Annotated in this window: 53 protein-coding genes (1 of these 53 running past the window's edge); 35 read left to right on the plus strand and 18 right to left on the minus strand. The window is 61.7% G+C overall.

The window, feature by feature from the left end:
- Together J0O65_RS12565 and J0O65_RS12570 are read left to right on the plus strand one after the other, a co-directional pair.
- Window positions 1-859: YDG domain-containing protein (locus tag J0O65_RS12565; protein ID WP_251373721.1), on the plus strand; the 859-nt coding region annotated here is incomplete at its 5' end.
- A gap of 34 nt (window positions 860-893) precedes the next feature.
- A complete protein-coding gene (locus tag J0O65_RS12570; protein ID WP_251373723.1) occupies window positions 894-2564 on the plus strand; it encodes a ShlB/FhaC/HecB family hemolysin secretion/activation protein in 1671 nt (556 codons plus the stop codon).
- 433 nt (window positions 2565-2997) lie between these two features.
- Here the strand turns inward: J0O65_RS12570 and glmU are convergent, their stop codons facing one another.
- Complete coding sequence (glmU, locus tag J0O65_RS12575) at window positions 2998-4374, minus strand: bifunctional UDP-N-acetylglucosamine diphosphorylase/glucosamine-1-phosphate N-acetyltransferase GlmU (RefSeq protein WP_215407192.1); 1377 nt, start codon at window positions 4372-4374, stop codon at window positions 2998-3000.
- 25 nt (window positions 4375-4399) lie between these two features.
- On the opposite strand from glmU, the gene J0O65_RS12580 reads away from it, so the two are divergent.
- The 5 genes from J0O65_RS12580 to J0O65_RS12600 all read left to right on the plus strand — a co-directional run bounded on the left by J0O65_RS12580 (window position 4400) and on the right by J0O65_RS12600 (window position 7624).
- Window positions 4400-5305 carry a DUF6279 family lipoprotein gene (locus J0O65_RS12580; protein WP_215407193.1) on the plus strand — a complete coding sequence of 302 codons (906 nt, stop codon included), beginning with the start codon at window positions 4400-4402 and terminating at the stop codon, window positions 5303-5305.
- Window positions 5306-5375: 70 nt separating this feature from the next.
- Window positions 5376-6035, plus strand: coding sequence for a 16S rRNA (guanine(966)-N(2))-methyltransferase RsmD (rsmD, locus tag J0O65_RS12585; RefSeq protein WP_215407195.1), 660 nt, complete (start codon window positions 5376-5378; stop codon window positions 6033-6035).
- A gap of 112 nt (window positions 6036-6147) precedes the next feature.
- Window positions 6148-6645 (plus strand): pantetheine-phosphate adenylyltransferase, encoded by a 498-nt coding sequence (coaD, locus tag J0O65_RS12590; protein ID WP_034752633.1) that lies wholly within the window; start codon window positions 6148-6150, stop codon window positions 6643-6645.
- A gap of 14 nt (window positions 6646-6659) precedes the next feature.
- Window positions 6660-6926, plus strand: coding sequence for a YfhL family 4Fe-4S dicluster ferredoxin (locus J0O65_RS12595; RefSeq protein ID WP_131374858.1), 267 nt, complete (start codon window positions 6660-6662; stop codon window positions 6924-6926).
- A gap of 101 nt (window positions 6927-7027) precedes the next feature.
- Window positions 7028-7624: a chalcone isomerase family protein gene (locus J0O65_RS12600; RefSeq protein WP_152251523.1), complete on the plus strand. Its 597-nt coding sequence runs from the start codon at window positions 7028-7030 to the stop codon at window positions 7622-7624.
- 70 nt (window positions 7625-7694) lie between these two features.
- Here the strand turns inward: J0O65_RS12600 and J0O65_RS12605 are convergent, their stop codons facing one another.
- Complete coding sequence (locus tag J0O65_RS12605) at window positions 7695-8000, minus strand: hypothetical protein (RefSeq protein ID WP_215407197.1); 306 nt, start codon at window positions 7998-8000, stop codon at window positions 7695-7697.
- 192 nt (window positions 8001-8192) lie between these two features.
- On the opposite strand from J0O65_RS12605, the gene J0O65_RS12610 reads away from it, so the two are divergent.
- A complete protein-coding gene (locus J0O65_RS12610) occupies window positions 8193-9173 on the plus strand; it encodes a LysR family transcriptional regulator (RefSeq protein WP_034783859.1) in 981 nt (326 codons plus the stop codon).
- Window positions 9174-9223: 50 nt separating this feature from the next.
- On the opposite strand, the gene J0O65_RS12615 is transcribed toward J0O65_RS12610, so the two are convergent.
- Window positions 9224-10783, minus strand: a complete 1560-nt coding sequence (locus tag J0O65_RS12615; RefSeq protein WP_215407199.1) for a methyl-accepting chemotaxis protein — start codon at window positions 10781-10783, stop codon at window positions 9224-9226.
- A gap of 202 nt (window positions 10784-10985) precedes the next feature.
- The gene (locus J0O65_RS12620) at window positions 10986-11441 is read right to left on the minus strand and encodes an Lrp/AsnC ligand binding domain-containing protein (RefSeq protein WP_010393827.1); all 456 of its coding nucleotides are present in this window, start codon (window positions 11439-11441) and stop codon (window positions 10986-10988) included.
- A gap of 207 nt (window positions 11442-11648) precedes the next feature.
- Here J0O65_RS12620 and putA point away from each other — a divergent pair, with 207 nt between their 5' ends.
- On the plus strand, window positions 11649-15302 hold the full coding sequence (gene putA / locus J0O65_RS12625; protein ID WP_215407201.1) for a trifunctional transcriptional regulator/proline dehydrogenase/L-glutamate gamma-semialdehyde dehydrogenase: 3654 nt from the start codon (window positions 11649-11651) through the stop codon (window positions 15300-15302).
- Window positions 15303-15378: 76 nt separating this feature from the next.
- On the opposite strand, the gene J0O65_RS12630 is transcribed toward putA, so the two are convergent.
- Complete coding sequence (locus J0O65_RS12630; RefSeq protein ID WP_251373725.1) at window positions 15379-16155, minus strand: 5'-methylthioadenosine/adenosylhomocysteine nucleosidase; 777 nt, start codon at window positions 16153-16155, stop codon at window positions 15379-15381.
- 1455 nt (window positions 16156-17610) lie between these two features.
- On the opposite strand from J0O65_RS12630, the gene J0O65_RS12635 reads away from it, so the two are divergent.
- The 7 genes from J0O65_RS12635 to J0O65_RS12665 all read left to right on the plus strand — a co-directional run bounded on the left by J0O65_RS12635 (window position 17611) and on the right by J0O65_RS12665 (window position 26349).
- Window positions 17611-19236 (plus strand): GMC family oxidoreductase, encoded by a 1626-nt coding sequence (locus J0O65_RS12635; RefSeq protein WP_215407203.1) that lies wholly within the window; start codon window positions 17611-17613, stop codon window positions 19234-19236.
- Between the two features lie 133 nt (window positions 19237-19369).
- Entirely contained in the window at window positions 19370-20140 is a 771-nt protein-coding gene (locus J0O65_RS12640; RefSeq protein WP_034752653.1) for an ABC transporter ATP-binding protein, read from the plus strand.
- On the plus strand, window positions 20140-20868 hold the full coding sequence (locus tag J0O65_RS12645; protein ID WP_215407205.1) for an ABC transporter ATP-binding protein: 729 nt from the start codon (window positions 20140-20142) through the stop codon (window positions 20866-20868). Before J0O65_RS12640 ends, J0O65_RS12645 begins: the two co-directional genes overlap by 1 nt.
- Before the next feature lie 69 nt (window positions 20869-20937).
- Entirely contained in the window at window positions 20938-22146 is a 1209-nt protein-coding gene (locus J0O65_RS12650; RefSeq protein WP_215407207.1) for an ABC transporter substrate-binding protein, read from the plus strand.
- A gap of 163 nt (window positions 22147-22309) precedes the next feature.
- Window positions 22310-23194, plus strand: coding sequence for a branched-chain amino acid ABC transporter permease (locus J0O65_RS12655; protein WP_215407209.1), 885 nt, complete (start codon window positions 22310-22312; stop codon window positions 23192-23194).
- 31 nt (window positions 23195-23225) lie between these two features.
- Window positions 23226-24206, plus strand: coding sequence for a branched-chain amino acid ABC transporter permease (locus tag J0O65_RS12660; protein ID WP_152251530.1), 981 nt, complete (start codon window positions 23226-23228; stop codon window positions 24204-24206).
- A 76-nt stretch (window positions 24207-24282) separates the two neighbouring features.
- Window positions 24283-26349: a 3-hydroxybutyrate oligomer hydrolase family protein gene (locus tag J0O65_RS12665; RefSeq protein WP_215407211.1), complete on the plus strand. Its 2067-nt coding sequence runs from the start codon at window positions 24283-24285 to the stop codon at window positions 26347-26349.
- A gap of 184 nt (window positions 26350-26533) precedes the next feature.
- Here J0O65_RS12665 and J0O65_RS12670 read toward each other — a convergent pair whose 3' ends face one another.
- The 3 genes from J0O65_RS12670 to J0O65_RS12680 all read right to left on the minus strand — a co-directional run bounded on the left by J0O65_RS12670 (window position 26534) and on the right by J0O65_RS12680 (window position 28338).
- On the minus strand, window positions 26534-27691 hold the full coding sequence (locus J0O65_RS12670; protein WP_215407213.1) for an iron-containing alcohol dehydrogenase: 1158 nt from the start codon (window positions 27689-27691) through the stop codon (window positions 26534-26536).
- An 84-nt stretch (window positions 27692-27775) separates the two neighbouring features.
- Window positions 27776-28006, minus strand: coding sequence for an NADH dehydrogenase subunit 3 (locus J0O65_RS12675; protein ID WP_215407215.1), 231 nt, complete (start codon window positions 28004-28006; stop codon window positions 27776-27778).
- Window positions 28007-28017: 11 nt separating this feature from the next.
- Window positions 28018-28338, minus strand: a complete 321-nt coding sequence (locus J0O65_RS12680) for a DMT family transporter (protein ID WP_215407218.1) — start codon at window positions 28336-28338, stop codon at window positions 28018-28020.
- Between the two features lie 317 nt (window positions 28339-28655).
- Here J0O65_RS12680 and mnmG point away from each other — a divergent pair, with 317 nt between their 5' ends.
- The 13 genes from mnmG to J0O65_RS12745 all read left to right on the plus strand — a co-directional run bounded on the left by mnmG (window position 28656) and on the right by J0O65_RS12745 (window position 40490).
- Window positions 28656-30593, plus strand: a complete 1938-nt coding sequence (mnmG, locus tag J0O65_RS12685; RefSeq protein WP_215407220.1) for a tRNA uridine-5-carboxymethylaminomethyl(34) synthesis enzyme MnmG — start codon at window positions 28656-28658, stop codon at window positions 30591-30593.
- Window positions 30590-31234: a 16S rRNA (guanine(527)-N(7))-methyltransferase RsmG gene (gene rsmG, locus J0O65_RS12690; RefSeq protein ID WP_215407222.1), complete on the plus strand. Its 645-nt coding sequence runs from the start codon at window positions 30590-30592 to the stop codon at window positions 31232-31234. The genes mnmG and rsmG overlap by 4 nt, the downstream gene beginning before the upstream one ends.
- A gap of 165 nt (window positions 31235-31399) precedes the next feature.
- The gene (locus J0O65_RS12695) at window positions 31400-32170 is read left to right on the plus strand and encodes a ParA family protein (protein WP_034752687.1); all 771 of its coding nucleotides are present in this window, start codon (window positions 31400-31402) and stop codon (window positions 32168-32170) included.
- 64 nt (window positions 32171-32234) lie between these two features.
- Window positions 32235-33119, plus strand: a complete 885-nt coding sequence (locus J0O65_RS12700) for a ParB/RepB/Spo0J family partition protein (RefSeq protein ID WP_215407223.1) — start codon at window positions 32235-32237, stop codon at window positions 33117-33119.
- Between the two features lie 270 nt (window positions 33120-33389).
- Entirely contained in the window at window positions 33390-33758 is a 369-nt protein-coding gene (locus tag J0O65_RS12705) for an ATP synthase subunit I (protein WP_215407225.1), read from the plus strand.
- 51 nt (window positions 33759-33809) lie between these two features.
- On the plus strand, window positions 33810-34619 hold the full coding sequence (atpB, locus tag J0O65_RS12710; RefSeq protein WP_215407227.1) for a F0F1 ATP synthase subunit A: 810 nt from the start codon (window positions 33810-33812) through the stop codon (window positions 34617-34619).
- A gap of 60 nt (window positions 34620-34679) precedes the next feature.
- A complete protein-coding gene (atpE, locus tag J0O65_RS12715; RefSeq protein WP_071080009.1) occupies window positions 34680-34958 on the plus strand; it encodes a F0F1 ATP synthase subunit C in 279 nt (92 codons plus the stop codon).
- A 43-nt stretch (window positions 34959-35001) separates the two neighbouring features.
- On the plus strand, window positions 35002-35472 hold the full coding sequence (locus J0O65_RS12720; RefSeq protein ID WP_099761157.1) for a F0F1 ATP synthase subunit B: 471 nt from the start codon (window positions 35002-35004) through the stop codon (window positions 35470-35472).
- A gap of 2 nt (window positions 35473-35474) precedes the next feature.
- On the plus strand, window positions 35475-36020 hold the full coding sequence (locus J0O65_RS12725; RefSeq protein ID WP_215407229.1) for a F0F1 ATP synthase subunit delta: 546 nt from the start codon (window positions 35475-35477) through the stop codon (window positions 36018-36020).
- Window positions 36021-36098: 78 nt separating this feature from the next.
- On the plus strand, window positions 36099-37640 hold the full coding sequence (atpA, locus tag J0O65_RS12730; RefSeq protein ID WP_215407232.1) for a F0F1 ATP synthase subunit alpha: 1542 nt from the start codon (window positions 36099-36101) through the stop codon (window positions 37638-37640).
- 62 nt (window positions 37641-37702) lie between these two features.
- Window positions 37703-38578, plus strand: coding sequence for a F0F1 ATP synthase subunit gamma (atpG, locus tag J0O65_RS12735; protein WP_071325905.1), 876 nt, complete (start codon window positions 37703-37705; stop codon window positions 38576-38578).
- 29 nt (window positions 38579-38607) lie between these two features.
- On the plus strand, window positions 38608-40008 hold the full coding sequence (gene atpD, locus J0O65_RS12740; protein ID WP_034752705.1) for a F0F1 ATP synthase subunit beta: 1401 nt from the start codon (window positions 38608-38610) through the stop codon (window positions 40006-40008).
- A gap of 62 nt (window positions 40009-40070) precedes the next feature.
- The gene (locus J0O65_RS12745; RefSeq protein WP_065307860.1) at window positions 40071-40490 is read left to right on the plus strand and encodes a F0F1 ATP synthase subunit epsilon; all 420 of its coding nucleotides are present in this window, start codon (window positions 40071-40073) and stop codon (window positions 40488-40490) included.
- Window positions 40491-40565: 75 nt separating this feature from the next.
- On the opposite strand, the gene rsgA is transcribed toward J0O65_RS12745, so the two are convergent.
- The 7 genes from rsgA to J0O65_RS12780 all read right to left on the minus strand — a co-directional run bounded on the left by rsgA (window position 40566) and on the right by J0O65_RS12780 (window position 45999).
- The gene (gene rsgA, locus J0O65_RS12750) at window positions 40566-41630 is read right to left on the minus strand and encodes a ribosome small subunit-dependent GTPase A (protein WP_215407234.1); all 1065 of its coding nucleotides are present in this window, start codon (window positions 41628-41630) and stop codon (window positions 40566-40568) included.
- Between the two features lie 276 nt (window positions 41631-41906).
- Window positions 41907-42461, minus strand: coding sequence for a hypothetical protein (locus J0O65_RS12755; protein WP_215407236.1), 555 nt, complete (start codon window positions 42459-42461; stop codon window positions 41907-41909).
- A 63-nt stretch (window positions 42462-42524) separates the two neighbouring features.
- Window positions 42525-42890, minus strand: a complete 366-nt coding sequence (gene speD / locus J0O65_RS12760; RefSeq protein WP_215407238.1) for an adenosylmethionine decarboxylase — start codon at window positions 42888-42890, stop codon at window positions 42525-42527.
- Window positions 42891-42892: 2 nt separating this feature from the next.
- Window positions 42893-43066, minus strand: coding sequence for a hypothetical protein (locus J0O65_RS12765; RefSeq protein WP_215407240.1), 174 nt, complete (start codon window positions 43064-43066; stop codon window positions 42893-42895).
- Window positions 43063-44526, minus strand: a complete 1464-nt coding sequence (locus tag J0O65_RS12770) for a DUF4178 domain-containing protein (RefSeq protein ID WP_215407242.1) — start codon at window positions 44524-44526, stop codon at window positions 43063-43065. The genes J0O65_RS12765 and J0O65_RS12770 overlap by 4 nt, the downstream gene beginning before the upstream one ends.
- A gap of 20 nt (window positions 44527-44546) precedes the next feature.
- Window positions 44547-45581 carry an SPFH domain-containing protein gene (locus J0O65_RS12775; protein ID WP_215407244.1) on the minus strand — a complete coding sequence of 345 codons (1035 nt, stop codon included), beginning with the start codon at window positions 45579-45581 and terminating at the stop codon, window positions 44547-44549.
- A 31-nt stretch (window positions 45582-45612) separates the two neighbouring features.
- A complete protein-coding gene (locus tag J0O65_RS12780) occupies window positions 45613-45999 on the minus strand; it encodes a DUF350 domain-containing protein (protein WP_077398383.1) in 387 nt (128 codons plus the stop codon).
- A 59-nt stretch (window positions 46000-46058) separates the two neighbouring features.
- On the opposite strand from J0O65_RS12780, the gene J0O65_RS12785 reads away from it, so the two are divergent.
- Window positions 46059-47570 carry a polyamine aminopropyltransferase gene (locus J0O65_RS12785; RefSeq protein WP_215407246.1) on the plus strand — a complete coding sequence of 504 codons (1512 nt, stop codon included), beginning with the start codon at window positions 46059-46061 and terminating at the stop codon, window positions 47568-47570.
- Window positions 47570-49201, plus strand: coding sequence for an NAD(P)-binding protein (locus tag J0O65_RS12790; protein WP_215407247.1), 1632 nt, complete (start codon window positions 47570-47572; stop codon window positions 49199-49201). Before J0O65_RS12785 ends, J0O65_RS12790 begins: the two co-directional genes overlap by 1 nt.
- Before the next feature lie 63 nt (window positions 49202-49264).
- Here J0O65_RS12790 and mmsB read toward each other — a convergent pair whose 3' ends face one another.
- The 3 genes from mmsB to chvE all read right to left on the minus strand — a co-directional run bounded on the left by mmsB (window position 49265) and on the right by chvE (window position 53149).
- Window positions 49265-50482 (minus strand): multiple monosaccharide ABC transporter permease, encoded by a 1218-nt coding sequence (mmsB, locus tag J0O65_RS12795; protein ID WP_215407248.1) that lies wholly within the window; start codon window positions 50480-50482, stop codon window positions 49265-49267.
- The gene (gene mmsA, locus J0O65_RS12800; RefSeq protein WP_215407249.1) at window positions 50472-52013 is read right to left on the minus strand and encodes a multiple monosaccharide ABC transporter ATP-binding protein; all 1542 of its coding nucleotides are present in this window, start codon (window positions 52011-52013) and stop codon (window positions 50472-50474) included. Before mmsA ends, mmsB begins: the two co-directional genes overlap by 11 nt.
- Window positions 52014-52126: 113 nt before the next feature.
- Complete coding sequence (chvE, locus tag J0O65_RS12805) at window positions 52127-53149, minus strand: multiple monosaccharide ABC transporter substrate-binding protein (protein ID WP_226939565.1); 1023 nt, start codon at window positions 53147-53149, stop codon at window positions 52127-52129.
- A gap of 430 nt (window positions 53150-53579) precedes the next feature.
- On the opposite strand from chvE, the gene J0O65_RS12810 reads away from it, so the two are divergent.
- The 4 genes from J0O65_RS12810 to xylF form a co-directional block, all read left to right on the plus strand.
- Window positions 53580-54740 (plus strand): fumarylacetoacetate hydrolase family protein, encoded by a 1161-nt coding sequence (locus tag J0O65_RS12810; protein WP_215407250.1) that lies wholly within the window; start codon window positions 53580-53582, stop codon window positions 54738-54740.
- Window positions 54741-54767: 27 nt separating this feature from the next.
- Entirely contained in the window at window positions 54768-55535 is a 768-nt protein-coding gene (gene xylB / locus J0O65_RS12815; protein WP_215407251.1) for a D-xylose 1-dehydrogenase, read from the plus strand.
- A complete protein-coding gene (locus J0O65_RS12820; protein WP_215407252.1) occupies window positions 55532-57319 on the plus strand; it encodes an IlvD/Edd family dehydratase in 1788 nt (595 codons plus the stop codon). Before xylB ends, J0O65_RS12820 begins: the two co-directional genes overlap by 4 nt.
- Before the next feature lie 95 nt (window positions 57320-57414).
- A protein-coding gene (xylF, locus tag J0O65_RS12825; protein ID WP_099389834.1) for a D-xylose ABC transporter substrate-binding protein crosses the window boundary here: on the plus strand, window positions 57415-57671 show its beginning. 718 nt of this gene lie beyond the right edge of the window; only the first 257 of its 975 coding nucleotides appear in the window; its start codon is at window positions 57415-57417; its stop codon lies beyond the right edge, outside the window.

The following is a 57671-nucleotide window of genomic DNA, read 5'->3' on the forward strand; positions in this document are numbered from 1 at the left end:
CCTCGGCGGCTTCAGCCTGCAGGGCGCCGACGCGGCCAACTATGAGCTGGTGCAGCCAGGCAACATCACGGCCGATATCGCCAAGGCCAGCGTGGTGGTGACGGGCGTCGGCGCGGCCAACAAAGTCTACGACGCAACGACCCAAGCCACCCTGACGGGCAAGGCCACGGTGCTGGCGCTGGGCGGCGACCGGCTCGGCGTGACGGGCGGCAACGCGGCATTTGCCGACAAGCACGCCGGCAGCGGCAAGACCGTCATCCTCGGCGGCTTCAGCCTGCAGGGCGCCGACGCGGCCAACTATGAGCTCGTGCAGCCAGGCAGCGTCACGGCCGACATCGCCAAGGCCACTTTGCTCTACACGGCCGCCCCCGTGACCTTGACGGGTGGCCGCATGCCCGAGGGCTTGCGCGGCAGTGTCAGCGGCCTGCTCGGCAACGATAGCCTGGCGGACGCCACCAGCGGCAGCCTGGCCTGGACCAGTCCGGCCACGGCCAGCAGCCCGGCCGGCAGCTACGCCATCAACGGTAGCGGCCTGAGCTCGACCGACTATGTCTTCGCGCAAGCCGACGCCAATGCCCACGCGCTGACCTTGCAATCCGCCAGCCTGCCGCCACCGGCCCAGGCAGCCGTGGTGCAGTTGCAGGCGCAAGTGCTGGGCAGCTTTGCCGACACGCGTCCCGGCACGCTGGCCGCCGCGCCGACCATCACCGTCACGCAATCCGATGCGCCAGCCGAGACGGCCGCCGCAGGCAATGCCATGCCAAACACCACCATGCAGATCGGCAGCCGCGGCCCGGCCCTGCAAGTCGTCCTGGGCGGCGTCAAGCTGCCCGCCAACATGCTCAACGTAAATCAATAACACCATGACTTATTCATCGACTCCGCGACACCTGATGCAACAACCATTGCTGACCCTGCTGCTGCTGGCCTTTGCGCCATGCGCCGCCGCCCAAACCACCCCGGTGGTACCCGACGCAGGCGCCATCCTGCGCCAGTTGCAGCCGGCCACGCCCGCCAACGCGCCCTCCAGCGCACCAGCGCTGCGCATCGAACAGAAGGAGGGGGCGCCGCTGCCCGCCAGCGCGCCCTTTCTCGTTACGCAGATCGACATCGCCGGCAACAGCGCATTCGACACGTCCACCTTGCAGGCGCTGGTGGCCGATGCCCGCGGCACCACGCTGACCTTGGAGCAGCTGGGAGAACTGGCCGCCCGCATCACCAGCCATTACCGCGTCAATGGCTATCCGCTGGCGCGCGCCATCGTGCCCGCCCAGACCATCCGCCAGGGCATCGTGCGCATCGACGTACTCGAAGCGCGCTATGGCAAGGTCGGCATCGACAACCGCAGCGATGTCAGCGATGCCTTGCTGAACGCCACCCTGGCGCCGCTGCAAACGGGGCAGACCATCGGCCAGGCGGAACTCGACCGCAGCCTGCTGCTGCTGTCCGACGTTCCCAATGTCGCCATCACGGCCACGCTCAAGCCAGGCGCCGAGGTCGGCAGCTCCGACCTGCTGGTCGATGCCTGGTCCGGTCCTCGCGCGGCCGGCACTGCCTTCCTCGACAACAATGGCAACCGTTACACGGGCCGCGCCCGCCTTGGCGCCACCGTGTACCTGTACAACCCGCTGCACCAGGGCGACGTGGCCAGCGCCAGCGTGCTCACTTCGGGCAAGGGCATGTCGTATGCGCGTCTCGGCTATGACCTGCTGCTGAACGGTTCCGGCACGCGCGCCGGAGCGGCCATGTCCGCCCTGCGCTACCGCCTGGAAGGCGCCATGCGCCCGCTGCAGGCGCATGGCACGGCGCAGGTCGCCAGCGGCTGGCTGCGCCATCCGCTGCTGCGCAGCCGCGATGCGAATATGTCGATCCAGCTGCAATATGACCAGGTGCAGTTGCGCGACCGCATCGACGCGAGCGCCATGCGCAGCGACCGCCGCCTGGACAACTTGAGCGCCACCCTCGGCGGCGACGTGCGCGATACCGCCCTGGCTGGCGCCATCACCAGCTGGAGCGTGGCCGCGACGGCTGGCAAGCTCGACATCAGCGATCCGCTGGCGCGCCTGAACGATGCCTTCAGTGCTCGCAGCCATGGCAATTACGCGAAATGGAACGTCAACCTGTCGCGCCTGCAAAACCTGGACCAGCGCAACGCCGTGTACCTGGCCTTCGCGGGGCAGTGGGCGGACAGCAACCTCGATTCATCCGAAAAGATGAGCGTGGGAGGCCCGTACACGGTGCGCGCCTACGACGTGGGCGCGGCAGCTGGCGACCTCGGCTATTTCGGCAGCGCGGAGTGGCGGCATGACCTCGATAGCGACAGCGCCGGGCAATGGCAAGCCGTGGCCTTCGTCGACAGCGCGCGCGTGACGGTGAACCAGCAGCACTGGACGCCAGGCCCGAACGGCGCGCGCCTGCACGGCGCCGGACTGGGCGTGAACTGGGCAGGCGGGCAGCAGTGGACTGCCCGCGCGTACGTCGCCAAACCCATCGGCGGCACGCCCGTCCTGCTGGCCTCGCGCAGTTCGGCCCGCTTGTGGGTCGAACTCAATCGCCGCTTCTGATGCGGCAACGACAGCCGGAAGCCCGGTTTCCGGCTGTCATCTGATCCAATGCAAAGCTTATCCACCAGCTTTCCACTAGCTATGCAGTGTTTCTCCACAGGTTTACCCACAGCAACACCTGGGGAGGCGGTGGCAAAAAGGTAGTTATCCCCACTTGCACCCACGCTATCCAACGCTTATCCGCAGGCTTACGCACAGACTTATCCACAATTTACGGGAAACCGCGATGGCATCGCTGGCAAGCCGCTGGAATCAGCAAGAAATGCAGCGGCAAGCGCATGGCCGGTCATATTGAAGAACTTGCCAACAGCTTATGCGCAGGCTTGCACACAGGCTTATGCGCCACTTGTGCAGTGGCTTGCCCACAGAGTTATCCACATATGAAAAAGGCAGGCCGTGCGGCCTGCCTGGGTGCAAGGGCTGACTGCGCCGCTTACTTCTTGATTTTCACGGGGCGCGTCCAGCCGTCGATGGTGACCTGGCGCGCGCGCGAGACGGTCAGCTTGCCGGCCGGCGCATCTTTCGACAAGGTCGTGCCGGCGCCCAGGGTGGCGCCCTTGCCGACGGTGACGGGCGCGATCAGCTGGCTGTCGCTGCCAATGAAGGCGTCGTCTTCAATCACCGTGCGGAACTTGTTCACGCCGTCATAGTTGCAGGTAATCGTGCCGGCGCCGATGTTAACCTTCGAGCCGATGGTGGCGTCGCCGATGTAGGCCAGGTGATTGGCCTTGCTGTGCGCGGCGACCTGGCTGTTTTTCACTTCGACGAAGTTGCCGATATGTACGTCTTCGGCCAGGACCGTGCCCGGGCGCAGGCGCGCGTAGGGGCCGATGATGGAGGCGGCGCCGACGATGGCGTCCTCGATATGGCAGAAGGGCTTGATGTGCGCGCCGGCCGCCACCGTGGCATTGATGAAGACGTTGTTGGCGCCCACGCGCACGCCGTCGCCCAGTTCGACTCTGCCTTCGAACACGCAGCCGACGTCGATGGTGACATCGCGGCCGCAAATGAGTTCGCCGCGTACGTCGATGCGGGCCGGATCGAGCAGGGTCACGCCACGTTCCAGCAGCGCTTGCGCGATATTGCTCTGGTGAATGCGTTCGAGCTGGGCCAGTTGCACCTTGCTGTTGACGCCCGCCACTTCCCACACGGCGGCCGGGTGGGCCGAGGTGACGGCCACGCCATCGGCGACGGCCTGGGCGACGATATCGGTCAGATAGTATTCCCCTTGCGCATTGTCATTCGACAAGGCCGACAGCCATTGCTTCAGGGCCACGGTGGGCGCGACCATGATGCCGCTGTTGATTTCCCTGATGGCGCGCTCTTCTGGCGTGGCATCCTTTTCCTCGACGATGCGCACGATGGCGCCGTGCTCGCGCACGATGCGGCCCAGGCCGAAGGGATCGTCCTGTTCCACGGTCAAGATGGCCAGCTTGTCCTTGCCCGCCGCCTGCACCAGTTGTTGCAGGGAAGCGGTACTGGTCAGCGGCACGTCGCCGTACAGGATCAGGGTCGGCACCTTGTCATCGAGCAAGGACACGGCTTGCTGCACCGCATGGCCGGTACCCAGCTGCTGCGTTTGCTCGGCGGCATCGATCGCCAGGGCAGGGTTCACCTTGTAGCCGTCGAGCAACTTCAGCACCGCAGCGCCCCCATGTCCGTAAATCACGCATAATCGGGACGGCGCCAGGCCGAGCGCCGTGTCTATGACGTGCGACAACAGCGGTTTGCCCGCCAACGGGTGCAATACCTTGGGCAGTGCCGACTGCATGCGTTTGCCCATACCGGCGGCGAGAATGACAACGTTCATAGACCGTCTTTTATAAGTTAAGAATATGAAAAATTTTAACACGCAAGCCCCGTCTTCCACGCCTTCCAGCCGCTTTACGTATGCCGTGCTGGCCATCGTGCTCGTTGTCATGGCCGGCTGCAGCGGCTTGCGCCTGGCCTACAACAATGGCGATACCGTGCTGTACTGGTGGCTGAACGCGTATGTCGACCTGGACCGCGACCAGAAGGGCTGGGTACGCGATGATATCGACAAGCTGTTCGACTGGCACCGCAAGACGCAATTGAAGGATTACGTGGAAATCCTGCGCACGGGCCAGAAGCAGTTGCAAGGCAATACCACGCAGGCCGATCTGATGATGGACTACAGCGAGATCAAGCAGCGCACGCAGGCGCTGTTGCTGAAGGCGGCGCCCGAACTGGCCGACCTGGCGCGCTCGCTCAAGCCCGAACAGATCGCGCAGATGGAAAAGAAGTTCAAGTCGAACAATGAGGATTACCGCAAGAAGTACCTGAGCGGCGACCAGGAGAAGCGCCAGAAACTGCGCTACAAGAAAGCCATGGAGCAATTCGAACTGTGGTTCGGCGGCTTCAGCAGCGAGCAGGAATCCATTATCCGCAAGGCGTCCGACGCGCGTCCGCTGAACAATGAGATCTGGCTCGACGAACGCATGCGGCGCCAGCAGAATGTGTTGAACCTGGTCAAGAAAGTCCACCAGGAAAAACTCGGCAAGGATGCCACCGCGGCCTTGATCACGACCCTGATCAAGGACAGTTTCGAGCGCCTGGAACATTCCGAGCGCAAGGCCTTCTTCGATGCCTACCAGGACAGCACGGCGCAGATGGTCTTGACGGCGATCAAGATCGCCACGCCAGCGCAAAAGGCCCACGCCGTCAAGCGCATGCAGGGCTGGATCGACGATTTCAATTCCCTGGCCGCGCACCCCAAATAGCGGGGCGGCGCGGGCAGGGCGGGCGGGGGCCATATGCTATAGTGGCCGCCATCGAATTGAAGAAATGCCCATGCAAAAGAAAATCAAAAAACCCGCCAAAGTCCCCGTCCACCACGCACCGCCACCGAACCAGGTGCGCATCATCGGCGGCCAGTGGAAGCGCTCGGTGCTGCCTGTTTTACAGGCACTGGGCCTGCGCCCGACGCCGGACCGCGTGCGCGAAACCGTGTTCAACTGGATCAACCACTTGCGCGACGGCGACTGGTCCAACGCCCAGGTGCTGGACCTGTTCGCCGGCAGCGGCGCACTGGGCTTCGAAGCGGCCAGCCGCGGCGCTGGCTCCGTCACCATGGTCGATACGCACACGCCCGTGATCCGCCAGCTGGAAGAGAACAAGGCGAAATTGCGCGCTGACAACGTGCAACTGCTGCGCGGCGACGCCTTGCTGACGGCGCAAGGCCTGGCGTCGCGCGGCCAGCGTTTCGACCTGATCTTCCTCGACCCGCCCTACCAGCAGGATTTCCTCGCGAAAGTGTTGCCCTTGTGCGCCAACCTGCTCAGCGAAGGCGGCATCGTGTATGCGGAATCGGGCTTGCCGCTCGTCTTCGATGAGACGAGCGCACTGGAAAAGCCAGAATGGATGGCGCCGTGGGAAGTCATCCGCGCCGACAAGGCGGGCACCGTTTATTATCATTTGCTAACTTACAACAAAGTGCCGGCAATTGCCTGAATCTGCCTATAAATGAGGCAAAAAGGCTGCCTGGCCCAAGGCGCAGCACCAAGGTGGGCACCAATTTCAGGCATAATGCGCGTCTATATTGGTGCATCATCAGGGAGCCGCAATGGTTGTAGCCGTTTATCCAGGAACATTCGATCCGCTCACGCGCGGTCATGAAGATTTGGTGCGCCGCGCATCGGGTCTGTTTGACAAGCTGATCGTCGGTGTGGCCGACAGCAAGAACAAGCAACCGTTTTTCTCGCTCGACGAACGCCTGGAAATCGCCAACGAAGTGCTCGGCCACTACCCGAACGTGCAAGTGGAAAGCTTTTCCGGTCTGCTCAAGGATTTCGTGCGCAAGCACGAAGCGCGGGTCATCGTGCGCGGCTTGCGCGCCGTCTCCGACTTCGAATATGAATTCCAGATGGCGGGCATGAACCGCTATCTGCTGCCCGATGTCGAAACCATGTTCCTGACGCCGTCCGACCAGTACCAGTTTATTTCGGGCACCATCGTGCGCGAAATCGCGGCGCTGGGCGGCGACGTCTCCAAGTTTGTCTTCCCCTCGGTGAACCGCTGGCTGCAAAACAAGATTGCCGCCAACGCTGCCTCATCGCAATAAGTAAGAGTGAAATCATGGCATTACTGATCACCGACGAATGCATCAATTGCGACATTTGCGAGCCCGAGTGCCCGAATGACGCGATCTACATGGGCGCGGAAATCTACGAAATCGATCCCAACAAGTGCACCGAATGCGTGGGCCACTTTGACGAGCCGCAATGCCAGCAAGTGTGCCCCGTCAGCTGCATCCCCTTCAATCCCGCCTGGCGCGAAACGCCGGAGCAATTGATGGCCAAGTACGAACGCCTGCAGGCGGAGCTGCCTGCCGCCAAGGCTTAAGCATTTCTCCTGCGCCACTTCTGCGTGGCGCCAGCTTCTGCCAACTGCTCTACACTGTGTGATCGCCGATCCACAGCACCCAGTTTCCACGGAGGCAGAAGATGCAAATCAGCACATCCCGCTTGGGCCGCTCCCTGGCTGCCGCCTGCCTGTGCGCCGCCGTGGCACAGGCGGCGCTGGCCGTCGAGGTGGGCGGCGTCAGGCTGGACGACACGGTGCAGCTGGCCAGCCGCGAATTGAAACTCAACGGCGCCGGCGTACGCTACAAAGTCATCTTCAAGGTGTACACGATTGCGCTGTACCTGCCGGAAAAGAAAACCCAGCTGGCCGACATCCTGGCGCTGGCCGGGCCGCGCCGCCTGGAAATCGTCATGCTGCGCGACATCACCTCCGACGAGCTGGGCCAGGCATTCATGCAAGGCTTGAAGCGCAGTTCCGACCAGGCCGACCGCACGCGCCTGCTGAGCCAGACGATGCAGTTCGGCGCCATGTTCGCCATGGTGCCCGGCCTGAAAAAGGGCGACATCCTGACTGTGGACTGGCTGCCGGAAGAGGGGACGTTGTGCAAGCTGAACGGCAAGCAGGTGGGCGACACGGTGCCGGACCTGGCTTTCTACAATGCGCTGCTGAAAATCTGGATCGGCGCCCATCCGGCCGACACCCTGTTGCGCGCGCATTTGCTGGGCGACATGGCCTGAAGCAGTCTGCGGGCGTAAAGGGCGTAAAAAAAGCCGGCGCAGGCCGGCTTGTCCTGTGCAACAGGCGATCTCAGGCGCGCGTCGACAGGGCGCGCAATTCGGCGGCGTTGCTTGGCGACACGCCATCCATCTTGCCCAGGGTGCGCTTCAAGGCTTGCGCTTGACGCATCTGCTGGCGCGCCAGGCGCTCTTCGCGGCTCAGCTTCGGGCGCACCACCAGCATCATGGCGCGCGCGATGCCCACCAGCAAAGGCTTGAACAGCAGGGCGAAGGCGCCCGCGGCGACGATCACCAGCACGAGTTGCAGGGCATTCAGCAGCGAAATCTCCAGCACGGGTGCGGATACTGCGTACAGGGCGGAGGCGAAGGTAGACATACTGTTCCAGTGCATTATAGAATTTGCCAGTACTATAGTGCAGTGCAACATATAAATCTAATTCCATTTCCTGATACCAATTATACGAATCGTGAATGGAAAACTGTAATATTTTTTTACGAGTGAAAATATTCGTGCCCGGCGCGGTTTACACTCTTAAGTAATCAATTCAACTTTTATCTTGGGCTTTCCATGAGTTTTCTGACGCTGGATCTGAACTTGCTGCGTGTTTTCGACGCCGTCATGACGGAACAAAACCTGACGCGCGCAGCCGGCCACCTGGCGATGACGCAGCCGGCGGTATCGAACGCCATCAAACGCCTGCGCGAGAGCCTCGGTGACGAATTGCTGATCCGCACGGCATATGGCGTGAAACCCACGCCGCGCGCCGAAGCGCTGTGGCCGTCCGTGCGCTCGGCCCTGGCCAGCCTGGAAGCGGCCGTCACGCCGGAAACCTTCGACGTGTCGAAGACCCACGCCACGTTCCGCATGGCCATGGCCGATGCGACGGCCGCCTTCTGGCTGCCTTCCCTGATGCGCTCGATCGAACGGGAAGCGCCCGGCGTCAACGTGCGCATGATGCCGCTGACCACGCGCGAACCGCGTCCCATGCTGCTGCGCGGCGATATCGACCTGGCCGTGGGCTTCTTTCCCGGCGTGGCGGCGCAATTGTCGAGCGAAACCGGTTCGCCCATCCGCCACGAACGCCTGTATTCCGGCAAGTATGTGTGCGTGATGCGGCGCGGCCATCCGCTGGCCGACAAGGAATTGACCCTGGATAACTACTGCGCGGCGAACCATTTATTGGTGAGCTTTTCCGGCCGCGCGCATGGCTTGATCGACGAAGCGCTGTCGCAGATCCACCGCGAACGGCGCATCTTGCTGACGGTCAACCAGTTCTTCACGGCAGGGCGCGTGGTCGCCAATTCCGACCTGATAACAGTCTTGCCGCGCCACCTGATCGCCTCGACGGGCATGACGGAGTCGCTGCTGTACAAGGATTTGCCCTTGACCCTGCCTGCCGTCCACCTGGACATGCTGTGGCACGAGCGCGACGCCCGCAGCCCCGCCCACAAATGGTTGCGCAACCACCTGGAAAGCATGAACACGCCCACCCTGCGCACGGCCACGGCGGCCGGCGGCGGCGTGGCGCCCAAGCCGCACGTCGAGTAAGACTTGCGATAGGACAAAAAAAACGCCTGATATCTCATCAGGCGTTTTTTTTATGCGTGGTTACTTGAGCGATAACCGATTCTAAAACCGCCCCAGTGCTTGCCCTCGACGTGGATGGGCACGGATAAATCGTGCATGACTTCGCCCGTGTCGCGTTTATACGTCTGCAACAGGAAGGGCTTGGTGTTGCTGCCGCAGCGCTTTCCCGTGCGGTCGCTGAAGATGCGCTTGGTGCGGTTATGCAGCATGTCGGTGGCGTAGTCGCCCGTCAGCGGCTGCGAGAATTTCTTGTTATGCGTTGGAAAATATCCATTGTTGTCGACGGCGCCCGCATACGCCAGGTGCGGCAGGGCGGCCAGCACGCCTTCCTGCAGGTCCGGCAGCACCTTGTCCGTAAACGCGTCGAACTGCGTGTTGTGCTTGGGTGGATCGGTGTTCGGGATGGGACGATAGTGGCGGTCGAACAGGGCTTCGCGCGTGATGCGGCCCGAGGCGATGGCTTGCTCGAACAGTTTGCCCACCTCGCGCGCGGCGCGCTGGGCCGCCTCGCGGATCTCGTCGTGCGGCGTGGCCACGCTCGATTCGCCGAGGGCGCCGGCGATCACTTCGGCCCGCTCGGCCAGGGCCATGGCCGACTGCGTGGCGCGCGGCAATTCGGCATTCGTCGACAGCATGCTGTCGCGGATTTGCAGGATGGCGTCGGCGATCAGCTGCGTCGTGTCGACATGTTCGCGCGAGGCGCGGGCGATTTGCCCGATCTCGTCCTCGGACTCGCCCGACGATTGTTCGATATGGCTGAGGGAGGCGTGCACGCTTTCCACATTGCGCGCCGCCTCCGTGACGCCGGTCGCCAGCGAACGCATGCCACGCGCGGCCTTTTCCGACTGTTCATTGATTTCGCGCACCATCACGCTGATTTCATCGGAGGCTTCCTTGGTGCGCTGCGCCAATTGCCGCACTTCCCCCGCCACCACGGCGAAACCGCGGCCGTGTTCGCCGGCGCGCGCCGCCTCGATGGCGGCGTTCAGCGCCAGCAGGTTGGTGCGCGCGGAAATATCGGAAATGGCTTCCGTGAAGCCCGTGATGCGTTTGGATTTTTCCTGCAGGCTCAGCATGGTGCTGGAGGCGCCTTGCGCTTCCTCGCGGGCGTTATTGATGCGGTGCAAGCCCTGATCCACTTCGGCGCGCGCCGCCACGCTTTCCACGCGCACGCCGGCCGCCACCTGGGCGGCCCGTTCCGCATTGGCGGCGATCTTTTCCGTCATCGCGGCATTTTGTACGGAACTGTCGGCGATGTCGCTGGCCGTGCGGACATCGAGTTCCACCTTCTGTTTGACGGAATCGACAAAATACGAGGTTTCCGCCGCGCCTATCATGATGGCGTCGATGGCGTTGCCCACCGTGTCGGCGAACTGGTGCAAACCCGGCTCGCCGCGCGGACGGCCGGCAAAGGCCAGCAGCGCGGCGCCGATGGCGGCGGCCACGCAGGCGATCAAATAGGGATGCTCGCCGCCCGCGAGCAACAGCAGATAGGCCAGGCAACAGGCGACGGCCATGGCCAGGATCGTGAATACAAAGAAACGCACCAGCTGATGCTGCAACTGCTTCATTTGTCCCCCGCTGCGCAAACCCGTCACGTCCCGCCGGGGGACGTGCTGTCACCGTATGCGGATGGGCACGATTGCCCACCTTGCACCCTGAACTACCGTCTGCGCGGCGTTTCAGGCGGCTACCGGGTAGCAGAATTGTAGTTCTACCCTACAACATTTGTTCCGATAGCTCAATCAGAAAAACGGGCTGGCTACACCAGGGTCACTTAATCGGCAATTTGGTGGTGTTCTTGACCTCTTCCATGACGGCATAAGTGTGGGTTTCCCGCACACCTTTCTGCAACAGCGTCTTGCCCAGGAATTCGCGGTAGGCGGCCATGTCCTTGACGCGCGCCTTGACCAGGTAATCGAAACCGCCGGCGACCATATGACATTCCAGTACCTCTGGAATGATTTGTACGCTATGCTTGAAGGCGTCGAACACTTCCGGTGTCGTGCGATCGAGCACCACTTCGATGAACACCAGCAGCGACACGTCGAGCAGCTGCGGGTTCAATTGGGCCGTATAGCCCATGATGTAACCGGATTCGTGCAACTTGCGCACGCGCTCCAGGCAGGCGGCCGGCGACAGGTTCACGCGCGCGGCCAGCTCCACATTGCTGATGCGTCCATCGCTCTGCAATTCCATCAAGATTTTCTTACTGATCTTGTCCAGCATTACCATCACCCCCAAAATTAATATTATTTGGTTAAATTGTCGCATCAAAAACTATCTATTGCTAGCCCCCTTTATTACCAGAATTAATCCATAAGAATCCCCTTTACAATCGAATCATCTTAACGTCCGACTTTCTGTATTTTTTTGCACCAAAAAAGAGCAAGAATTACGTCAGTTTTCGTCCCCTTTTCCTTGTAAAGAGCACTTATGCACCCTGCAGGCCCCTCGGCTTTTACCCCGATTCCTTTTGCTGCGTTCCAGGCAGAAATCCTGCCCGAAGCGACACCACCACGCGCCGCCATCACCGCCGCCTATAGGCGCGACGAGGTTTCCGCCGTGCAGTGGCTATTGCAACAAGTCCGCCCCAGCAGCACCGAAACGACGGCCGAAGGACAAGCGCTGGCCCACCGCCTGGTCTCGAACGTGCGCCAAAAACGCACACGCGCGTCCGGCGTCGATGCACTGATGCACGAGTTCTCGCTATCGTCGGAAGAGGGTGTAGCGTTGATGTGTCTGGCTGAAGCGCTGTTGCGTATACCCGACAGTCAAACGGCAGACCGCCTGATCGCCGACAAAATCAGCAAGGGCGACTGGAAGAAGCATCTGGGCGAATCGCCGTCGCTGTTCGTCAATGCCGCCACTTGGGGCTTGCTGATCACGGGCAAACTGGTCAGTACCAGCAGCGAATCGGGCCTCGGTTCGGCGATGACCAAGCTCATCGCCAAAGGCGGCGAACCGCTGATACGCAAGGGTGTCGACCTGGCCATGCGCATGCTGGGCAACCAGTTCGTGACGGGCCAGACCATCGAGGAAGCGTTGAAGAACAGCCGCGAGAATGAAACGCGCGGCTACCGCTACTCGTACGACATGCTGGGCGAGGCGGCCCTGACGCAGCAGGATGCGGCCAACTACTACGCCTCGTACGAAACGGCGATCCATGCCATCGGCAAGGCCTCGAACGGCCGCGGCATCCGCAACGGTCCCGGCATTTCCGTGAAACTGTCGGCCCTGCACGCGCGCTACAGCCGCGCCCAGCGCGCCCGCGTCATGGAAGAATTGCTGCCGAAGGTCAAGGCGCTGCTGTTGCTGGCCAAGCAGTACAACATCGGCTTCAACATCGATGCGGAAGAAACGGACCGCCTGGAACTGTCGCTCGACCTGATGGAAGCACTGGCCTTTGATGCGGATTTGGCCGGTTTCGACGGCATCGGCTACGTGGTGCAGGCGTACCAGAAGCGCTGCCCGTTCGCCATCGATTTCCTGATCGACCTGGCGCGCCGCAGCGGCCGCAAGTTCATGGTGCGGCTGGTGAAGGGCGCGTACTGGGATGCGGAAGTCAAACGCGCGCAAGTCGATGGTCAGGAAGGCTATCCCGTCTACACGCGCAAGGTCTACACGGACGTCTCCTACCTCGTGTGCGCGCAAAAACTGCTGGCCGCCAGCAGCCTGATCTATCCACAATTTGCCACGCACAACGCGCAAACCCTGTCGACCATTTATACCTGGGCGAAGCGCGACGGCATTACCGACTACGAATTCCAGTGCCTGCACGGCATGGGCGAAACCTTGTACGACCAGGTCGTCGGGCCCGACAACCTGGACAAGCCGTGCCGCATCTACGCCCCCGTCGGCTCGCATGAAACCCTGCTGGCCTACCTGGTGCGCCGCCTGCTGGAGAACGGCGCCAACTCGTCGTTCGTCAACCAGATCGTCGACGAAAGCGTGGCCATCGATAGCCTGATCCGCGATCCGCTCGAGCAGGCGCGCCTGCAGGGCGGCTTGCCGCACCCGTCGATTCCGCTGCCGCTGGACATGTTTGGCAGCGAACGCAGGAACTCGGCCGGCCTGGACCTGTCGAATGAAGATACCTTGCGCACCCTGGCCACGGGCCTGGCGCAGCAGCAGACATGGCAGGCGGCGCCGCTGATCGATGGCGCCGTCAGCCTGAATGGCCCCACGCACATGCTGCACAATCCGGCCCAGCACGACGACGTCGTGGGCAAGGTCATGGAAGCCGGTCCGGCCGACGTGGAAACGGCGCTGGCCAGCGCCAGCGCGTATGCCATGGATTGGCAAACCACGGAACCGTCGGTCCGCGCGCAAGCGTTACAACGCGCGGCCGACCTGTTCGAGGAACACCATATCGAACTGATGGCCCTGGCCGTGCGCGAAGCGGGCAAGTCCTTGCCGAACGCGATCGCGGAAATCCGCGAAGCCGTCGACTTCCTGCGCTATTACGCGGCGCAGGTGGAACACGCGCCGAACACCCTGGCGCTTGGTCCCGTCACCTGCATCAGCCCGTGGAATTTCCCGTTGGCCATCTTCACGGGCCAGCTGGCCGCCGCCCTGGCGGCAGGCAACGTGGTGCTGGCCAAGCCGGCCGAGCAAACGCCGCTGATCGCCCACCGCGCCGTGCAATTGCTGCATGCGGCAGGCGTGCCGCGTGGCGCGCTGCAATTCTTGCCCGGCAGCGGAGAGATCGTCGGCGCCGGCCTGTGCAATGACACGCGCGTGAAAGGCGTGATTTTCACGGGCTCGACGGAAGTGGCGCAATTGATCAACCGCAACCTGGTCGCGCGCGCCGTGGCCGAAGGCATCGACATCCCCCTGATCGCCGAAACGGGTGGCCAGAATGCCCTGATCGTCGATTCGTCCGCCTTGCCGGAACAAGTGGTGCAAGACGTGATGTCGTCCGCCTTCGACAGCGCCGGCCAGCGCTGCTCGGCCTTGCGCGTGCTGTTCCTGCAAGCGGAAATCGCCGACAAGACCATCCACATGCTGAAAGGCGCGATGCAGGAATTGCGCGTTGGCAATCCTGACCGCCTGGCCACCGATATCGGTCCCGTCATCGATGCGGAAGCGCAAGGCAATCTGCTGGCGCACATCAACAAGATGAAAACCATGGCCATCGACCATTATTCGCTCGATTTACCGACCGTCAAAGGTACGTTCGTCGCCCCGACCGTGCTGGAAATCAAGTCGCTGGAGCAATTGACACAGGAAGTCTTCGGTCCCGTGCTGCACGTGATCCGCTACAAGCGGTCCGAACTGCCGCAACTGGTGCAATCGATCAACGACAGCGGTTACGGCTTGACCCTGGGCATCCATACGCGCATCGATGAAACCATCGATTTCATCACCAGGCGCGCGCACGTGGGCAATATTTATGTGAACCGCAACATCGTCGGCGCCGTCGTCGGCGTGCAGCCGTTCGGCGGCGAAGGCAAATCGGGCACGGGACCGAAAGCCGGCGGCCCCCTGTACCTGAAACGCCTGCAGCGCAATGCGCCGGCCGGCGCGCAGCACCAGCGCCAGGCGCCGCCGGCGCTCGACGCGCTGACCGTGTGGGCGAAGATGCATGGCCACGACCAGGTGCAGCAACTGGCGCAGGAATACGCGCGCACCACCTTGCTCGGCAGCACCATCGTCTTGCCAGGCCCGACAGGCGAGCGCAATACCCTGAGCTTTGCCGAGCGGGGCACGATTTTGTGCGCGGCCGCCACCTCCGGCACCTTGATGAACCAGCTGGCGGCAGTCCTGGCCACCGGTAACCAGGCCCTGGTGCTGGCGCAAGCGCCGGACCTGATCCCGGGCGACCTGCCGGCCGCGCTGAAGGATCGCATCCAGGTCGTCAGCAGCCTGGCGTCGGTCCAGCATGATTTCCAGGTCGCCATGATCGAGCCCTGCCTCGATGGCCAGCTCAAACCGCTGCTGGCGGCACGGGAAGGGGCACTGGTGGCTACCATCGCCACCACGCAGGAGGGTGTCGTGCCCCTGTGGCGCCTGGTCGCCGAGCGGGCGCTGTGCGTGAATACGACGGCGGCCGGCGGTAACGCCAGCCTGATGATGCTGAGTGTTTAGAATTTAAGCAGCTGTTGCATGTAAAAAGGGCAGAACCAGTGGTTCTGCCCTTTTTTTATGCACGCTGGATGAAAAATCAGCCAGCCAGGCGCTGGCACAATTGCTGAATCACCGTCAACGCATACGGCGAAGCGACGGCCTGCACGAAACGCATGAAGTCGACGGCCGCCTCTTCGTTGGCGTTGTCGGAAATGGTGCGCATGACCGTAAACGGCACGCCCAGTTCAAAACACACTTGCGCCACGGCAGCGCCTTCCATTTCGACGGCCAGCAGGTCGGGGATATCGGCTTTCAGCTGCTTGATATGCGCGGCGCTGCTGATGAACTGGTCGCCGCTGGCGATCAGGCCGCGGTGCACTTGTGCGTGCTGCAAGCCAAATGCCTCGATATCGGCCACCTTCAGCACGCTGGACACATCGTCACGCAGGAAATCGCCCGCGGCGCCAGCCAGTTGCGTGCTCAGTTCCAGATCCGTGGCGAAACGCTGCAGTCCCGTCAATGGCACTTCGAAGCGGGGAAATAGCGGTCGGGCATCCATATCGTGCTGCAGCAGCGCTTCGGCCACGACGATATCGCCGACTTTCACGTGTTGATCCCCACTGCCGGCCACGCCGGTGAAGACGATGTGGGTAACTCCGTACTTTTCCACAAGGATAGAAGCTGTCATGGCAGCGGCAACCTTGCCCAGACGCGACAGGACGCACACAGCGTCGATATTCCACAGGGTCCCCAGGGTGTAGTCGCGCATGCCGTGCGAACGCCTCTGGGGGCCTTGCATGGCTTCTACCAGTCCCTGCTGTTCTTCGTGCAAGGCACTGATGATGCCCAAACGCATTTTTTTGTGTGATTGCATGCAGTTTTTTACCGGGTTTTTGAATTGCCAAACGGTTTACAGGGTGAAAACAGCTGTTTCGGCGACTTTTCCACCGTCCGCGTTTGTCTCTGTGTTTTAAATAAAGATGTATACATAAAAATAGTAGTGATAGTAAACGGCCATTTTTTTGTGGATAAGTCGGTATACCGTATAAGAATCATCGACTTGGCGCACAAAAAAGTAGGCGCACAAGCATTGTATCCACGCAGGACTTGTTTGGGATAAAAATTGAGTTGTGGACAAAGATCGACTTTTCCCACATCTCATCCTGTGGATATGCAGGCACTTATCCACAGTGGCCAGCAAAAATCACGCGTTTTCTTGCTGTCGTGGCATGTTTGACGTGCGTTGTCTGCCTTGATGCTTGCCTGGCAATCCAGGTTGAGCAAGCACGAGCGTTGTTCTTTCACGAACCTTGGCATCCAGGTGATTCCTGGAAGACGCTTTGGCAGTGGCTCGCGATGTCGCCGTTGGCTTTTTTTTTGCGGTTTTTTGCCTGCTTTTTGAAAATATCCCCCGACTTCCGCTTTTTTTGTCGGTTTACAATAGATCTATATATAAAAATAGTAGTAATAGTAAACGCGTTTTTTTCTGTGGATAAGTCGCTTTTTTTCAACAGGATCAAGTGTTTACGCGCAAAATAAAGCGTGCATAATCGCTGTATCACGCGAGGAGCAAAATTGTATAAAATGCGGGCCTGTGCAAAAGTTCGTGTTTACGCACAAGTCATCCTGTGGATATCAAGTGACTTATCCACAATCGTCTCAAACTCCCCCTCTTTTTGATGTCGAACAGCTTGCTGGCAGCCTGTCTGCCCAGGCCTGTTGACGTTTGCATTTTGCTCAGCGGTTTGGCAGTGCCGTGCGCATGATGTTGGCCATCCTGGTTTTCGTCGCGCAGTTGTTGGCTCGATTTTTTTTCAGCCAAAGCCGTTCGTCGCTTTTTTTTTGATGACAGGCTGGCGAACCTTCTTGAACGCGAAGGGCAGGCAAACTGCGCGTTGTCGGGTTTACCTTAACAAGTTCGTATACATGAATAGTAATAGTAGTTAACGGCGGCATGTTCTGTGGATAAGTCCCGATTTATCCTTGTAAACAATCGCTTGGCGTGCGGATAAGCGCTGAGTAAGCGTTGTATCTGCTTGGGACGGTTTTGGGATAAAAAAAAGACGTGCAAAAAATTTTTCGTTTACGCACATATCGTACCTGTGGATATCCATATGGTTATCCACAGCTTGAAGACCCTGTTTTTGAGCTTGCCGTGACGCTCTTGCGTATCGCGGACCACGATTAATGTCGCCCTGGCCCGGTACTGGTGGTAATCTCAAGGCGGCTCAGCAGCCATGCATGCATGAAGAAAGACAGACTCTGGTAGCGGGACGCGGCGGGGAGACACGCCGCGCGACAGCTTGATGGCATACCGAAAGGAGCTTCATTGGAATCGGCAGGCGAATACGACTACATCATCGTGGGCGGCGGCACGGCAGGTTGCGTGCTGGCCAACCGGCTCACGCGCGACAAGGATGCCAACGTTCTGCTCGTGGAAGCGGGCGGCAAAGACGATTACGTGTGGATCCACATTCCCGTCGGCTATCTGCATTGCATCGGCAATCCCCGCACGGACTGGCTGTATTCCACGCAGGCGGACGCGGGCCTGGGCGGGCGCAGCCTGATGTATCCCCGCGGAAAAGTGCTCGGCGGCAGCTCTTCCATCAACGGCATGATCTATATGCGGGGCCAGGCCGGCGATTACGACCACTGGGCCGACCTGACGGACGACGCTTCCTGGCGCTGGGACAAGGTCTTGCCGTTATTTAAGCAAAGCGAGGATTACTATGGCGGCGCGTCGGAAAACCACGGCGTCGGTGGTGAATGGCGCGTGGAAAAACAGCGGCTATCCTGGGATATCCTGAACGCGTTCCGCGACGCGGCGCAGCAGGTCGGCATCCCGAAAACCAGCGATTTCAATGGCGGCGACAACGCCGGCAGCGCGTATTTCGACGTCAACCAGCGCCGCGGCATCCGCTGGAATACTTCGAAAGCGTTTTTGAAACCGGCAGCGCACCGCCCGAACCTGACCATCATGACGGGTTGCCACGTGGAACGTCTGTTGCTGGAGACGACGGAAACGGGGCCGCGCTGCGCGGGCATCGTGTTTACGGGCGGCGGCACGCAGTGGCAGGCGACGGCCCGGCGCGAAACCCTGCTGACGGCGGGCGCCATCGGCTCGCCGCAATTGCTGCAATTGTCCGGCATCGGCCCGGCCGCCTTGCTGCGGCAGCATGGCATCGTGCCTGTGGTCGATGCCGCCGGCGTGGGCGGCAATTTGCAAGACCATCTGCAATTGCGCATGGTATTCAAGGTGAGCGGCGTGAAAACCTTGAACGTGATGGCCAGCAGTATGCTGGGCAAGATGCAGATCGGCTTGCAATATGCGCTGTTCCAGAGCGGGCCCATGTCGATGGCGCCGTCGCAGCTGGGCGCGTTCGCCAAGTCCGACCCGCGGCAAGCCACGCCGAACCTGCAATACCACGTGCAACCCTTGTCGCTCGACAAGTTCGGCGAGCCCTTGCACGCGTTTCCCGCGTTTACGGCCAGCGTCTGCAATCTGCGGCCCACTTCGCGCGGCCACGTCCACATCGCCTCGGCCGACAGCTATGCGGCGCCGAAGATCGTCCCTAACTATCTCAGTACCGAGCAGGACCGCGCCGTGGCGGCCGACGCCTTGCGCCTGACGCGGGCGATCGCCGCCGCGCCGGCGTTAAGTAGGTTTGCGCCGCAGGAATACAAGCCTGGCGTGCAATTCCAGAGCCAGGAAGAACTGGCGCAGGCGGCCAGCCAGATCGGCACCACCATCTTCCATCCGGTGGGCACCTGCCGCATGGGGCTGGCCAGCGAGGCGTCGAGCGTGGTCGACAGCCAACTGCGCGTGCTCGGCGTGGCGGGTTTACGCGTCGTCGATGCCTCCATCATGCCGTACATTACTTCTGGTAACACCAACTCGCCCACCGTGATGATCGCGGAAAAAGCGGCGCAAATGATACACGCGGCCTGGAAATAGCCGGGCAAGCGTGCGAGTTTGCGCCATTCGGGCTGGCGAAAAATCCCCGTAGTTATACTGTATTGTGCGTTAAATTTAAGTTGTGTATTATAAAAATGACTAAGTAGTACAAAAAGTACAACTAGGAGACACGATGTCAAACGTAATCTTGGAAACAAGAAATTTGACCAAGGAATTCAAGGGTTTCACCGCCGTGAGCGACGTGAACCTGAAGGTAGAGCGGGGCCACATCCACGCCTTGATCGGTCCGAACGGCGCCGGCAAGACCACGTGTTTCAACTTGCTCACCAAATTCCTGGTCCCCACTTCCGGACAGATCCTGTTCAATGGGAAAGATATCACGGCCGCCAAACCGGCCCAGATCGCGCGCATGGGCGTGATCCGCTCGTTCCAGATTTCCGCCGTCTTCCCCCACCTGTCCGTGCTGCAAAATGTGCGCATCGGCTTGCAGCGCCAGCTCGGCACCTCGTTCCACTTTTGGCAAAGCGAACGGGCATTGAATCAGCTCAACGACCGTGCCATGGCCTTGCTGGCCGAGGTCGACCTGACGGAGTTTGCCGACACCATCACGGTCGACATGCCGTACGGGCGCAAGCGGGCGCTGGAAATTGCCACCACCCTGGCGATGGAGCCGGAAATGATGCTGCTCGACGAACCGACGCAGGGCATGGGCCATGAAGACGTGCACCGCGTGACGGAATTGATTAAAAAAGTGTCGGCCGGCCGCACGATTTTGATGGTGGAACACAATATGAGCGTGGTTTCCGGCATCTGCGACAAGATTTCCGTTCTGCAGCGCGGCGCCATGCTGGCCGAAGGCAGTTACGCGGAAGTGTCGCGCAATCCGCAAGTGATGGAAGCGTACATGGGCACCACCCACGCGGAACTGGAAGGGGCGCATTGATGGCGACACAAGTGAATGGCGGCGCACCCGCGCTGGAAATTGCACAACTGCACACCTGGTATGGCGAATCTCACATCCTGCACGACGTGAACCTGAAAGTGCAGCCGGGTGAAGTGGTGACTTTGCTGGGCCGCAACGGCGCCGGGCGCACCACCACCTTGCGCGCCATCATGGGCTTGACGGGCGCACGCACCGGTTCCATCAAAGTCAATGGCGTCGAAGCGATAGGTTTGGCCACGCACAAAATCGCCCACCTGGGCATCGGGTATTGTCCCGAAGAGCGCGGCATTTTCTCCTCGCTGTCGACCGAGGAAAACCTGCTGCTGCCGCCGACCCTGGCCAGCGGCGAGAAGGGCATGTCGGTGGAGGAAATCTACGCGATGTTCCCGAATCTGCAGGAACGCCGCCACAGCCAGGGCACGCGCCTGTCGGGCGGGGAACAGCAGATGCTGGCCGTGGCGCGCATCCTGCGCACGGGCGCGCGCCTGCTGCTGCTCGATGAAATTTCCGAAGGCCTGGCGCCCGTCATCGTGCAAGGGCTGGCGCGCATGATCACCACCCTGAAGGCGAAGGGCTACACCATCGTCATGGTGGAACAAAATTTCCGGTTTGCCGCGCCGCTGGCGGACCGGTTTTATGTGATGGAGCACGGTCAGATCGTCGAGACTTTTGCTGCATCCGAACTGGAGGCCAAGATGCCGGTATTGACCGAGTTGCTTGGCGTGTAGTCATCATGTAGTACGCGTCCTTGTCCAGCAATCGACTGAATAGCAAACAATAATCCCAACGGAGACACTATGAAACGTAACGCTATCGCCATTGCCACCGCCACTCTTTGCGCCCTGGGCTTGTCCAGCGCCGCGCACGCCCAGGTATCGGGCGACACCATCAAGATCGGTTTTATTTCCGACATGTCGGGCGTGTACTCCGACGTCGACGGCCTCGGCGGCGCGGAAGCCATCAAGATGGCGATCGCCGATGCCGGCGTGGTGCTCGCCGGCAAAAAGGTGGAATTCATTTCCGCCGACCATCAAAACAAGGCCGACATTGCCGCTTCGAAGGCGCGCGAATGGTTCGACCAGCAAGGCGTCGACATGCTGATCGGCGGCACCAATTCCGGCGCCAGCCTGGCCATGGCCAAGGTCGCGGCGGAAAAGAAAAAGATCTTCATCGCCATCGGCGCCGGCTCCTCGCGCCTGACGAATGAGGAATGCACGCCCTACACCGTGCATTACGCCTATGACACGGTGGCGCTGGCGCGCGGCACGGGCGGCACCATCGTCAAACAGGGCGGCAAGAACTGGTATTTCATGACGGCCGATTACGCGTTCGGCCATTCGCTGGAAAAAGACACCGCCGAGGTCGTCAAGACGGCCGGCGGCAAGGTGCTGGGCAGCGTCAAGCATCCGCTGGGCGCTTCCGATTTCTCGTCCTTCCTGCTGCAGGCGCAGGCCGCCAAGCCGCAGATCCTGGGCCTGGCCAATGCGGGCGGCGACGCCATCAACAGCATCAAGGCGGCCAACGAGTTCGGCCTGACGAAATCGATGAAGCTGGCCGGCTTGCTGATCTTCATCAACGACATCCATTCGCTGGGCTTGAACCTGACGCAAGGCATGTACCTGACGGATGGCTGGTACTGGGACTTGAATGCGGACACGCGCGCCTGGTCGAAACGCTATTTCGCCAAGATGAAGAAGGAGCCGTCGATGCTGCAGGCGGCCGACTATTCGGCCGCGGCGAACTACCTGAAAGCCGTCAAGGCGCTGGGAACGGATGACACCGAGAAGGTCATGGCTTATTTGAAAAAGACCAAGATCAACGACATGTTTACCCAGAATGGTGAAGTGCGTCCCGATGGCCGCATGGTGCACGATATGTATTTGATGGAAGTGAAGAAGCCATCCGAGTCGAAATATCCATGGGATTACTACAAGGTCGTCGCCACCGTGCCCGGTGCGCAAGCGTATGTGACCAAGGCTGAATCGAAGTGTTCGCTGTGGAAGTAACGCTGTAGCAGTCCGTCAAACGGATCGCCCGCCCGGTGCGGGCCATCCTTCCTGCAGGCGCTTTGCCAGCAGGATTCGCCTTGCGCCGCCGCGCCCGTCTGCGGCGGCGTGTTTCCCTTGATACCACACCGTCGTCCGGCGGTGCTTTTTATACTGTGATGCCATGGAAATTTTCGGCGTTCCATTACCTGCGATGATGAGCCAGCTGCTGCTGGGCCTCGTCAACGGCTCGTTCTATGCCATGTTGTCCCTCGGTCTGGCCGTCATCTTCGGCTTGCTCAACGTTATTAATTTCTCGCACGGCGCCATGTACATGATGGGCGCCTTCCTGGCCTGGATGGGCCTCAGTTATTTCGACATCAATTACTGGGCCATGCTCGTCATCGCCCCGATCCTCGTCGGCCTGGTCGGTATCCTGATCGAAAAGACCATGTTGCGCTGGCTGTATAAACTCGACCACCTGTATGGCCTGCTGCTGACCTTTGGCATCACCCTGATCATGGAAGGCGTGTTCCGCTCCTTCTATGGCGTCTCGGGCCAGCCGTACGCCGTGCCCGAAGCGCTGGCCGGCGCGACCGACCTGGGTTTCATGATCCTGCCGAACTACCGCGCCTGGGTGGTGATCGCCTCGCTCTCCATCTGCCTGGCCACCTGGTTCGTCATCGAAAAAACCAAGCTGGGCGCCTACCTGCGGGCCGGCACGGAAAACCCGAAACTGGTGGAAGCGTTCGGCATCAACGTGCCGCTGATGGTGACGTTGACGTTCGGCTTCGGCGTGGCGCTGGCCGGTTTTGCCGGCGTGCTGGCCGCGCCCATCATCCAGGTCTCGCCGCTGATGGGCTCGAACCTGATCATCGTCGTGTTTGCCGTGGTGGTGATCGGCGGCATGGGTTCCATCATGGGCTCTATCCTGACGGGCCTGGGCCTGGGCGTGATCGAGGGCCTGACCCGCGTGTTCTATCCGGAAGGCTCGGCCACCGTGGTGTTCGTGGTGATGGTCATCGTGCTGCTGCTGCGTCCCGCCGGCCTGTTCGGCAAAGAAAAGTAATCCTCATCAGTCATGTATTGGAGCTACCACGATGAATAAGAATGTAGGCTACGCCATTGCCTTGCTGCTGGCCTTGGCGGCCCCGTTTTACGGCTATCCCGTCTTCCTGATGAAGTTGCTGTGCTTTGCGCTGTTTGCCTGCGCTTTCAATTTGCTGATCGGCTACACCGGCTTGCTGTCGTTCGGCCACGCGGCGTTCTTTGGCGGCGCCGGCTATGTCACCGGCTACGCGCTGCGCACCTGGGGTTGGCCAACGGAATTGGGCTTGCTGGCCGGCGTCGCCACGGGCGCCTTGCTGGGCCTGGTGATCGGCGGCCTGGCGATCCGCCGCCAGGGCATCTACTTCACGATGATCACGCTGGCGCTGGCGCAGATGGTGTACTTCCTGGCCTTGCGCCTGCCGTTCACGGGCGGCGAGGATGGCTTGCAGGGTGTTCCACGTGGAACCTTGCTGGGCACGCTAGACCTGGGCAATGACACCGTCCTGTACTACGTCGTGCTGGCCATTTTTGTCGCCGGCTTCGCCCTGATCGTACGCACCATCCACTCGCCGTTCGGCCAGGTGCTCAAGGCGATCAAGGAAAACGAGCCGCGCGCCATTTCTCTTGGCTATGACGTCAACAAGTACAAGCTGATGGCCATCGTGCTGTCGGCCTCCTTGGCCGCGCTGGCCGGCGCCACCAAGACCCTGGTGCTGGGCTTTGAAACGTTAACCGACGTGTACTGGGGCATGTCGGGCCTGGTCGTGCTGATGACCTTGGTGGGCGGCATGGGCACCTTGTCCGGTCCCATCCTGGGCGCCGTCTTGATCATCGCGCTGGAAAACAAGCTGGGCGATGTCGGCACCTATCTGGCCACCCACACGGGCATCGAGTGGTTCGGCACCCTGGGCGAATCGGTGGGCATGGTGACCGGCGTGATCTTCGTCATCTGCGTGCTGATGTTCCGGCGCGGCATCGTCGGCGAAGCCATCGCGCGCTTCGGCGGCAGGCCAGCCAAAGCCGCTGTCTGATTTTCAAGCAACGCCGGACCGATCGTCCGGCGTTTTTCATTGTGCGTCCACTGTGTCCTTAACGGAGAGAACCACCATGCAAACGACGATCACGCGCGCAGGCACTGGCATGGGCCTGTGCACCCTGCTGGCGTTGGCAGCCTGCGGCAGCAACCATGCGCCGGAAGAACTGAACCAGATGCCCGCCTACCTGGGCAGCATCACGCGGGCCGATTACGACGGCAAGACGAACGACCTGCTGACGGCCGGCCTGGGCAAGACGGGGCTGGCCGGCGCCACGCCCGCCTATGCGAACGTGGAACAGCCGACGCCGCTTGAACTGCGCCGCAATGCGATCTACGCCAACTACCGCGCCGTGCTCGACATTGCCGCCAACAGCGGCTACGGCACCTTGTACGGACCGAATGTCGATGCCTCCGGAAACGTGGGCGCGGGCGAAGGCCTGATCGCGGGCAGTGAATACATCGCGTACGCCGACGATGGCACGGGCAGGAAGAATGTCACCCTGATGGTGCAGGTGCCGGCCAGCTTTGATCCCGATCACGCCTGCATCGTCACGGGCACGTCCAGCGGTTCGCGCGGCATCTACGGCGCCATCGGCAGTTCCGGAGAATGGGGCTTGAAGAAGGGCTGCGCCGTCGCGTATGCCGACAAGGGCTCCGGCACCGGCCTGTATGTGTTCGAGGACGACAGCGTCAACCTGCAGAACGGCGTGCGCGCGGGCAGGGTGGTCGCCGGCAAGAATGCGCACTTCGCGCCGGACTTGAGTGACGCCGAGCGTCTGGCCTGGGCCGGCGCCAACCCGAACCGCATCGCCTTCAAGCATGCGCACTCGCAGCAGAACCCGGAGAAGGATTGGGGCAAGGTCACCTTGCAGGCCGTCGAGATGGCCTATTATGTGTTGAACGAGCGCTATGGCGTACCGGCCCGCGACGGCAGTTCGCGCATCGTGCGCCTGACGCCGAAGAACACCATCACGATCGCGTCCAGCATCTCCAACGGGGCCGGCTCGGCCTTGCTGGCGGCGGAACAGGATAGCAAGGGCTTGATCGGCGGCGTGGCCGTCAGCGAGCCGCAGGTCCAGCCGGCCGCATCGAGCGCCTACAGCGTGCGCCAGGGCGGGGCGCTGGTCGCCAATCCGGGCCGCGCGCTGTTCGACTACGCCACCTATGCGGCCCTGTATCAGCCGTGCATCGCTTCCGTGGCCGGCAATGCGGGCCGCTGCACGGCGCTCGTCAGCAAGGGGTTATTGAACGGCGCCGACCTGGCGGCGCAGCAGGCGGACGCGAAGCAGCGCTTGCGCGCGTATGGCTGGTTGTCGGACTCCGATCCGCTGCAGGCCGCGCACGCGGGCACGAACATCCTCGTGGCCGTCACGTATGCCTATGCCTACGGAAAATTTTCCGTGACGGACAAGGTGTGCGGTTTCACGTTTGCGCAGACCGATGGCGGCGGCAATCCGGTCGCCTTCACCTCGGCGCAAAAGGCGGTCAGCTTTGCCGCGCAGAACGGCATTCTCGGCAATGTCGTGTATGAGAACAGCGTGGGCGGCGCCAAGGTCTACACGGCCGGCGTGTCGCCTTCCAGCGGCCAGGCGGACCAGTCGCTCGACGGCTTCCTGTGCCTGCGCAGTTTGGCGACGGGCAAGGATGCCGTCAGCGGCGCCACCTTGCAGGGTAACCTGGCGACTCAAAGCGTGCGCGTGCGGGCAGGCATGGCCGAGGTACAGGCGACGGGTAAACTCAATGGCAAGCCGGCCATCATCGTGCACGGCCGCAGCGACACCCTGATTCCCGTCAATCACGCTGCGCGCGCGTATGTGGGCTTGAACGCATCGGTGGAGGGGGCGAATAGCCAGCTGCGCTATATCGAGGTGACCCACGCGAACCACTTCGATTCCTTCAGCAGCGCCTTGCCGACCCTGATCGTGCCCCTGCATGTTTACCTGAACCGGGCGCTGGACGCCATGTATGCGCACCTGACTGCCAAGCAGACGTTGCCGCCATCGCAGGTGGTGCGCACGGTGACGCGCGCCGATGCGTCGACCCTGATCACGAACGTCAACGTGCCGGCCATTGCGGCGACGCCGGCACCCGGCAATGTCATCAGCGTGACGGGGACGCAGGTGGATATTCCCAACTAGGCGGGTGATGCGGAACCCAAGGCCACGGTCACGTGGCCTTGGGTTCATCGCGCTTTCGCCGGCGGGGCCGCGCACCAGCGTTTCGTGCGCATGGATGCTGCGCGTGGTCAGATCGGCGATGGGTTGATATGCGTACTCGAAGGCAAAGGAGCGCAGGGCGGGTTGGCCGAGTCCGTCTGCTGGCTCACAGTGCGGCAGCATAGATGGCGCGCGCATCGCCGCGCGTGACGGGCCGGGGATTGTTGGCCAGCAAGCGCGTCTGCAGCATGGCTTCATCGGCCAGGCGGTCCAGGTCGCTGGCGGCGATGCCCACTTCGCGCAGGGTGCGGGCGATGCCGGCGGCGCGGGCGAGTTCCTGCATGGCGTCGATCAGGGCCACGGCCCGCGCTTCCTCGCTGCCCGTGATGCCTGGTTGCAAGATGGTCGCCAGCTGCGCGTACAGGGGTGCAGCGTGGGACAGATTAAAGCGCAGCACGTGCGGCAACACCAGTGCATTCGACAAACCGTGTGGCACGTGGAACAAGCCGCCGATGGGGTAGGCGAGCGCATGCACGGCGGCCACGGGCGCGTTGGCAAATGCCTGGCCGGCCAGCATGGCGCCCAGCAGCATGGCTTGGCGTGCCGGCAAGTTGGCGCCATCGCGGCACGCCGTGACGAGGTGGCCGGAGAGCAGCGACAGCGCCTGGGTCGCCAGCATGTCGGACAGAGGATTTTTCAGCAGGCGGCTGGTGTACGCTTCGATGGCGTGCACCATGGCGTCGATGCCGGTGGCGGCCGTCACCGCAGGCGGCAAGCCCAGGGTCAGGCTGGCGTCGAGGATGGCCAGGTCCGCATACAGTTGCGGGGCCACCACGCCCATCTTCGTGCTGGCGCCCGTGGTGACGATGGCGATGTGCGTGACTTCCGAGCCTGTGCCGGCCGTGGTCGGCAATTGCACCAGCGGCAGGCGCTGTCCATGGACATTGCCGATGCCATACAGTTGCGCCAGTTCCTGGTGGCCCGGCGCCAGCACGGCGATCAGCTTGGCCACGTCCAGCGAGCTGCCGCCACCGAGGCCGATAATCAGTTCCACGTGAAACATCTGCGCCTGGGCCACGCCGGCCAGCACGATGGCTTCGGGGGGATCGGCTTGCACGTCGGAAAAGATATGTGCTTCGATGCCTGCCGTCTGCAGGCTGTGCAGAGGAGCATCGGCCAGGCCCGTACGTAAAAAGCCGGCATCGGTGACGAGCAGGGCCCGGCGCACCCATGGGAAGTGATGGGCGATATGCGCGCCCAGCTGGGCGGCGGCGCCCCCTTCAACGATCAGATGCGGCACGGTGCGGAACTGGAAGGCGGGCATGCAGACTCCTGACAGTGAGGACAGAAGTCCAGCTTACTCCGCTTTCCCGTCCCGTGCCTGTTTCACGTGAAACCAGAAGCGGGGCTATTCCCACGTCAGCGCGCCGCGTTGCCACTCATATGCCAGGCCGATGGCCAGCATGCTCGGGAACGCCATGACGGCCCAAGAGGATGGGGAGCAGATAGAAGCGGCGACAGCTGTCGCCGCATCGGGTTTGTGCGGGCCGAGTGCGCGCCCCAGCGGCATGGGCACGACGCCGACCAGGATGCCGATCAGAATGAAGAGGAGGACGGGAAAATAGGATTCGACGAGCATGAGGGTTCCTCTCAGTGGCTGGACGACAGTTTCATCAGTACGATGCCGCACACGATGAGGATGGCGGCGCCCACACGCATGGCATTGAGCTGCTCGCCCAGAAAGACGACGCCGACGATGAAGGCGCCGACGGCGCCGATGCCGGTCCAGATCGTGTAGGCCGTGCCCAGGGGCAGGGTGCGCATGGCCAGCGACAGCAAGCCGAAGCTGGCCATCATCATGACGACGGTGACAACGGAGGGAGTGAGTTTGGTGAAACCCTCGGAGAGTTTCATCGAGTATGCCCACACGACTTCAAGCGTGCCGGCAATCAGTAAAAGTATCCAGGCCATGGCGGCTCCTTGTACAGAGCGGGCCGTCCCGGTGTGTTCCCATGGTGGGGGAGGCCGTCCTCCTGGATGATCGTCGCTATGGCCACTGGCGTGACCACGAAGGCGGACTATGCGGCCATTGTAGCAAACATTTCACGCGACCGCGGCCCTCTGCCTGGGCACGCTGCGTGTTCCACGTGAAACAGAAATCGCCGTTGACTTGCCCCTGCTGAGTAAAAATTAAGCAAAAATTGGCCCTCGGAAGGTTGCGCTCGCAAAAAGACTCTATAATCGGAGCTCTCTTCCCGCATTTTTACTTGCACTGTTACCTATTTATCATGTTATTTCCTACAGAATTCGACGTCATCGTTGTCGGCGGTGGTCACGCCGGTACCGAGGCGGCCCTCGCTTCGGCCCGCATGGGGCAGAAGACGCTATTGCTCACGCATAATATTGAGACACTGGGCCAGATGTCGTGCAACCCTTCCATCGGTGGCATTGGCAAGGGCCACCTGGTCAAGGAAGTCGATGCCATGGGCGGCGCGATGGCGATTGCCACCGACGAGTCCGGCATTCAGTTCCGCATCCTGAACTCCTCGAAAGGCCCGGCGGTGCGCGCCACGCGCGCCCAGGCCGACCGCATTTTGTACAAGGCCGCCATCCGCACGCGCCTGGAAAACCAGGCTAACCTGTGGCTGTTCCAGCAAGCCGTCGATGATTTGATCGTCGAAGGCGACCGTGTCGTCGGCGCCGTGACGCAGATCGGCTTGAAGTTCCTGGCGCGCGCCGTGGTGCTGACGGCCGGTACCTTCCTCGATGGCAAGATCCACGTGGGCTTGAATAACTACTCGGCCGGCCGCGCCGGCGACCCGCCGGCCATCTCCTTGTCGGCCCGTTTGAAGGAATTGAAGCTGCCGCAAGGGCGTTTGAAAACGGGCACGCCGCCGCGCATCGATGGCCGCACGATCGACTTTTCCGTGATGCAGGAACAGCCGGGCGATCTCGATCCGATGCCCGTGTTTTCCGTGATGGGCAACACGGCCATGCACCCGCGCCAGGTGCCGTGCTGGGTCACGCACACGAATGCGCAGACGCATGACATCATCCGCGCCGGCCTCGACCGCAGCCCCATGTACACGGGCGTCATCGAGGGCGTCGGCCCCCGTTACTGCCCCTCGATCGAAGACAAGATCCACCGTTTCTCGGGCAAGGAATCGCACCAGATCTTCCTCGAGCCGGAAGGCTTGACGACGCATGAGTTCTACCCGAACGGCATCTCCACCAGCCTGCCGTTCGACGTGCAGATCGCCCTGGTGCAGTCGATGAAGGGCATGGAAAACGCCCACATCCTGCGCCCCGGCTATGCCATCGAATACGATTATTTCGACCCGCGCGGCTTGAAGGCCTCGCTGGAAACGAAGGCCGTCGCGGGCCTGTTCTTCGCCGGCCAGATCAACGGCACCACGGGCTACGAGGAAGCGGCCGCGCAAGGCATGCTGGCGGGCCTGAATGCGGCCTTGCTGACGCAGGACAAGGACGCCTGGGTACCGGGCCGCTCCGAAGCCTATCTGGGCGTGCTGGTCGACGACCTGATCACGCAGGGCGTGCAGGAACCGTACCGCATGTTCACCAGCCGCGCCGAGTACCGTTTGAGCCTGCGCGAAGACAATGCCGACATGCGCCTGACGGAAATCGGCCGCGCCCTGGGCTGCGTGGGCGACGCCCAGTGGCAGGCGTTTGAAACCAAGCGCGAAGCGGTGGCGCGCGAGCTCGAGCGCCTGCGTTCCACGTGGGTCAATCCGCGCATCCTGGCGGCTGCCGAATCGGAACGCATCGTCGGCCAGGCCATCGAACGCGAGTATTCGCTGGCGGACTTGCTGCGCCGTCCGAACGTGGCCTACGACACCTTGATGAGCATGACGGGCATCGAAGGGCAGGCCCTGGCCGGTCCCGGTGTGGAAGATGCGGCCGTGCGCGAGCAGGTGGAAATCCAGCTCAAATACGCGGGCTACATCGAGCGCCAGAGCAAGGAAATCGAGCGCCACGAACACTATGAGAACCTGGCTCTGCCCGAGGGTTTTAATTACCTCGATATCGGCGCGCTGTCGGTCGAAGTGCGGCAAAAACTCGACAAGCAGCGCCCGGAAACCCTGGGCCAGGCCTCGCGCATTTCCGGCGTGACGCCGGCGGCGATTTCGCTGCTGCTCGTGCATTTGAAAAAGCGCGGTTTTGGCGCCGCGCAAACCACCACTTTAAAGGACGAGGTTGTTGAATGAAGCAGTTTGACCGGGCCGCATTGGCCCCCATTTTGAATGAAGGCATCGCCGCGCTGGGGCTGGACCTGAGCGCGGATCAGACGGAAAAACTGCTCGATTACCTGGCCTTGCTGGCCAAATGGAATAGCGTCTACAACCTGACGTCGGTGCGCGATCCCCTGCAGATGCTGACCCTGCACGTGCTCGATTCACTGGCCGCCGTGCCGGCCTTCGCGCAGGCGAAAAACGTGCTCGACGTGGGCGCCGGCGGCGGCCTGCCGGGCATGGTGCTGGCCATCGCGCGGCCCGATATGAAGGTGTCGATGATCGACACCGTGCATAAAAAGACGGCCTTTTTGACGCAGGTGAAGGCGGAACTGGGACTTTCCAACGTCACCGTGTACACGAAACGGGTGGAACAACTGGAAGTGGCGCAGAAATTCGACGTGATCACCTCGCGCGCCTTCGCCGACCTGTCCGACTTCGTCAACTGGTCGCATCACGTGCTGGCCGAGGGCGGTCAATTCATCGCCTTGAAAGGGGTGGCGCCGCCAGACGAGCGCGAGAGACTGCCGGCAGACTGGCAAGTGACGCAATTGCGGCCTATCCAGGTGCCAGGGCTAAATGCAGAGCGTCATCTGGTCTTTATAGCAAGAATTTAAGAGTTCTGAATTAAACGGTATAAATCATATAAACAGTTTATGCGGTATAAATAATATAAACTATATAAACGATTTATATCGTATAAATAGAATAAACAGTATAAATTGTTTCGGCGGAATGCCGGGGCACACGATGAGTTGCATCTCTTTATAACTAGAAGATACATGGCCAAAATTTTTTGTGTAGCAAATCAAAAGGGTGGTGTTGGTAAAACCACAACAAGCGTCAACCTCTCCGCCGGTCTGGCCAAGTTGAACCAGCGCGTGCTGCTGGTCGACCTCGACCCGCAGGGCAATGCGACCATGGGCGCCGGCATCAACAAGGCCGGCCTGAAGGCGTCCACCTATGAAGTCATGCTGGGCGAGTCCGATGTCAAAACGGCACGCCAGCGTTCGGAAGCGGGACGCTTCGATGTCTTGCCGTCGAACCGCGAGCTGGCCGGCGCCGAAGTGGAGATGGTCGAGCTGGACAACCGCGAACGCCGCCTGAAGGATGCGCTGGCCGAGGTGGACGGCGAATACGACTTCATCCTGGTAGATTGCCCACCGGCATTATCGATGCTGACCTTGAACGGCCTGTGTGCCGCGCATGGGGTGATCATCCCGATGCAGTGCGAGTACTACGCGCTGGAAGGCTTGTCCGACCTGGTCAACACCATCAAGAAGGTGCACGCCAACCTGAACCCGGACTTGAAGATCATCGGCCTGTTGCGCGTGATGTTCGATCCACGCATGACATTATCGCAACAAGTGTCGGCCCAGCTGGAACAGCACTTCGGCGACAAGGTGTTCAATACCATCATCCCGCGCAACGTGCGCCTGGCCGAAGCGCCATCGTATGGCTTGCCCGGCGTGACCTTCGACCCCAGCTCGAAAGGCGCCCAGGCCTATATCGCCTTCGGCGCCGAGATGGTCGAACGCATCAAACATATGTAAACAAGGGGCGAGCGTGCGCATATTATGATGTGAGCGCTTACTCTGAAAACACGATTAGGACAGCATGGCTACGAAAAAATTAAAAGGACTGGGTCGCGGACTCGACGCCCTGTTGGGCGGCGGCAGCGATTTTGCCAGTCCGGACACGAATCAACCGTCGAACTTGCCCGTGTCGCAAATGCAAGCCGGCAAATACCAGCCGCGCACGCGCATGGACGAGGGTGCCTTGAATGAACTGGCCGCCTCGATCAAGGCGCAGGGACTGATGCAGCCGATCCTGGTGCGCCCGATCGGGCAGGACACCTTGAGCGGCCTTGTTAAATATGAAATCATCGCCGGCGAACGCCGTTTCCGCGCCTCGCAACTGGCGGGCCTGACGGAAGTGCCGGTGCTGGTACGCGACGTCGACGACCTGGCCGCCGCGGCCATGGCGCTGATCGAGAACATCCAGCGCGAAGACCTCAACCCGCTGGAAGAAGCGCAGGGCATCCACCGCCTGATCGCCGATTTCAGTTTTACGCATGAGCAAGCGGCCACTGCGCTGGGACGCTCGCGCAGCGCCGTCTCCAACCTGTTGCGCCTGATGAACCTGGCCAGCCCCGTGCAAACCATGCTGATGGCCGGCGATATCGACATGGGGCATGCGCGCGCGCTGCTGGCCGTCGATGCGGCCAGCCAGATCACCCTGGCCAACCAGGTCGTGGCCAAGCGCCTGTCGGTGCGCGAAACGGAAAAGCTCGTCACCCGCACGCTCGAGGAAGCGGCCAACCCGGTCGAGCCGCGGCAAAAGGAAAAGTCCGGCGACATCGCGCGCCTGGAAGAAGAGCTGTCCGATGCGCTGGCCACGCCCGTGGTGTTCAAGATGGGCAACAAGGGACGTGGCCAATTGGTGATCGATTTTGCCGATCTTGACGTGCTCGATGGTTTGCTGACCCGCCTGCGTGGTTAAATAGCAAGCTGCAAAGGCAGGGGGCATGCGGGTGTGGACGATCTGGCCATGCTTTCCAGATGCACCACGTGATTCCTTGATAACACGGCTGGAAGCGGCCAGACAAGCGACTTTGCCATATAGTGGTGCAAATGGCGGCGAATAGTCGGTAAAGCGTCAGTTTCACGCTGCAATTGCCCTGCTGCGGTGCAGCAACGTTTGACTCTATAGAACAAAGCCAACTATAATCCCGTGTCTTTGCGTGTGTAGATTTTTCTGGGAACTTGGCAATTGAGTGATTCACAACAAAGTATTGCCAAGCCAGTCTACAAAGTAGTTGCCTTGCAGCTAGCAATCGTGATCAGCTTTGCCACTGTGACCCTGTTTTTCGGGGGCAGCGTGAAAGGCTGGTCCGCCGCATGCGGCGGTGCGATCGCCGTCGCCGGCAGTCTGGCGTATGCCTTGCTGGTCGTTCGCGGTTCCAGCGACGCCAAAACGGCTTTTCGCGCGCACTTGCGTGCGGAAATGGTGAAAATATTTATTACAGCGGTGCTGTTTATATTGGCACTGGTGTTGTTTCAGTCGGCCGCCTGGTTATGGCTGATCTTGGGTTTCGCGGTGGCAACCTTAGCATACTGGTTTTCATTGCTCGCTGTTTAATCATTGGTTTTGGGGCCTGTTGTGCTCTGAAACGACAAATCTAAATTCATTATGACCACAGAACACGCTATTGAAGCGGGCCATGCTGCCCCGGCCAACGCCACAGAATACATCAGCCACCATTTGGCCCACTTGAAAAGCGCCGATGGCGCCTTCAACCTGGACACTTTCTGGGTGTCTGCCATCCTGGGCTTTGTTTTCCTGGCTGTTTTCTACATGGCGTCGCGCCGTGCGACGGCCGGTGTTCCTGGCAAACTGCAAAATTTCGTCGAAATGATCATGGAAATGGTCAATGAGACTATTAATGGGGCCTTCCACGCAAAAAGCAAGATCATTGCGCCACTGGCGATCACGATTTTCGTGTGGGTCTGGTTGTTGAACGCGATGGACTTCCTGCCGGTTGACCTGCTGCCGAAAGTGTTGAGCTGGTTTGGCGTGCACAAGCTGCGCGTGGTGCCGACGGCCGACGTGAACCATACTTTTGCGATGTCGTTCTCGGTAGTTCTGTGCATTATCGCGTTTTCCGTCAAGGCCAAGGGCCTGGGCGGCTGGATCAAGGAATTGTTTACCGCGCCATTCCATGCAAGTGGCATCATCGGCACGATCTTGTTGGCACCAGTTAATTTCTTGCTGCAAATGGTTGAGTTGGTTGCAAAACTGATCTCCCTGTCGCTGCGACTGTTCGGCAATATGTATGCCGGCGAGCTGATTTTCATCTTGATCGCGTTGTTGCCTTGGTGGGCACAGTGGGCGTTGGGTGGTCCATGGGCAATTTTCCATATCTTGATTGTAACTTTGCAAGCTTTTGTGTTTATGGCGTTGACGGTTGTGTATCTGAGCCTTGCGGTTGAGAAGCATTAATCAGCAACTTTATATTTTGTTTTTTTTAGTATCTTTCGTTTTTAAATTTAGGAGAATTTTATGCAAGCTCTGATCGCACAAGTACAAAGCATGACCGTTCTGGCAGCAGCAATCATCATCGGCCTGGCCGCAATCGGCACCGCTCTGGGCTTCGCTATCCTGGGTGGCAAATTCCTGGAAGCTTCGGCACGTCAACCAGAACTGATGCCACAACTGCAAACCAAACTGTTCGTTATCGCTGGTCTGCTGGATGCAATCTCGATGATCGGCGTTGGTATCGCTCTGCTGTACACGTTCGCTAACCCGTTCCTGTCGGCTCTGACCGCTGTTGCTCAGTAATTCGCTCCAACCCTAGGAGAAACTTTTAGTTAGGAGCAAAGGTATGGACATCAATATGTCGCTCATCGGCCAGATGATCACCTTCGCGGTGTTGGTCTGGTTCTCGATGAAGTTCGTATTTCCAGCGCTGAACACAGCGCTGGATGAGCGTGCCAAACGAATCGCGGATGGATTGGCTGCGGCCGATCAAGGTCAGGCTTCGATGGCTGTCGCTGAAAAGCGTGCGCAAGAGGCATTGAACAGTGCACGTGAAGAAGCGTCGCAACGCGTTGCGGACGCTGAAAAGCGCGCGCAGCTGGTTGCTGAAGAGATCAAGCAAAATGCACAAGCTGAAGCTGCGCGTATCATTGCGCAAGCCCAGTCGGACGCCGAACAGCAACTGTCGAAAGCACGCGAACAATTGCGCGCTCAGGTGGCTGACCTGGCTGTCAAGGGTGCCGAGCAGATCTTGAAGCGTGAAGTCAACGCTACGGCTCACGCCGAAATGTTGCAGCGTCTTGCTGTCGAGCTGTAATCATGGCAGAACTCGCAACCGTCGCCCGTCCCTACGCGGAAGCTTTGTTCCGCGTAGCCCAAGCTGGTAAGGAGTCAAGCAACCTCGCGGCGTGGTCCGAGCTGGTGTCCGAACTGGCACAGATCGGTAGCCACCCCGAGGTACAGGCGTACGCGCGCAATCCGAAAGTTTCGGAAAGCGACGTCGCCGCCACCATCCTGTCGTTGTTGAAATCGCCGCTCAATGAGGAAGTGAAAAACTTCGTCACCATGTTGATCGAAAATGGCCGCATCAGCCTGCTGCCGGAAATCGGCGCGCAATTCCATGCCTTGAAAAACGGTGTGGAAGGTGCGGCTGACGCCGAGATCACGAGCGCTTTCGATCTGAGCGAAGGCCAAACGGCCGAGCTGGTCGCAACGCTGGAAAAGAAATTCAGTCGTAAGCTCAACCCTGCCGTCACAGTGGATCCATCGCTGCTCGGCGGCGTGCGCGTGGTTGTTGGCGACCAAGTGCTCGACACCTCGGTGCGCGCCAAGCTGCAGCAACTGCACGCTGCACTGGTGTCGTAAGACACGCGCTTCGGCAGGCCAGCTTAGACAGACCCTTACCCCTCGCGCAAGCTGAGAGAAACACTTTTAGGAGTTAGTATGCAACTCAACCCATCTGAAATCAGCGAGTTGATCAAGAGCCGGATCCAAGGTCTTGACGGCGGCGCTGAAGTGCGTAATCAAGGCACGGTTATCTCCGTTGCCGACGGTATCTGCCGCATCCACGGTTTGTCGGACGTGATGCAAGGCGAGATGCTGGAATTCCCAGGCAACACGTTTGGCCTGGCAATGAATCTGGAACGCGACTCCGTCGGTGCCGTGATTCTGGGTGCCTACGAGCACATCTCCGAAGGCGACACGGTGAAATGCACCGGCCGCATTCTGGAAGTGCCAGTCGGTCCTGAGCTGCTCGGCCGCGTTGTCAACGCGCTGGGTCAGCCGATCGACGGCAAAGGCGCCATCGAAACGAAACTGACGGCCGCGATTGAAAAAATCGCTCCGGGCGTGATCGCCCGTGAGTCCGTTTCGCAACCAATGCAAACCGGCCTGAAGTCGATCGATGCGATGGTTCCAGTTGGCCGCGGCCAGCGCGAACTGATCATCGGCGACCGTCAAACCGGCAAGTCGGCCGTGGCGATTGATGCGATCATCAATCAAAAAGGCCAGGGCATGAAATGTATCTACGTCGCGATTGGCCAAAAAGCCTCGTCGATCAAGAACATCGTGCGCTCGCTGGAACAGCACGGCGCGATGGAATACACCATCGTTGTCGCCGCTTCCGCTTCGGAATCGGCCGCCATGCAATACATCTCGCCGTACTCCGGTTGCGCCATGGGCGAATACTTCCGTGACCGCGGTGAAGATGCACTGATCGTCTACGATGATCTGTCCAAACAAGCTGTTGCATACCGTCAAATCTCGCTGCTGCTGCGCCGTCCACCAGGTCGCGAAGCGTACCCAGGCGACGTGTTCTACCTGCACAGCCGCCTGCTGGAACGCGCAGCACGCGTGAACGCCGACTACGTCGAGAAGTTCACCGACGGCGCCGTCAAAGGCAAGACCGGTTCCCTGACGGCATTGCCGATCATTGAAACGCAAGCTGGCGACGTGTCCGCATTCGTTCCAACCAACGTGATTTCGATTACCGACGGTCAGATCTTCCTGGAAACCTCGCTGTTCAACGCCGGTATCCGTCCTGCCATTAACGCCGGTATTTCCGTATCGCGCGTCGGCGGCGCCGCCCAGACCAAGGTCATCAAAAACCTGTCCGGCGGTATCCGTACCGACTTGGCGCAGTACCGTGAACTGGCCGCGTTCGCGCAGTTCGCTTCGGACCTGGATGAATCGACCCGCAAGCAGCTGGACCGTGGTGCCCGCGTGACGGAATTGCTCAAGCAAGCCCAGTACTCGCCACTGTCGATCTCGCTGATGGCCGTATCGCTGTTCTCGGTGAACAAAGGCTTCATGGACGACGTGCCAGTCAAGCAAGTGCTGTCGTTCGAAGCTGGTGTCCACGCTTACATGAAGACCAAGCAAGCTGCTCTGCTGGCCAAGATCGAAGAAACCAAGCAACTCGACAAAGACAGCGAAGCAACTCTGTCGGCGGCCATTGCTGATTTCAAGAAATCCGGCGCATATTAAGCGGCCAGGCGGCGCCCGCCTCGAGCGAGGCGCCGCCCTACGCGCAGAAGGAGTAAGGACTCATGGCATCAAGCAAAGAGATACGAGGCAAGATCAAGAGCGTAGAGAATACGAAGAAGATCACCAAGGCGATGGAAATGGTCGCCGCGTCCAAAATGCGCAAGGCGCAAGACCGGATGCGGGCCGCCCGTCCCTACAGTGACAAGATTCGGAATATCGCCGCCAATCTGGCGACCGCCAATCCGGAATACACGCACCCGTTCCTGGCAGCTGCCCAGGGTACGCAAGCGAAGGCAGTGGGTTTCATCGTTGTCACGACCGACAAGGGTCTGTGCGGCGGCATGAACACCAACATCCTGCGCCAGGTGACGTCGAAGTCGCGCGAGCTGGAAGCAGCTGGCAACCGGGTTGAAGCAGTTGCCATCGGTAACAAGGGTTTGGGTTTTTTGAATCGCATCGGCGTCAAGATCGTCGCTTCTGCCATTCAGACTGGTGATACGCCCCACCTGGACAAACTGATCGGACCTGTGAAGGTCATGCTCGAAGAGTTCCAGGCAGGCAAGCTCGACGCAGTGTACCTGTGCTACACCAAATTCATCAACACGATGAAGCAGGAACCAGTGGTCGAACAGTTGCTGCCATTGACGGCCGACAAGATGGTCGCCGACAAGAGCGCACACTCGTGGGATTACATCTACGAGCCGGATGCGCAAAGCATCATCGACGAATTGCTGGAGCGCTATGTAGAAGCGCTGGTGTACCAGGCAGTCGCGGAGAATCTGGCGTCCGAGCAATCGGCACGGATGGTCGCGATGAAAGCTGCAAGCGACAACGCGGGTAGTGTGATCGGCGAATTGAAGCTGATCTACAACAAGACCCGCCAAGCTGCGATTACCAAAGAACTCTCCGAAATCGTCGCCGGTGCGGCTGCGGTTTAAACGAATTTAACTATATTGAAGGAACGAACATGGCTGATGGCAAAATCGTTCAGTGTATCGGCGCTGTGGTGGACGTTGAGTTTCCCCGCAACGCGATGCCTAAGGTATTTGATGCCTTGAAGATGGCAGGCTCGGAACTGACCCTGGAAGTACAACAGCAGTTGGGCGACGGCATTGTCCGTACCATTGCACTCGGCTCGTCCGATGGCCTGCGTCGCGGCATGATGATCCAGAACACCGGCAAACCTATCATGGTGCCAGTCGGTAAAGCAACCCTGGGTCGCATCATGGACGTGCTGGGCAACCCGATCGACGAATGCGGCCCTGTGTCGCACGAGCAGATCGCGTCGATCCACCGCACCGCTCCTGCATACGACGAACTGTCGCCATCGCAAGAACTGCTGGAAACCGGCATCAAGGTGATCGACCTGGTTTGCCCGTTTGCAAAAGGCGGTAAAGTTGGTCTGTTCGGCGGCGCTGGCGTAGGCAAGACCGTGAACATGATGGAACTGATTAACAACATCGCCAAGGCGCACAGCGGCGTGTCCGTGTTCGCCGGTGTGGGTGAGCGTACCCGTGAAGGTAACGACTTCTACCACGAGATGGCTGACGCGAAAGTGGTCGATCTGGAAAACCCGGAGAACTCCAAAGTGGCGATGGTCTACGGTCAGATGAATGAACCGCCAGGTAACCGTCTGCGCGTCGCGCTGACCGGCCTGACGATCGCTGAATCGTTCCGTGATGAAGGCAAGGACGTTCTGTTCTTCGTCGACAACATCTACCGCTTCACGCTGGCCGGTACCGAAGTGTCGGCACTGCTGGGCCGTATGCCGTCGGCTGTGGGTTACCAGCCGACCCTGGCCGAAGAAATGGGCCGTCTGCAAGAGCGTATCACGTCGACCAAGACCGGTTCGATCACCTCGATCCAGGCCGTCTACGTTCCAGCCGATGATTACACCGATCCGTCGCCTGCTACCACGTTTGCTCACTTGGATTCGACCGTTGCGCTGTCGCGTGACATCGCTTCCCTGGGTATCTACCCAGCCGTGGACCCGCTGGATTCGACCTCGCGTCAGCTCGATCCCTTGATCGTCGGTCAAGAGCACTATGACACCGCGCGTGCCGTGCAAACGACCCTGCAACGCTACAAGGAATTGCGCGACATTATCGCGATTCTGGGTATGGACGAGCTGGCACCGGAAGACAAACTGCTGGTCGCCCGTGCACGTAAGATGCAGCGTTTCCTGTCGCAGCCTTTCCACGTCGCTGAAGTCTTTACCGGCGCGCCTGGTAAATACGTTTCGCTCAAAGACACGATCAAGGGCTTCAAAATGATCGCTTCGGGCGAACTCGATCACCTGCCGGAACAAGCGTTCTACATGGTCGGCACGATCGAAGAAGCAATCGAAAAAGCCAAGAAACTTAACTAAGTTAAGTCTGGGCCTAACCCCGCCCCTTACCAGGCGGGGTTCTTCAACCCGATAGGACACACATGGCACACACAATTCACGTTGACGTGGTTTCCGCTGAAGAACTGATTTTTTCAGGCGAAGCAGAATTCGTCGCGTTGCCGGGTGAACAGGGCGAGCTGGGTATCTACCCACGCCACACGCCTTTGATTACCCGCATCCGTCCGGGCGCGGTCCGCATCAAGGTAGTCGGCCAGGCTGAAGAAGAGTTCGTCTTCGTCGCCGGCGGCCTGCTGGAAGTGCAACCGGATACCGTGACCGTCCTGGCCGATACCGCGATCCGCGGTCACGACCTGGACGAAGCGAAAGCGCTGGAAGCGAAGAAGTTGGCGGAAGAAAATATCCACAACAAGGATTCGGGCATCGACTACGCGCAAGCGCAAGCCGAGCTGGCCAGCGCGATTGCGCAGCTGGCAGCGATCCAGAAGCTGCGCAAGCATTAATTTGCGCGCATGCGGTACGACAAAAGGCAGCCTGCGGGCTGCCTTTTTTTTCAGCAAAACTCACTTCAGCAAAAATTAGCGGCGCTTGTCCTTTCCCCTTTCCAGTCCCGCCTTCAAGATCGTCTTCCACTTGGCGCGCGCGGCAATGCGCTCGAGCGGCGTCTCCTCGCTGCGGCGCGCGTCGCGCAGCAGCTTGTGATAATTGCGCAGGCGGTCCGCATCGACGGCGCCGCGGACCCGGCAACCGGGCTCGCTCGCATGCCGGCAATCGCGGAACTGGCACGTCGCCGCCAGCGCCGCGATATCGTCGAACGTGGCGGCCAGGGTCTGCGCATCGGCGTCGGCGCGCCAGCTGCGCAAGCCCGGCGTGTCGATGATGCAGGCGCCGCTAGAACACAGGTGCAAGGAGCGCGCCGTCGTCGTGTGTCGGCCGCGCGCGTCGCCATGGCGCACGCCGCTGGTCGCCTGCTGCGTGGCGCACAGGGTATTGGTCAGGCTGGATTTGCCGGCGCCCGATGAACCGAGCAGCACCAGGGTCTGGCCCGCGCCCAGCCAGGGTTCCAGGATGGCCACGTCATACGCATGGCGCGTATCGATGGCAAACAGGGGCACGTGTGGCGGCAGGCGCTGTCTGAGCTGCGCCAGCTTGCCGGCCACGTCGTCGGCCACGTCGGCCTTGCTCAGCACCACCACGGGGCTGACCTGGGCCGCCAGCACGATGGCCAGATAGCGTTCCAGCCGGCGCGGGTTGAAGTCCCCGTCCAGTCCCATCACCAGCAGGGCCGTGTCGACATTGCTGGCAAGTGCTTGCCGCCGGCCGTCATTGCCGCGCCGGGCGATCTGCGTGATTGGGGGTAAGTACTCTTTTATCCACAGCGCGCCGTGCGCATCGGGTTCGGCGGCGACCCAGTCACCGACGGCAAGGACGCTGTCCTGCGCCAGCAGTTCGTGCCGCAGGCGCGGCAGGAGCTGCGCCGGGTGTTCCTGGCTGCCGTCGTGCACGCCGATGCTGTCGCGGTGCACGGCGCTGACGCGCAGCAGCTGCGCGGCGGGGGAGGATGCGTCGAGTTGGGTGGCTGCGCCGGCGATGGCCTGCTGCAGCCCGATAAGGCGCAGTTGCGCGAAATCGAATGTGATCATGGTAGCGTGATTCCAGATTCTGTCGTCCGCGTGCGGACGTGAAGCCTGCGCGTGCAGGCACCGCCAGTCGCGAGGACTGGCACGAAAGAAGGGGAACGTCGGCTACGCGATCACGCGTATGGGGAGTTGCGAGCAAAAAGGCTCAGCAGGGGAAAACAGTGATCAGGCAGCCGACAGCACGGCAGTATCCGAATGGCGCATGTTGTCTACTCCTGAGGTGTGATGGAAAACGCCAGTGTGCCAGCGGCGCGCGCCGCCGTCAATCGACGGTGTGGCTCAGCTGCACATGCCGTAAGCGCTGCGCTCGGGGAAATAGCGGTACGTAAACGTGCGCACCGGATAGCGCTTGCCGGCGACGAGCATGTCGGGCATGGATAAATCAAAGCGCTGCGGCAGCTGGCGCGGCAGTTGCAGGCGCAGGCGCCACTGGGTCTCCTTGCTGTTGCCGACGGCGGCAAACATGATGGGCAGTTTTTCGATGACGTCGACGATCTCCGCCTTCTGGTTCATGCCGCGCTGGTAGATGGTCAGCACCTTCGCTTCGGCGAACGGCTGCTTGTGGGGTTCTTCCAGCAGGAAGGACAGGCGCGTAAAACTGGCTTGCGTACCGACCGGCAAGGTGAAAATCAGCGCCAGCTCGGTGCCGCCATCCTTCAGGGTGACGGGCGGCGTGGCATACACGCTGATACCGCGCGGCAGCGCGAAACGCGACCCTTCCGTCCACGTCTTGCACTCGGGCGTGGTGGCCTGGTACAGGCTGGGCGCCGTGTAGTCGTCGCAGGCGGAAACCAGTAGCAGCAGGGGCAGGGCAAGCAGGGCGGAACGGCGCATGGGAGTCACGGTTGGAGGATCAGCCGACAGTGTAAGCGATCGCCACGCGATCCACCAGCGAGCTTACGCCGGTGGCGCGCGCCGCACGGATTGCAGCTGGCAGTGCGCCGCCTGCAGCGCATCCTTGATGAGGTCCAGCGCCAGCTGCGGCCGCGCCGCGCCGCACATGAAGATGTCGACGGCGGCAAAGCCGACCTCGGGCCAGGTATGCAGCGAGATGTGCGACTCGGCCAGCAGCAGCACGCCCGTGACGCCCTGGCCTGGGCCAAAGCTGTGGAAATGGCCGTGCAGCACTTGCGCGCCGGCCGCGACGGCCGCGTCGCGCAGCAGGCGTTCGAGCGCGGCGCAGTCGCGCAGGCGTTCCGGCGCGACGCCCGACAGGTCGGCCAGCAGATGGGTGCCCAGGGGCAGATGCGCAGTGGTCGCCATGCCTATTTGTGGCTGCCGCCGCTGGAGCCGCCGCCATAGCTGCCGCCGCCGCTGCCCGTGCGCGAACTCCAGCTGCTGCCGCCGCTGCCGCTGCCGGCCACCTTGAACATGCGCACCCAGTTGGCGGTCGTGACGGAGAACGTCACCATCAGGGCATAGATCACGTATTTACTCATGGGGGATTCTTTGCATTCTTGTCGAGAAAAACGGCCGGGAGGAACAGCGCCAGGCAGCCCAGCAGACTCCACATCAAGGTGCTGGAGAACGAGACGAACATGGGGATCGCATTCAAGACCAGCACGATGACGATGAAGACCTTGGCGATGCTCTGGTGACTGAGCGCGATATTGTGTACCTTGGCGCCGCCATGGAAGGCGGCGCCGAACCAGGCGGCCATCTGGTCATAGGCGACGGGGACGGAGCGCGACCACGTCATTTCCTCGCCGGTGAGTTCCGCCGCCAGTTTGGTCTGTCCCTGTTCGAATTCAAACACGCGCGTGCTGTCGCCGACGGCCACCTTCCAGTTGAAGGCGCCCGCCGCGTACACCACCTGCGAGCCGTAGTCATACAGCTTGCGATACGTGGCGCCATCGAGCGTGCAGGTATCGGCGTCCAATGACGCCCAGTTGGGCCAGTTCGGCAGCACGTTCGAGCGCGACCAGCCGTCGTCCGTCTCGACCAGCCAGAAGAAGCCGGCGCGCGCGTGGTACAGCAGGTATTCATTCCATTCGCTGCCTTCATCGTCGGCGCGGCGCATCATGCCGATCACCGTGAAATCGACATTGCTGATCTTCGCGCTGGCGCCCAGCTCCAGCGTGATGTCGGCGTTGTCGTGCACCTGCTTGCCGATGGCCAGCACCTGCGCCTCCGGGCCGCTGGCGTCGAGCTGGGCGTGGCAGGCGGGACACACCAGCTGCGCCGCCGCGCCGGGGACATATTGGATGCCGCTGCCGCAGGACGGGCAGTCGAGGGCATCGAGCTTGCCGCGGTACTTGCCGGCGCTCCTGGCGATGGCGTCGTCGTCGCGCAGCAGCTGGCACTGCAAGCCGTCCAGCGTGACGGCCACGCCCTGGTAGACGACGGGTTGCGGGCCGTCCGTGTAGTCGAGCGTGACAAAGCTGGCGTAGTTGCGCAAGTCCGCCACCTGGATGCGCCAGCCGGCGCCCACCTTGAAGGGCAGTTCTCCCTGGCCGGCGATGCACTCGGCGTTGCGGATCTCGGCGGCCGTGTACGGCTCGCCGCAGACCGTGTAGCGCTTGCCCGGCGCCAGTTCGCCAAAGGCGGGCAGGGCGTCCTGCGTCTTGCGCTCGCGCGTCAGCGTGTACAGGCCGGACGAATCGCCCAGCCACGCCGTGCTGGCATCGTCGAACAGCAGATACCATTCGTTCCACGTGCCGGCGCTGTAGCGCTGCTGGATGCGGCCGACGACGGTGAAGTGCACGCCGTCGTGCACGCCGGCCGTGCCGATCTGGATCGGCGAGTAGTCTTCCAGGACGGCCGACATCTTGCCCACGTCCCTGACGGAATCGGCGTCCTTGAGAATGCTGCTGTGGCAGTACTCGCACACGGCGAGCACGGAAGCGTGCGAGCGGAAGCGGACTTCCGCGCCGCAGCTGGGACAGGAAACAGTTTGCATGCAGTCGTATTTCGCTCTAATCAGCCGATCAGTTTTTTCAACAGTTCAGCCTTGGCGCCGTCGTAGTCGGCCGGCGAAATGAGGCCCTTGTCGAGCAAGCCCTTGAGCTTTTCCAGGCGCGCCTCGATCGGTTCTTCCACGGGAGCCGGTGGCGCCGCCGGTGCCGGGGCGGGCTGCTGCAAGGCGCCACCCATGCTTTGCGCCATCACCTGGCCGATCGACAGCCCGGCGCCGAGACCGGCGCCGATGCCGGCCATGCCGCCTTCGTTCTGCGCCGCCAGCGGGATCGCGTTGGCCACCTGGAATTTCGTGTAGCCGCTCATCTTGTCGGCGCCCAGGCCGCCCTTCATGCCGGCGGAAATGCGTTCGTCGAGCGCCGCCTGCAATTCCTCGGGCAGGCTGATGCTGGCCACGTTGAATTCATCGAGGCCCACGCCATAGCGGGCAAACGCCTGCGCCAGGCCATCCTTGACTTCCTGCGCCATCAGCGCCTGGTTGGCCGCCATGTCGAGGAAGGGCACATTCGCGCCGCCCAAGGAGCTGGCCATGCTCGACATCAAAATGCCGCGCAATTGATCTTCCACCTCGTCGCGCGTATACACTTCGCGCGTGCCGCTGATCTCGGTGAAGAAGGTGCGGGCGTCGGCGATGCGGTACGAGTACATGCCGAAGGCGCGCACGCGGATCATGTCGAAATCCTTGTCGCGGATGGTGATCGGCTGCGGCGTGCCCCACTTGCGGCCCGTCTGCACACGGGTGCTGAAGTAATACACGTCCGACTTGAAGGGCGAGTCGAACAGCTTGTCCCAGTTTTTCAGGTTGGTCAGCAACGGTAAGGTTTGCGTCGTCAGCTTGTGCGTGCCGGGACCGAAGACGTCGGCGATCTTGCCTTCATTGACGAAGACGGCGACCTGCGATTCGCGCACGTTCAGGATGGCGCCGTTCTGGATTTCGAAATCCTGCATGGGAAAACGCCAGGCCAGCACGCCCTCCGTCTCTTCGTTCCACTGCAGTACGTCGATAAACTGCTTCTTGATAAAGCTGCCGAGGCTCATGATGGATATCCTTGAATAAGATGAAGCGGTGTCAGGAAATGCAGGCGGCGTTGATGGCGCCGATCGACAGCGAAATGGCGGCCAGCAGGCCGCCGAAAGCGCTGTTGTTCGATTCGATCTGGTCCTTCGACATGCGCAGCAGGCGCGTGGTCACCACGTACGCCAGCAATTGCACCACCATGGCGCCGAAGGCCCAGGCGAAGAATTGCTGGTAGTCGGCCGTGTGCATCAGGGACGAGGCGATGGTGGCGGAAAAACCCAGCAGCGCGCCGCCCAGCGACAGGGCCGCCGCCTGGTTGCCCTGGCGGATCAGCAGTACTTCGTTGTAGGGCGTGACGCGCGTATAGATGATAAAAAATACAATCAGCAGCCCGGCGGCCAGTAAAAGATGGATCAGATAGTTTAGGATGGCGGGCACGGCTTTCCTCGCAATGAGTATTTGATAACGTCAACGCATATTAGAACAAAAAAAGTCCAATGAACAAAAAGATTCTGATTTTGTCCGTCTTCGTGGTCGCCTCCTGCGGCCTCGCGTATGAGCTGATCGCCGGCGCCATGTCCAGCTACCTGCTCGGCGATTCGATCCTGCAGTTTTCCACCATCATCGGCTGCTACTTGTTTGCCATGGGTGTGGGTGCTCACTTTTCAAAGTATGTGCGGGACGACGACGTGCTCTCGCGCTTCGTCGACATCGAACTGGCCGTGGGCCTGATCGGCGGCCTGTTGGCCGCCATCCTGTTCATGACCTTTTCGTGGATGGCCGCGCCGTTTCGCACCTTATTGTATGTGATGGTGTTCCTGATCGGCGCACTGGTCGGCATGGAAGTGCCGCTGGTGATGCGCGCCCTGAACTCGCGCCAGACGGAATTTAGTGAACTGGTCAGCCGCGTGCTGACCTTCGATTACCTGGGCGCGCTGGCCGTCTCGCTGCTGTTCCCGCTGGTGCTGTCGCCGTACCTGGGCCTGGTGCGCACGGGCTTTTTGTTCGGCATGCTCAACGTGGGCGTGGGCCTGTGGACCATCTGGGTGTTCCGCGCGGAGCTGAAGAACCTCACGGGACGCTTCCTGCGCGCCTGCGCCGTGATGCTGGTGCTGGTCGCCGGCTTTGCCATGTCCGACCGCATGGTGGCGTGGGGCGAGCACGGCCTGTTCGGCGACCAGATCGTGTATTCCACCACCACGCCGTATCAGCGCCTGGTGATCACGCGCTGGAAGGACGATACGCGCCTGTACATCAACGGCAACCTGCAGTTTTCCTCGCGCGACGAGTACCGCTACCACGAAGCGCTGGTGCACCCCGTGCTGGAAGCGCTGCCGTGGGCGCGCCGCGTGCTGGTGCTGGGCGGCGGCGATGGTCTGGCGCTGCGCGAAATCCTCCGTTATCCACAGATCGAACACGTCACCGTGGTCGACCTCGACCCCGCCATGACGGCTGCGTTTACCACGCGCCCGGAACTGGCCAAGCTGAATAACGGTTCGTTCTCGGACAAGCGCGTCACCGTCATCAACGCCGATGCCGCCGTCTGGCTGCGCAACAACGGCGACATGTTCGACGCGGTCATCGTCGATTTCCCCGACCCATCGAGCTTCGCGCTCGGCAAACTGTATTCCGTACCGTTCTACGACCTGGTGAAAAAACACCTGGCCGCCAAGGGCTTGATGGTGGTGCAATCGACATCGCCCTTCTTCGCGCCGCACGCCTACTGGACCATCAATTCGACCCTGCGCGAAGTGGGCATGCGCACCTGGCCCTACCACGCCTACGTGCCCTCGTTCGGCGAATGGGGTTTTATCCTGGCCTCGCCCCAGCTCGACTACACACCGCCGACGACATACCGCCTGCCGATGCGCTACCTGAATGCGGACACCACGCGCGAGATGTTCATCTTCCCGCCCGACATGCAGCCGCTGCCGATGGCGCCGAATCGCCTCAACACGCAGTCGCTCGTGCATGAATTCGAGCAGGACTGGAACCGGGTGATCCGCTGATGCAGCGCCGCTCCTTCATGCTGTGGGCCGCGGGCGGCACGGCAGCGGCGGCCGCCGGCATCGGCAGCATCGCCGCGTATCTGCGCTGGCAGGAAATCACGCCCAAGGTGCTGTATCCGGGCCGCAGCGAGGGGCACTATTTGCGCCAGCTGCTGCGCGAGCGCACGGCGCTGCCGGCGCCCTCGGCAACCATCACCACGGATGTCGCCATCCTCGGCTCGGGCATCGCCGGCCTGACGGCCGCCTGGCGCTTGAAGAAGCTGGGGCACAAGGATTTCTTGATGATCGATGGGCCGCAGCCGTATGGCAACGCGGCCGGCGGCCATTTCGGCGACCTGGCTTATCCGACCGGTGGCCATTACCTGCCGCTGCCGTCGCCCGAATCGACCCACGTGCGCGAGATCCTGTTCGACCTGGGCATCATCGAGCGCGATCCGCAGGCGGAAAAGCCCTATTACGACGAGCGCTACATCCTGCACGCGCCGGAAGAGCGATTGCTGTTCAACGGCCAATGGCAGGACGGCTTCATTCCCACCGAAGGCGTCTCTACCGAAGAACTGGCGCAGCATGAGCGCTTCTTTGCCGAGGTGCGGCGCCTGCGCCAGGTACATGGCAACGACGGCAAGCGCGTGTTCGTGTTCCCGACGATTGAATCTTCGCAGGACCCCGCCTGGCAGGCGCTGGACGCCATGACGTTAAAACAGTGGATGGAGCGCGAAGGCTATACCTCGCCCACCCTGCACTGGTATTTGAACTACTGCTGCCGCGACGACTATGGCACGCGCTACGACCAGGTCTCGGCCTGGGCCGGCCTGCATTACTACTGCAGCCGCTGGGGGCAGGCGGCCAACGCCGGCAATGGCGCCTGGCTGACCTGGCCGGGCGGCATGCAACCGGTCGCCACGGCCATGGAGCAGGCCTCGGGTGTCCAGCGTCATGCGGGCACGGTGGTTTCCGTGCGGACGACGGAGCAGGGCGTGGAGGCGCTGTGCCTGGAACTGGTCGACGGCCGGCCGCGCACCTACCTGGTCAAGGCGCGCAAGGCCATCTGCGCCATGCCGCTATATGTCGCCGCGCGCGTGGTCGACAATATCGCCGGGTATGGCTTTGACGCGAAGCGCGATACGCCCGCGTATGCGCCGTGGCTGGTGGCGAATTTTTTACTGAAACGCTTTCCCGACGAATTGCCGCATGCGCCGCTATGCTGGGACAACGTGGTGTACCAGGAACCGGGCCTCGGCTATGTCGTCTCGACCCACCAGGATATCCGCGTGCGCCCGCCCGAGAAAACCGTCTTCAGCGCCTACGTGGCCCTGTCCGACCGCACGCCGCAGGAAGCGCGCAAATGGTTGGATGTGGCCACGCCCGAGCAATTGCTGGCGCTGGCCAGTGTCGATTTAAAGACGGCGTATGGGCGCGATTTTGCGCGCTGCGTCGAGCGCGTCGACATCACCGTGCGTGGCCACGCCATGGCCGCACCGTTGCCGGGATTTCGCAGCAATGCGGGCTTGAAGGCCTTGCGTGAACATGACGGTGCGATCCTGTTCGCGCATGCCGATCTGTCGGGCTTTTCCGTGTTCGAGGAAGCGGCGTGGTGGGGGGATCGGGCGGCCCGGTTGGCGGCTAAATAAAAAGGCCGGCGCGAACGCCGGCCAGAGCCCCCTAAGGCTCGAACCTGTGCTTCCTTGTTCTTCTCATTTATTTTTATTGATCACGTCGATGAACACGGCCGCCAGCAGCACCAGGCCCTTGATCACTTGCTGGTAGTCGATGCCGATGCCCATGATGGACATGCCGTTGTTCATCACGCCCATGATGAAGGCGCCGATGACGGCTCCCATCACCTTGCCCACCCCGCCCGATGCCGAGGCGCCGCCGATGAAGCAGGCGGCGATCACGTCCAGTTCGAATCCCGTGCCGGCCTTCGGCGTGGCCGTGTTCAGGCGCGCCGCGAAGATCAGGCCGGCCAGCGCCGCCAGCATGCCCATGTTGACGAAGGTGTAGAAGCTGACCCGTTCCGTCTTGATGCCGGACAGGCGCGCCGCCTTTTCGTTGCCGCCCACGGCATACACGCGGCGGCCCAGCACGGTGCGGTTGGTGATGAAGGTGTAGGCGACGATGAGCAGGGACATCACGGCCAGCACGTTGGGGAAGCCGCGGTACGACGCCAGCAGGTAGCTGAAATACACCATCACGGCGGCGAAGATGGCGTTTTTCAGCAGGAAGAAGGCGCGCGGCTCGTTTTCCATGCCGTGCTTCAGCTGCTTGGCGCGGCTGCGCAGCGAGGTGACGATCAGCGCCGCGGCGGCGATCACGCCCAGCAGCAGCGACAGGCCGCGCAGGTTTTCGCCGCCGAATGGGTCGGGCAGGAAGCCCGAGCTGAGCATCTGGAAGCCTTCCGGGAAGGGGCCGACCGACTGGCCTGCCAGCAGCGCCAGGGTCAGGCCCTTGAACACCAGCATGCCGGCCAGGGTGACGATGAAGGACGGGATTTTGAAGAAGGCGACGAAATAGCCTTGCGCGCCGCCGATGACGGCGCCGGCCAGCAGGCAGACGATGCTGGCCGCGACAAAGTTCATGTGGTAGTTGACGATCAGGACGGCCGCCAGCGCGCCGACGAAGCCGACCACCGAGCCGACGGACAAATCGATATGGCCGGCCACGATGACCATCAGCATGCCCAGCGCCATGATGACGATGTAGCTGTTCTGCAGCACCAGGTTCGTCAGGTTCAGCGGCTGCATCAGGGTGCCGTCGGTCATGTACTGGAAAAAGCCCATGATGACGATCAGCGAGAGCAGCATGCCGTAGTCGCGCATATTGTTCTTCAAGAAGCCGGCATAGCTTTTCGCTGCCGGCGCGGCCGCTGGCGCTGCTGCCGCTGGCGCGCCCGCTGTCAATTTATTGTCCATTGTTTTCTCCGTGTGTAACGATCGCGCGCATGATGCGCTCCTGCGATGCTTCTGCCGCGCTCAGTTCTGCCGCGAAGCGGCCTTCGTTCATGACATAGATCCGGTCGCACATGCCCAGCAATTCCGGCATTTCCGAGGAAATCATGATGATGCATTTGCCTTCGGCGGCCAGCTCGCTGATGATGCTGTAGATCTCGTATTTGGCGCCCACGTCGATGCCGCGGCTCGGTTCATCGAGGATCAGGATGTCGGGGCGCGAAAACAGCCACTTCGCCAGCACCACTTTCTGCTGGTTGCCGCCGGACAGGTTGACCACTTTCTGCGCCACGCTCGAGCAACGGGTCTTGAGCTTGCGGCGGAACTCCTCGGCCACGCCGAATTCACGCTGCTCGTCGATCACCATGCGCTTCGAAATCGCGTCCAGGTTGGCCAGGCTGGTGTTCTTCTGGATGTCTTCCTCGAGGATCAGGCCCAGGCCCTTGCGGTCTTCCGTGACATACGCGAGGCCATGGGCGATCGCCTTGCCGATGGTGCTGACGTCGATCTCCTGGCCATTCTTGAGCACCGTGCCGCTGATGCGCTGGCCGTAGGCGCGGCCGAAGAGGCTCATCGCCAGTTCCGTGCGCCCTGAGCCCATCAGGCCGGCGATGCCGATGATCTCGCCCTTCCTGGCGTGCAGGTTGATGCCCTTGATGACGGGGCGGTCGGCATGCTCGGGATGGAAGACGCGCCAGTCGCGCACTTCGAAAATGGTCTCGCCGATGGTGGGCGTGCGCGGCGGGTAGCGGTCCGCCATCTCGCGCCCGACCATTTTTTCGATGATGCGGTCTTCGCTGACGGGTTCCACGCGGCAGTCGAAACTGTCGACCGTGTTCCCGTCGCGCAGCACCGTGATGGCATCGGCGACGCGCGAGATTTCATTGAGCTTGTGCGAGATCAGGATCGAGGCGATGCCCTGGGCTTTCAGGCCCAGCAGCAGGTCGAGCAGGGCCGCGCTGTCGCTCTCGTTCAGGCTGGCCGTCGGCTCGTCGAGGATCAGCAGCTTGACGTCCTTGCACAGCGCCTTGGCGATCTCGATCAGCTGCTGCTTGCCCACGCCCAGGTTGGTGATCAGGGTGTCCGGGGACTCTTTCAGGCCGACTTTGTGCAGCAGGTCGCGCGTCTTCGCTTGCGCGTATTCCCAATCGATGACGCCCATGCGGGCCGGCTCGTTGCCGAGGAAGATATTCTCGGCGATCGACAGCTGCGGCACCAGCGCCAGTTCCTGGTGGATGATGATGATGCCGATTTCTTCGCTGTCCTTGATGCCGCGGAAGTGCCGCGTCTGGCCCAGGTAATCGATGTCGCCCGTATAGCTGCCATGGCCGTAGACCCCGCTCAGCACTTTCATCAGGGTCGATTTGCCGGCGCCGTTTTCGCCGACGATGGCGTGGATCTCGCCGCTGCGTACCCGCAGGTTGACATTGTCGAGCGCAACGACGCCCGGGAATGTTTTGCGTATCCCGCGCATTTCCAGGATAGTGTTCGTCATATAACCTCTCTGGCACGGCCGCGCTGGTCGGCGCCGGTCGTGCGGCAGTCTTGTTCTTGATCGTGCATGAAGCGAAAGGCCCGGCAGCGCCGGGCCTTCAGTACCGTCGATGCTTATTTCACTTGCGCTTCCGTGTAGTAGCCGCTGCCGGTGACGAGCACCTGCTTCCAGTTCGCCTTGTCGACGGTGACCGGTTTCAACAGGTAGGACGGCACCACCTTCACGCCGTTGTTATAGGTCTTCGTGTCGTTGACGGTCGGGACTTTGCCCGACATCATGGCGTCGACCATGTTCGCCGTCACCTTGGCCAGTTCGCGCGTGTCCTTGAACACGGTCGATGCCTGTTCGCCGCGGATGATCGATTTCACCGACGGGATTTCCGCATCCTGGCCCGTCACGACGGGGAACGGCTGTTTCGGCGTGCCGTAGCCGACGCCCTTGAGCGAGGACAGGATGCCGATGCTCAAGCCGTCATACGGCGACAGCACCGCGTCGACGCGCGCATTGCCGTAGTAGGCGCTGAGCAGGTTGTCCATGCGGGCCTGCGCCACGGCGCCATCCCAGCGCAGTGTGGCGACCTTTTCCATGCCCATCTGCTTCGAGCGCACCACCAGCTTGCCGCTGTCGATGTATGGTTTCAGCACCGACAGCGCGCCGTTGTAGAAGAAGTGCGCGTTGTTGTCGTCGGCCGAGCCGCCGAACAGTTCGATGTTGAACGGGCCCTTGCCTTCCTTGAGTTTCAGCGCCGATTCGATATAGCCCGCCTGCAGCACGCCGACCTGGAAGTTGTCGAAGGTGGCGTAGTAATCGATGTTTTTCGTGCCGCGGATCAGACGGTCATACGAGATGACCTTGATGCCCTTGTCGGCCGCCTTTTGCAGCACGTTCGACAAGGTGGTGCCGTCGATGGCGGCGATCACCAGCACCTTGGCGCCCTTGGTGATCATGTTTTCCACCTGCGCCAGCTGGTTCGGGATATCGTCGTCGGCGAACTGCAAGTCCGTCTTGTAGCCGCGCTCCTTGAATACCTTGACCATGTTGTCGCCGTCGGCGATCCAGCGCATGGACGATTTGGTCGGCATCGAGATGCCGATCGCGCCCTTGTCGGCGGCGCTTGCCACGGGCATTACCGCCATGCCGGAGATGGCCAGCGCCAGGCTCGCGGTCAGCATTTTCATTGTTGTTTTCATTTCAGGTCTCCACCGTCTTCGATAGTTGAATGTGCCAGGGCCGTCGTCCCAGTGGGCGGGCTCCGTGCGGATGGCCGATTGCAGGCCACGGCTGATACTAGTTTGTCCATCCATCCCTCACCAATCACTTTTTTCGCATAGCCGATATCCAAAACGATATCGATGGGCCAATTGATGCAATGCGCCATGGCGCCCCTGCCCGCCTGCGGACAGGGCGGGAACGGGGGCCGGGCGGCGGCTTTTTTTGGTGCGCCGCAATACCAATAATCATCATTCAATTTGGTGATTTTCGTAATTGCGGCGACACAGGGCGGCGCGCAGAATCGGTCCGGACTTGAAGCCCAGCCATTCCGCCACGACCTTTTGAAAGCTTGCCATGCAGCCGATTTCCCCCGCCTCCCTGTTGCCTGCCGACCTGGCGCAGGCCCTTCTCATCGGCCGCATCTGGCGTGACGGCCCTTGCGTCGTCGCCGTGCGCGGCGGCGAGGTGGTCGACATCACGCAGACGGTGGCGACCGTGGCCGAGCTGTTCGAACGCCGCGATGCGCTCGATATCGCCCGCCATGTGCCCGGCGTGGCCCTCGGTCCCGTGCAGGCGCTGCTGGAGCAGGCGCTGGCCGCGCCAGCCGGCCAGCCGTTGCTGCTGGCGCCGTGCGACCTGCAGGCCGTCAAGGCCTGCGGCGTGACCTTCGCCGTCAGCCTGCTCGAACGGGTGATCGAGGAACAGGCGGGCGGCGACGCGGCGCGCGCGGCGAGCCTGCGCGCCGCGCTGCAAACGACCCTGGGCGGCGATTTGTCGGCCTTAAAACCCGGTTCGGAGGCGGCGCAGCGGCTGAAACAGCAGCTGCAGCAGCGCGGCGCCTGGTCGCAATACATGGAAGTGGGTATCGGCCCCGATGCGGAAGTGTTCACCAAGGCGCAGCCGATGTCGTCGGTGGGCTGCGGCGCGCCGGTGGGCTTGCTGCCATCGTCCGCCTGGAACAACCCGGAGCCGGAGATCGTCCTGGCCGTCAACAGCCGCGGCGAGGTGCTGGGGGCGAGCCTGGGCAACGACGTGAACCTGCGCGACATCGAGGGGCGCAGCGCCCTCTTGCTGGGCAAGGCCAAGGATAACAACGGCTCCTGCGCCATCGGCCCCTTCATCCGCCTGTTCGACGAACACTTCACGCTCGACAGCGTGCGCCAGGCGGAAGTGTCGCTGCTGATCGAAGGCGCGGACGACGGCTTTGTGCTCGAAGGCGCCAGCTTCATGCGCGAGATCAGCCGCGACCCGCTCGACCTGGTGCGCCAGACGGCAGGCCCGTACCACCAGTATCCGGACGGTTTCATGCTGTTCCTGGGGACCATGTTCTCGCCCGTGAAGGAGCGCGGCGCGCAGGGCGGCGGCTTCACGCACCACCTGGGCGACCGCGTGACGATCGCCAGCGCCGCGCTGGGCGCGCTGGTCAACGAGGTGCAGCGCTGCGATGCGATCGCCCCCTGGACCTTCGGCGTGCGCGCGCTGTACCAGAACCTGGGCCAACGCGGTTTGCTTTGATCCGATTATTTTAATAAGAGAGACACCATGCAGCATGCAATCTACCCCAGCCTGGCTGATAAACGCGTCGTCATCACGGGCGGCGGCACCGGCATCGGCGTGGCCATCGTCGAGGCGTTCGCGCGCCAGGGCGCCCGCGTCACCTTTCTCGACATCGCCCGCGAGGCGTCGCTGGCGCTGCAGGAAAAGCTGGCGCACCTGCCGCAGCCGCCCGTGTTCCGCTATTGCGACCTGACGGACCTGGCCGCCCTGGCCGCCACCTTCGCCGAGATCGAGCACAGCGCGGGCGCCACGGATATCCTCGTCAACAACGCGGCCAATGACGACCGCCACCAGCTGCAGGACGTCACGCCCGCCTACTGGGACGAGCGCATCGCCGTCAACCTGCGCCACCAGTATTTCTGCGCCCAGGCCGTGGCGCCGGCCATGCGCGCCAAGGGCGGCGGCGTGATTCTCAACCTGGGGTCGATTTCCTGGCACCTGGCGCAAGCGCGGCTGTCGATCTACATGACGGCCAAAGCCGGCATCGAGGGTTTGACCCGCGGCCTGGCGCGCGACCTGGGTGTCGACGGCATCCGCGTCAACTGCATCATCCCCGGCGCCGTGCGCACGCCGCGCCAGGAGCGGCTGTGGCATACGCCGGAAGCGGAAGCCGTGATCCTGCAGGGACAATGCCTGCAGACGCGCGTGGAGCCGGAAGACGTGGCGGCGCTGGCGCTGTTCCTCGCGTCCGACAACGCGGCCAAGTGCGCCGGCCGCGAATACTACGTCGACGCAGGCTGGTACGGCGCATGAACATTCCTGTCCAACGCCCGTCGCGGCGCTTCCGCTCGCAGGACTGGTTCGACAATCCCGAGCACATCGACATGACGGCGCTATACCTGGAGCGCTTCATGAACTACGGCATCACGGCCGAGGAGCTGCGTTCGGGCCGTCCTATCATCGGCATTGCGCAAAGCGGCAGCGACATCAGTCCCTGCAACCGCATCCACCTGGAACTGGCGCAGCGCGTGCGCGACGGCATCCGCGACGCGGGCGGCATCCCGATGGAATTCCCGCTGCACCCGATCTTCGAGAACTGCCGCCGTCCCACGGCCGCGCTGGACCGCAACCTGGCGTATCTGGGCCTGGTGGAAATCCTGCATGGCTACCCGATCGACGCCGTGGTGCTGACGACGGGCTGCGACAAGACCACGCCGGCCCAATTGATGGCCGCCGCCACGGTGGACATTCCCGCCATCGTGCTGTCGGGCGGCCCCATGCTCGACGGCTGGATGGACGGCGAACTGGTGGGGTCCGGCGCCGCCATCTGGAAGGGGCGCCGCCAGCTGTCCTCCGGCTTGATCGACAACGACAAATTCCTGCAGATCGCCGCCGCCTCGGCGCCGTCGGCCGGCCACTGCAACACCATGGGCACGGCATCGACCATGAATGCGCTGGCCGAGGCGCTGGGCATGTCCCTGACGGGCTGCTCGGCCATCCCCGCGCCGTACCGCGAGCGTGGCCAGATCGCCTATGAAACGGGACGCCGCATCGTCGGCATGGCGTTCGAGGACGTCCGTCCTTCAAGCATCCTCACGCGCGCAGCGTTCCTGGACGCGATCATCGTCAACGCGGCCATCGGCGGCTCCACCAACGCGCAGCCGCACCTGATGGCCATGGCGCGCCATGCGGGCGTGGAACTGCATTCGAGCGACTGGATGGAACACGGCTACGACGTGCCGCTGCTGCTGAACATGCAGCCGGCCGGCAAATACCTGGGCGAGCGCTTCCACCGCGCCGGCGGCGTGCCGGCCGTGATGTGTGAGTTGCTCGAAGCGGGCTTGCTGCATGCCGAGCGGCCCACCGTCACGGGCCAGACGATGGCGGCCAACCTGGCCGGGCGCGAAAGCGCGGACCGCGAGATGATCCGCCCGTTTGCCGCGCCATTGAAGGAAAAGGCCGGTTTCATGGCCTTGCAGGGCAACCTGTTCGACTTCGCCATCATGAAGACCAGCGTGATCTCGCCCGCTTTCCGCGAGCGCTACCTGTCGCGCCCCGGCAGCGAGGGCGTGTTCGAGGCGCGCGCCATCGTCTTCGACGGTTCGTCTGACTACCACGCGCGCATCAACGACCCGGCCCTGGCCATCGACGACAGCTGCATGCTGGTCATGCGCGGCGCCGGCCCTGTCGGCTGGCCCGGTTCGGCCGAAGTGGTCAACATGCAGCCGCCCGACGCCTTGCTCAAGGCCGGCATTTTGAACCTGCCGACCCTGGGCGACGGGCGCCAGTCGGGCACCTCGGACAGTCCCTCGATCCTGAACGCGTCGCCGGAAAGCGCGGTCGGTGGCGGCCTGGCGCTGCTGCGCACGGGCGACATCATCCGCGTGGACTTGAACGCGGGCCGTTGCGACATGCTGGTCGAGGCCATTGAGTTGGCGCGCCGCGCCAAAGAGCTGCCGCCGCCCGTCAACGACAGCGCCACGCCATGGCAGGAGCTCTACCGCGCCAGCGTGGGCCAATTGGAAACGGGCGCCTGCATGGAGCTGGCGCTGAAGTACCGCGCCGTGGGGCAGACCCTGCCGCGCCACAATCACTAGTTTATTTGTTGTTCGTTGTACCCCGCAGTTAAAAAATGTAGCTAAAAAATCCAACAAGGAGACACGTAATGAACAAGATCATCAGTGCAGCCATCATGACCGCCATGCTGGCATTGAGCAGCAGCGCCGCCCTGGCCGATGCGAAAAACCCGAAGATCGGCTTTTCCATCGACGATTTGCGCGTGGAACGCTGGACGCGCGACCGCGACTTCTTCATCGCCGCCGCCGAGAAGCAGGGCGCCAAGGTGTTCGTGCAGTCGGCCGACGCCAGCGAACAGCGCCAGATCTCGCAGATCGAAAACCTGATCTCGCGCGGCGTGGACGTGCTGGTGATCGTGCCGTTCAATGCGAC

The organism is Janthinobacterium sp. JC611 (assembly GCF_018682595.1).
Classification (GTDB): Bacteria; Pseudomonadota; Gammaproteobacteria; order Burkholderiales; family Burkholderiaceae_D; genus Janthinobacterium.

Coding starts and splice junctions, on each gene's coding strand:
- J0O65_RS12570 (WP_251373723.1), top strand. CDS start 894: ATGCAACAACCATTGCTGACCCTGCTGCTGCTGGCCTTTGCGCCATGC.
- glmU (WP_215407192.1), bottom strand. CDS start 4,374: ATGAACGTTGTCATTCTCGCCGCCGGTATGGGCAAACGCATGCAGTCG.
- J0O65_RS12580 (WP_215407193.1), top strand. CDS start 4,400: ATGAAAAATTTTAACACGCAAGCCCCGTCTTCCACGCCTTCCAGCCGC.
- rsmD (WP_215407195.1), top strand. CDS start 5,376: ATGCAAAAGAAAATCAAAAAACCCGCCAAAGTCCCCGTCCACCACGCA.
- coaD (WP_034752633.1), top strand. CDS start 6,148: ATGGTTGTAGCCGTTTATCCAGGAACATTCGATCCGCTCACGCGCGGT.
- J0O65_RS12595 (WP_131374858.1), top strand. CDS start 6,660: ATGGCATTACTGATCACCGACGAATGCATCAATTGCGACATTTGCGAG.
- J0O65_RS12600 (WP_152251523.1), top strand. CDS start 7,028: ATGCAAATCAGCACATCCCGCTTGGGCCGCTCCCTGGCTGCCGCCTGC.
- J0O65_RS12605 (WP_215407197.1), bottom strand. CDS start 8,000: ATGTCTACCTTCGCCTCCGCCCTGTACGCAGTATCCGCACCCGTGCTG.
- J0O65_RS12610 (WP_034783859.1), top strand. CDS start 8,193: ATGAGTTTTCTGACGCTGGATCTGAACTTGCTGCGTGTTTTCGACGCC.
- J0O65_RS12615 (WP_215407199.1), bottom strand. CDS start 10,783: ATGAAGCAGTTGCAGCATCAGCTGGTGCGTTTCTTTGTATTCACGATC.
- J0O65_RS12620 (WP_010393827.1), bottom strand. CDS start 11,441: ATGCTGGACAAGATCAGTAAGAAAATCTTGATGGAATTGCAGAGCGAT.
- putA (WP_215407201.1), top strand. CDS start 11,649: ATGCACCCTGCAGGCCCCTCGGCTTTTACCCCGATTCCTTTTGCTGCG.
- J0O65_RS12630 (WP_251373725.1), bottom strand. CDS start 16,155: ATGCAATCACACAAAAAAATGCGTTTGGGCATCATCAGTGCCTTGCAC.
- J0O65_RS12640 (WP_034752653.1), top strand. CDS start 19,370: ATGTCAAACGTAATCTTGGAAACAAGAAATTTGACCAAGGAATTCAAG.
- J0O65_RS12645 (WP_215407205.1), top strand. CDS start 20,140: ATGGCGACACAAGTGAATGGCGGCGCACCCGCGCTGGAAATTGCACAA.
- J0O65_RS12650 (WP_215407207.1), top strand. CDS start 20,938: ATGAAACGTAACGCTATCGCCATTGCCACCGCCACTCTTTGCGCCCTG.
- J0O65_RS12655 (WP_215407209.1), top strand. CDS start 22,310: ATGGAAATTTTCGGCGTTCCATTACCTGCGATGATGAGCCAGCTGCTG.
- J0O65_RS12660 (WP_152251530.1), top strand. CDS start 23,226: ATGAATAAGAATGTAGGCTACGCCATTGCCTTGCTGCTGGCCTTGGCG.
- J0O65_RS12665 (WP_215407211.1), top strand. CDS start 24,283: ATGCAAACGACGATCACGCGCGCAGGCACTGGCATGGGCCTGTGCACC.
- J0O65_RS12670 (WP_215407213.1), bottom strand. CDS start 27,691: ATGCCCGCCTTCCAGTTCCGCACCGTGCCGCATCTGATCGTTGAAGGG.
- J0O65_RS12675 (WP_215407215.1), bottom strand. CDS start 28,006: ATGCTCGTCGAATCCTATTTTCCCGTCCTCCTCTTCATTCTGATCGGC.
- J0O65_RS12680 (WP_215407218.1), bottom strand. CDS start 28,338: ATGGCCTGGATACTTTTACTGATTGCCGGCACGCTTGAAGTCGTGTGG.
- mnmG (WP_215407220.1), top strand. CDS start 28,656: ATGTTATTTCCTACAGAATTCGACGTCATCGTTGTCGGCGGTGGTCAC.
- rsmG (WP_215407222.1), top strand. CDS start 30,590: ATGAAGCAGTTTGACCGGGCCGCATTGGCCCCCATTTTGAATGAAGGC.
- J0O65_RS12695 (WP_034752687.1), top strand. CDS start 31,400: ATGGCCAAAATTTTTTGTGTAGCAAATCAAAAGGGTGGTGTTGGTAAA.
- J0O65_RS12700 (WP_215407223.1), top strand. CDS start 32,235: ATGGCTACGAAAAAATTAAAAGGACTGGGTCGCGGACTCGACGCCCTG.
- atpB (WP_215407227.1), top strand. CDS start 33,810: ATGACCACAGAACACGCTATTGAAGCGGGCCATGCTGCCCCGGCCAAC.
- atpE (WP_071080009.1), top strand. CDS start 34,680: ATGCAAGCTCTGATCGCACAAGTACAAAGCATGACCGTTCTGGCAGCA.
- J0O65_RS12720 (WP_099761157.1), top strand. CDS start 35,002: ATGGACATCAATATGTCGCTCATCGGCCAGATGATCACCTTCGCGGTG.
- J0O65_RS12725 (WP_215407229.1), top strand. CDS start 35,475: ATGGCAGAACTCGCAACCGTCGCCCGTCCCTACGCGGAAGCTTTGTTC.
- atpA (WP_215407232.1), top strand. CDS start 36,099: ATGCAACTCAACCCATCTGAAATCAGCGAGTTGATCAAGAGCCGGATC.
- atpG (WP_071325905.1), top strand. CDS start 37,703: ATGGCATCAAGCAAAGAGATACGAGGCAAGATCAAGAGCGTAGAGAAT.
- atpD (WP_034752705.1), top strand. CDS start 38,608: ATGGCTGATGGCAAAATCGTTCAGTGTATCGGCGCTGTGGTGGACGTT.
- J0O65_RS12745 (WP_065307860.1), top strand. CDS start 40,071: ATGGCACACACAATTCACGTTGACGTGGTTTCCGCTGAAGAACTGATT.
- rsgA (WP_215407234.1), bottom strand. CDS start 41,630: ATGATCACATTCGATTTCGCGCAACTGCGCCTTATCGGGCTGCAGCAG.
- J0O65_RS12755 (WP_215407236.1), bottom strand. CDS start 42,461: ATGCGCCGTTCCGCCCTGCTTGCCCTGCCCCTGCTGCTACTGGTTTCC.
- speD (WP_215407238.1), bottom strand. CDS start 42,890: ATGGCGACCACTGCGCATCTGCCCCTGGGCACCCATCTGCTGGCCGAC.
- J0O65_RS12765 (WP_215407240.1), bottom strand. CDS start 43,066: ATGAGTAAATACGTGATCTATGCCCTGATGGTGACGTTCTCCGTCACG.
- J0O65_RS12770 (WP_215407242.1), bottom strand. CDS start 44,526: ATGCAAACTGTTTCCTGTCCCAGCTGCGGCGCGGAAGTCCGCTTCCGC.
- J0O65_RS12775 (WP_215407244.1), bottom strand. CDS start 45,581: ATGAGCCTCGGCAGCTTTATCAAGAAGCAGTTTATCGACGTACTGCAG.
- J0O65_RS12785 (WP_215407246.1), top strand. CDS start 46,059: ATGAACAAAAAGATTCTGATTTTGTCCGTCTTCGTGGTCGCCTCCTGC.
- J0O65_RS12790 (WP_215407247.1), top strand. CDS start 47,570: ATGCAGCGCCGCTCCTTCATGCTGTGGGCCGCGGGCGGCACGGCAGCG.
- mmsB (WP_215407248.1), bottom strand. CDS start 50,482: ATGGACAATAAATTGACAGCGGGCGCGCCAGCGGCAGCAGCGCCAGCG.
- mmsA (WP_215407249.1), bottom strand. CDS start 52,013: ATGACGAACACTATCCTGGAAATGCGCGGGATACGCAAAACATTCCCG.
- chvE (WP_226939565.1), bottom strand. CDS start 53,149: ATGGCGGTAATGCCCGTGGCAAGCGCCGCCGACAAGGGCGCGATCGGC.
- J0O65_RS12810 (WP_215407250.1), top strand. CDS start 53,580: ATGCAGCCGATTTCCCCCGCCTCCCTGTTGCCTGCCGACCTGGCGCAG.
- xylB (WP_215407251.1), top strand. CDS start 54,768: ATGCAGCATGCAATCTACCCCAGCCTGGCTGATAAACGCGTCGTCATC.
- J0O65_RS12820 (WP_215407252.1), top strand. CDS start 55,532: ATGAACATTCCTGTCCAACGCCCGTCGCGGCGCTTCCGCTCGCAGGAC.